We start from the raw sequence: 54,770 nt of genomic DNA, 5'->3' as shown, positions 1-54,770 counted from the left end.
CTTCGACTGTCCGCTGATTGACCGCCTAAACCTCGGCCCCATCTCCACGATGCACACCTCGTGGGATCAGCCTCACGAAGGCAACCTCTTCGAGTTTCTGTATAAGAGGCGGTCGTTGCAGCGGGCGGTTTAAGCCGCCCGAACCCGTATCCCGCCCAAATGCAAAAAACGCCCCCCATCCTGCCGAGGGGGGCGTTGGTGTCGCTGTTAGGCCAGCTCGCCCGCGCGGCTGGTGTCTTCCCAGGGGAAACTCTGGTTGCCGAAGTGACCGTTCTTGGCGGTCGCCTGGTAGATCGGGCGGCGCAGGTTGAGCGTGTCAATAATGCCCTTGGGGGTCAGATCGAACTTGCTCTTGAGGCGTGCGGAGATCTCGGTGTCGGGGAGCTTGCCGGTGCCAAAAGTGTCCACGCGCACGGAGACCGGCTGGGCGACCCCAATAGCGTAAGCGAGCTGAATCTCGCACTTGCTGGCAAGCCCCGCTGCGATCACGAGCTTAGCCAGGTAGCGTGCGACATAGGCTGCCGAGCGGTCCACTTTGGTTGGATCCTTGCCCGAGAACGCGCCGCCACCGTGGCGCGCATAGCCGCCGTAGGTGTCCACGATGATCTTGCGCCCCGTCAGGCCCGAATCGCCATGAGGGCCACCGATCAGGAAGTTCCCGGTCGGGTTGACAAAGCAGCGGATCGCCCCCTCGGCCACGGTGGCATCCAGGTTATCGGGAGTTAAAGCGACCAGCTCACCGGTGATGAGATTGGGACACTCTTTGAGAAGAACAGGGCGGATGAGCTGCTCGATAATCTGCTGACGGGCTTCGTCGGTGAAGTACGGTCTGCCGTGCTTCTCGCCCATGACACTCTCATCGTGCTGAGTGGAGAGCACAATGGCATCAAGGCCGACGGGCTTGCCGCTGGTATCGTACTTCACGGTTACTTGGCTCTTGGCATCGGGGCGCAGCCAAGCCAATCTCTTGGAGTTACGCAGCTCGACATGGGTAGCGACCAGCTGATGCGCCACTTGAATGGGCAGGGGCATGAGCGCCGCGGTATCGTCGCAGGCAAACCCGAACATCAGGCCCTGATCACCTGCACCACCAGAGTCAACACCCATCGCGATATCCGGGGACTGGGCATGGATGAAGTTGAAGACACGCACTTCGTGGGCGGAGAAGAGCATGGCGGGGTCGTTGTAACCGATCTCCGCAATCACATTGCTTGCTATCTCATCTACTTTACGGGCGGTGAGCGCATCTTTTTTAGTGGTGATCTCACCCGCGACAACAACCGTATCGGTCGTCACGAGGGTCTCGCAGGCGACACGGCTGGTGGGCAGCTCGGAAAGGCAGAAGTCAAGGATCGCGTCGCTGATCTGGTCGGCCACTTTATCAGGGTGGCCTACCGAGACAGACTCGGAAGTGAACAGTGAAATGTCAGACATTTAGTTTCTCTCTTTATTTTGTCTTGTCTGCAGACCCAAGGCGAGAGAAGAGTGTCTCTTGTCTTCGCAGGTTGCGCCTGCTCGGAATTCGCACCAGGCTACGCAGATTCGCGCCGGTTGCGGTGGTTTCATAGGGCCGGTCCCTCCGCCACTCTGGACAAGACATTTGTCGAAGTGTACTCTACCATGCTAAAATTTAGCCGTCAATATCCTCAGGGGAACCGCATTTAGATTTACCAGGATAAGCTCTAAGAAAATTCTTACCCTTGGAGCACTCCTTGAACTTTACCGAAGCTTTCCAGGATCTTACCGATCCTCGCCGCAACAATGCACGACACCCCCTCTTTCTTTAGTTTCCGCTAATTGCGGGGGACTTTTCAGCCTTCTTTTGCCGGCTATGGGTTCTGTTGCGTTGCCGGGCAAGTGACTTCTCATCTGAGGCTCCCTGTTGGCCAACAACACGCCCCGATCCATAGCCGGGATGAGTTAGACCAAATCGGGCAGTTGTGCTTTAGCCCTCCTGGTAAATCTAAATGCGGTTCCCCTGCCAGGTAGGTTCACCCTCTGGTAAAATGCTCCCATGCAATCTGCTGCTGAGTGGAGACGACGTGCGGAGTCGCTGGAAAAAGCTGGGAAGTTCGCCGAGGCGGCTGATGCCTACCGCAAAGAGGCCGCGATCTATAAAAAGAACGGCGATACCGAAGGCGCAAAAGTCGAGGAGGCCAAGGCGGCGCGTATCTCCAGCAGTGTCCAGCTCTTTGCGCATCTTCCAGGAGTCGCCCCCAGGATTCCCTCGCCGCTGGCCAAGTGGGAGCCGCCGTATGGGTGCTATCTGGGAGGCTTTATTGATCGTGATGAGCGCCTCAGCTCGACATTTAACGACGAGAACTTCCAGAGCCACGAGGACCCGGCAGCGTTTGGTGAGAAGACCGGCAAGAAGCACGCCAGTGTCTTTTGCTACGTGAGCTACGGGCGGCCTTTCCCTAAAAAATGGGTAGCACGACTGAAAGCCCAAGGGGTCGCACCGCATATTGCCTGGGAGCCCAACGACGGACTACAAGTCGTTCAGCAGAATACCTACCTGCGCCAGTTCGCCCAGGACGCCGCTGAGGCGGACTGCCCGATCTTTCTGCGCTATGCCTCCGAGATGAACGGCGACTGGACCCGCTACGGCGGCGATGCCAATGCGAATGAGTACATTGTTAAGTGGCAGCTCGTGCGGCAGGTCTTTACTCAGCTCGCGCCCAATGTCGCGATGGTCTGGTGTGTGAATGTGATCCCTGAGAAGAACATCCCCAAGTTCTACCCCGGCGACGCCTACGTGGACTGGGTGGGGATTAACTTCTACTCCGTCCCGTTCTACGACAACGACCCCAAGCGCTCCGGCCTCGCCGATAACCCGGCGGACTACTTAAAGTATGTCTACGCCACCTATGCGCCCAAAAAGCCTCTCGCCATCTGTGAGTTTGGCGCGTCGCACCTCTCGAAAGCCGATGGCAAAGACCGAAGTGCCTGGGCCAGCAAGAAGATCAACGAGCTCTATGCGTCGCTGCCACGCCTTTACCCCCGCGTGAAACTCGTAGACATCTTCGACATGGACAACCTCAAGTACGCCACGCCCGGTCGCCAGCTCAACAACTACTCCGTCACCGACTCCGACGAAGTGCTCGCGGGCTACAAGCGCGCCATCGCACCCGACTACTTTCTTTCTCGGATCGGCGCAACGGCAAAAGTAGCCACCACAGTTCCCCTCCCCGCCACCGGCCTGACAGTTCCCTCCGGCGAGCTACGCATCTCGTCCTGGGCACGCTGCTACGCCGACACCTACCGCGTGACCTACAAACTAGACGGCAAAGACGCCGCTTCCGTGATCGAGCCCGGTGGTCGTGAAGCGACGCTCACCCTCTCCCCTGGCCCCCACAAAATTACCGCCATTGTGACGGATGACAAAGGCCGCGTCGCAGCAAAAACTGAGGCGAGTATTACGGCGAAGTAGCCGCCCCATAAAATGGGGCGGCATTACTCTCGATCCGAAGGCATGGCGAAGTCGGAATCGCTTTCAAAATCGAGCTTGAAGGCTTCCAGAGACAGAGAATCATCGCTCTCGATCCCGGCGTAGACGCGCAGACGATGTAGCTGTTCGGTGTCGTAGTCATCGAGCAGTCCGGCGGCCTGGTAGTGGTGCACGGCGTGCTCATCGAGCTTTAAATCGGAGTAGAGATCGGCGAGCAGACAGTGGTACGGAGCGCTTTTTGGGGCAAGACGGATCGCCTGCCGGACAGCGAGGACGGCATCACGGTACATCTTGCGGCGACGGTACAGTGCGCCGAGGCGCACATTGTAGTAGGCATCGTAGGGGGCAAAGAGTGTCGCTTGCTGCAGCTCGCGGATGGCCTCGTCGTAGCGCTCGGCGCGGGCGTAGATATCTCCCAACCAGAAGTGGTAGAAGCTATCCTGTGCTTTAAGCTGCACCGTCTCCTCCAGCTCCACAATTGCCGCCGCCATATCCCCCATCTGAAGTAGCGCCTCACTGAGCCTATAGCGGTACCAGGCGTTGCCCGGCGCGTACTGAAGCGCGGTACGGTACTCGGTGACGGCACTAGGCAGCCGACCGTAGCGGTGGTAGAGCTCGCCCATGGAGAAGTGCGGCTCAGCCTTGCGGGGGGAGAGCTTGATGGCGCGCTTGTACTGGCGGTAGGCATTGAGTCCCTGCCCGGAGTAGGCGTAGGCATCTCCCAGATTGGTTCGGTGATCGCTCTCGTCCTCGCCCGTTGCTTGAGACGCGCGAACGGCCCCCCGGTACTTGTCGAGTGCCTCTCCAATATTGCCCTCATCGAGACGTTTCTCACCCAGCTCCGAGAGCGCCTGAGCACTTTTCGGGACTTCGTCATCTTCCCCAGAGAGCACGGCGTAGGCATCGGTGTGACGCGAGTCTTCCTCGGGCTCCTCATGGCCCGCCTCCCCGGAAGTCGGGGCAGCGTCTTCTTCCGCTAGGGGTGTCAGGTCGTCGTCGCGTTCGTCCATGTTACTTTACGTACTCAGAATGCCTTCCGGCTGTCCAGTAGAATCGTCACTGGGCCGTCGTTGGTCAGTCGCACTTCCATGTGAGTGCGGAACGTGCCCGTCTCCGTGGGGATATTTCGTGCGCGTAGTTTTTCGACAACGCGCTCATAGAGTCGCTTGCCTTCGTCGGGGCGGGCAGCAGCCAGCCAGCTTGGGCGGCGGCCTTTGCGACAGTCGCCCATCAGGGTAAACTGAGAAACCACCAGAGCTTCGCCCCCGATCTCGATAAGCGAGCGCTCCATACCTGTGTCGTCGTTCTCGGGAGGAAAGAGGCGGATATCAGCGATCTTTGTGGCGAGTGTCTCGGCATCTGTATCAGTGTCGCCGTCTGCGACTCCGACCAGAACCAGTAGACCACGCCCAATCTGACCGACGATCTCGCCCTGAACCCTCACGGATGCTTCGGAAACTCTCTGTAGTACGGCTCGCACAGAAAGTAATTTTATCATGGTGCAAAAGTTCATGATGCCCCATAGAACGCCGTGCGGGTGCAGGACAAAAAAGTGGTGAGGTGAGTAGATTCGCCACCGGCCCCTAAAGCTGGCATCATGGGGCGATGACAGAAGAAACCAAACGACGAGTGCTGGAGCGGGTTCAACAGTCCTGATGAAGATGCTTCACCACCGAGCATGAAAATCTCAGAGCGGAAGCCTCAAGAAGGGCTGTCAGACGGCTATTCTCAAACCAGGACTGAACTCTCCCTCTCGTCTCCTTGGCACTTTGGCAGTACGGTGCGCGGCGCACCTAGCGGAGAGTAATAGTTCCGAGGGAGGTGGCTTTCTTGGTCTTGGTGGGCTGCGCCCGCCTCGTCAAGGTGGACTTGCTAGCCTTGTTTGGTGAAAATGTCCGGGTAATTCTGGATTGGTACCATCTCAAAACCCGAGTGTATCAACAGCTTTCGATGGTAGCCCATGGCAAAGTTGAGCGCGAAGGAGGCTTTGGAGTTCCTCGCTAAGTTAAAAGCCCGCAATGCTTCGGCTCTCTGTAATCTGGCAAGCCCATTGGTTCTGGTCGTATGGAAAAGGGAGTAGATCAGGTGATCGGTCGTCGTCAGAAAGGCAAAGGGATGCGTTGGACGAAAGCGGGCAGTCGGGCTTTAGCTCTTCTGACGTGTGCTGAACTGAACGCTCGACCGGCTCCTGCCAAGGTGATGGCTTGATCACGAGATTTGCGACAGGAGGGAAATTATCCGCCGATTTCAATCGGCGGGATATAATGCCCTTCGTGATTGAGCTGAAACTTGTGGGCGTGACCTATCCCACGGGCAATGTGACGGCGCTGACAGATATTTCCCTGCACCTCCCAGCGGGTGAGTTTGCCTTTCTGGTAGGGCCGACCGGCGCGGGCAAGTCCACACTGCTCAAGCTGCTCTACGCCGATGTGCGTGCCACTGAGGGTAGCATCTGCGTGGCGGGACGCGAGATCACACGGATTGCCTCAAAAGAGATTCCCGCACTGCGGCGGCAGATGGGGATTGTTCTTCAGGACTACGGCTTACTGCCACAGCGCACGGTCTGGGAGAACGTGATGTTCGCCTGTGAGGTGCTGGGGATGGTGCGCAAAGAGGCGCGCTTTCGGGTTCGGGATCGGCTTGAGCAAGTCGGGATGCTCGCGCGCTGCGATGCCTTTCCTGCCCAGCTCTCCGGCGGCGAGCAGCAGCGGGTCGCGATTGCGCGGGCACTGGTGGGCAAGCCTGCTCTGCTCATCGCCGATGAGCCGACGGGCAATCTTGACCCGGAGACGAGCGCGGGGATCATGGAGGCACTCCTCTCGATCTGCGCCGAAGGGACGACTGTGCTGGTGGCGACCCACGATAAAAACTCGGTGGATCGCCTGCGCCGCCGGGTGATCGCTATCGAGCGCGGAACCCTCGCCCGTGACGAGGCCGAAGGGGCATACGGGTACGCCGAGTGATGCAGGCATTTCCGTTTTTGTTGCGAGAGGCGCTGATCAACCTGCGGCGCCATGGCCTGATGACAGTCGCGGCGATCACGACTATCGGGGTCGCACTAACTTTGGTCGGGTCGTTCTACCTGACCTTCACGCAGCTCCGCACGATGAGCCGCCGCACCGTGGATGCTTTTGAGATGCGGGTCTTCTGTCGCCCGGGGCTCTCCCCGGAGGCACTGACGGAGACGGAGTCGAAGCTGCGGGCGGTCCCCGGTGTTGCCGATGTGCTCTACCGTTCTCGTGATGATGCCTTTGCCGATGCGGCCAAGAGCCTGCCCATTGACACGGCGGGGCTTCCGAACCTCATGCCGGATACGTTTGTGGTGAAGCTCCGCAGCGCGGAGGAGTCGGTGGGCCTCGCCACGACAATTCGTAGCTGGATGGGCGAGGTGGAAAATGTGGACGTGCCTGAGGAGGAGCTCAAGGTAGTGGTGCGCTTGGCTGACTTTATTCGCAACCTGGGGCTTCTGGGCGGTGCACTGCTGCTCTTTGGTGCACTCGTGGTCGTGGTGAACACTATCAGGCTCTCGGTTTTTTCCCGGCGGCGCGAGATTCAGATCATGAAGATTGTCGGAGCGACACCAGAATTTATCCGCCTGCCGATGCTCATGGAGGGGCTGATCCACGGCGTTGGGGGAGCGCTGATCGCCACCCTCGCGCTCTCAGGGCTGTTGCGTTACACGGACACGCTCACCGCCGCGATTCCGCTCCTGTCGAGCTACCTAGAGCCGGTGAACCTTCCACGGTTGGCAGGTGTGCTGGTGGCGGGCGGCGGCCTACTTGGTGCAGGGGGAGCCTGGCTCAGCCTGCATCGGTATCTGCGCTAGTATCTGTATCTGCGCTAAAGCGCTCCGCCCAGCTGAGCATCTCCCACAGGGTGTGCAGGACGCTCTCTCGGGCGCGGTAGCCGTGGCTCTCATGGGGCAGGAGTGTCAGGCGGGCCGTTGCGCCGTGCGCCTGGAGGGCCTGATAAAACCGCTCAGACTGGAGCGTGTGTGTTCCTGAGTTGTTGTCCGCCTGGCCGTGAATGAGCAGGATTGGATCCTTGATTTTGTCGGCGTAGGTGAAGGGCGAGAGCTTGTGGTAGATCTCCGGCGCCTCCCAGTACGAGCGGCGCTCGCTCTGGAACCCAAAGGGGGTAAGGGTACGATTGTAGGCACCCGAGCGCGCGATCCCCGCACGAAACAGCCCGGGAGCATGGGCGAGCAAGTGCGCGGTCATGAACGCCCCGTAGCTATGGCCGCCCACCATCACCCGACTCGGATCGGCGATTCCACGCCCTACGAGCGTCTCAATACCCGCCTTCGCGGCACCGACAATCTGCTCGGCGAAGGTGTCGTTTGCTGTCTCCGGGTCACCGACAATGGGCATGGACGCGTCCATCAGTACGGCCCAGCCACGGAGTAGAAACCAGAGAGGGCTGGTGCCCATCAGCCGAGTGAAGGTTTTGTCGGAGCCGCGCACCTGGCCCGCCGTTGCCGCATCGCTGTACTCTTCTGGGTAGGCCCAGACGAGCAGGGGTAAATGGGGCCGCGACTCCGGCACGACTCCCGGCGGCAGATAGAGCATCCCCGAGAGCGGGACACCGTCGAGGCGCTCGTAGCGCAGCATTTCTTTGTGGAGCCCGGTGAGCTCAGGGTGCGGATCGGTGTAGTGGGTGATCTGTCTGCCATCCACAAAAAAGTTCGTTGGCGCCGTCCGGCTCTGGCGGCTGGTGAGTAGCTTCTCTCCGACAAAGGCGAGGAAACTCTCGTAACCTTCCGTACCACACTCGAAAAGTCGCTCCTTCTGGCCCGTCGCGAGATCGAAGGCATCGAGAAACGGACGGTCTCCTTGCGGAGTTGCGCCCCGGCCCGCCAGAAAAACGCAGCCGTTTCGGGTATCGAGAACCCGCTCCCCCGTGGGTTTCTGGGTTGTAATAAAGCTTCCTGGATCGCCGTAGGCATCGTTCACCGAGAGATCAAAGAGTGTCTTTCGTGCGTCCCAGTGGTTCCACTGAAAATAATAGGTCGTCCGCCAGCGTCTATCGCGGTCGTACTCTGTCACAATCCCCGCGCCTGAGTCATCGGGCCAGTCCCAGCCCGCAAAGCGATGTGTCAGGCGAAAGCTCTCTCGTGGAGAGTCCCCCCTATGAGCTGAGGCGAGATCTAGCGCCATGACCCTGTCGCGATGCTCCACTTTCGCAAGCGGATCGCCGCCGTCGAGTGCCTCGACCCAGTGGAGCGTTGCGGGTACGTTGGGCTGCCAGGAAATCGCACGCGGGCCCGTCGGGACACCCTGCTGCGGCACCTCATCGCTAATAGGCAGATCGGCGATGGTGCAGAGATGCGCACCACCCGCCATCGCCCAGACCTCGGTACGCCGGGCGAAGAGCTGGTAGGGGACACGGTACGAAAACGGCGGAACAAGGCGCGTGACCAGCAGAAAGTCCCCGCTTGGTGAGGGCCGGGCGCTCGTTGCCAGTACGGGCTTACCTACGAGTATTGTTTCTCCCGTTTCAAGCGAGTACGTTGCGAGCTGAACGGTGGCAAGGTGCGTGAAAAGTGCTTCGTCGTAGGGGCTGGCAAGAAGATCCTGGTAGGTCGCCGCGCGGGTCTGCTTCCCGCTGGCCTCTTGGACAATCGGCCCCTCGGGTGCCTTGGGCGGCTGAGGAGCGTCCCCAAGATCCGCCACCAGTGTTAGCAGGAGCGTCTGGTTATTCACCCACTGTAGAGGCGAGGACAGCATGTCGGTGAGAGCAAGCCCTGGAATGACTTCTGCGCTCGCGGTTGCCACCGTGCCCAGCGCGAGCGCCAGCCCCCCGTCGGGACGCTCTAAGTAGAACGCAAAGCGGCTCCCGTCATCGCTCCACACCGGCCCGCCCGGAACCACCCCCTCTGGAAGTCCGGTAATTTGACGCTGGCTACCCTCTGCGGTACTGAGCAGAGCAAGGCTCGTGTAGCGCGTGTGCCGCTGCGTCCCCGGGCGTGTGCTATCAAAGCGCACCCCCGCCAGTTTCTCATAGGGTCGTGCTAGGTCTGCAATCGGGGGATACGGCTCGTAGCCAATCAGAAGCAAATGCGACCGATCCGGTGAGAGCGAGGAGAGCGGAGTCAGCGGGGCATCGAGAAGAGCAACAAGATCATCGCCCGGAGTTTGGTAGTGCATCTACAAGGGATTGTACCTACCCGTGCAGAATTCAATGGCATGAAACCAAATAAGGCTGATGCGATGGTGGTTCTCCGAGTGGTAGCCGGTGTGTTCGCCTGCGGCATGCTGGGGGTGGGATTATTAAGTGTGATTTTCGCTGGAGCTAATCTACCCTGGCTCGTTGAGGGCTTTCTACTAGCGAACCTCACGGGCTGGTTTGCATTTCGAAACCGAGCGCAGCTTGTGTTTTTAGGGAGCTACTGGGTCACCGTTATCTTAATTCTCCACCTTGCACAGCCATGGCTTCCGCTTGTGCGGGCTGTCGGAAACCTGCCTGGTATGACGCCGCCTGAGGCTAGTAGGCAGCTTCAAACGTGGAGAAAGACGCCTTATGCGCTCGATGAGAAGACGGGGTATATCTTGTTCCCGAAGAAATACGGTTCCGCAAAGGGAATCACTCTGGAGTGGAAACAAGGCAAGGTCGTGTCGGCGTTGGTTCATTGGGACTGAAGTAATCTGCGATAGAATAGGGCGATGGCGGGACAAAAAGATCAGGTTTTCAAGGAACTCCTCCGAGAGTTTTTCCCTGATTTTATTCGTCTGTTCTATCCGCATATCGCGGAGCAGCTCGACTGGAGCACGCTGAGGTTTCTCGATAAAGAGGCTTTCACGGACTTTCCGCGAGGTGAGCAGCACGAAGCCGATATCGTGACTGAGGTGAAGACCCTCGAGGGCAAGCCGGAGCTGATTCTGGTTCACGTGGAGATCGAGAGCCGTCGCCGCCCGGTGAGTTTCCCGGAGCGCATGCTGGACTACTATTTTCTCCTGCGCCGCCGTTATAAGTTGCCCGTGCTGCCCATTGTCCTGTATCTTTCTCCTGGTGCAGGCGGGCTAGTGGTTGAGACGGTTCGTGAGCCGCTCTTTGGGATCGATTTACTGACGTTTCACTATTTGGCGATAGGCTTACCTGACTTGAGCGCCGCCGACTACGAAGCGGTGAACAACCCGCTGGGGGCCACACTCTCGGCATGGATGCGCTCCTCAGAGACAGCTAAAATAGAGCGTTGGTTAGACGTTCTGCGGCGAATTGTGGCGTATCGGCTGAATCCCGCGCAGCAAGTATTGGTAACAAGCGTGGTGGAGCTGGGCCTACCCCTCTCGCAAGGGGAGCAGGTAGAATTGCAACAACGAACGGTAAGAGAACCGGAGGTACTTGAGATGACAACCATTTTTGAACGCTGGGGACTGGAAAAAGGCATGCAGCAGGGCATGCAGCAGGGCATGCAGCAGGGTTTGAAGAGTGCAGTGTTGCGTATGGCAACCCGAAAATTTGGAAGCCTCTCTGAGGGGATTCAGCAGCGCATTGTGGCACTACAGGCTGAAGATGAGCTGAATGCGGTTCTTGATCGTCTACTGACGGCCACGAGTCCAGAAGGATTATTTACGAACTAATGCGCTGGGTTGAGATGGAAATTGCGGCGGTGGGGGATGAGCAGGAGCCCTACGCGGCACTGCTGACGGAAGTTGCGGGTTGTCAGGGCTGGAGTGCCGATGCGAGCGCCGTGCGCGGGTACTTGCCCGTAGATGAGCGCCTGGAAGGCTCTCTGCTAGCATTGCGTCAGGCTGCGGGGCGTGAGGTGACGATTCGCTTTGTTCAGGAAGAAGACTGGGCCAATGCCTGGAAGCAGTACTTCAAGCCCCAACGGATCGGGGAGCGCATCGTTATTAAGCCAAGCTGGGAGGAGTTCACCCCCCAAACGGGTGATCTGGTGGTTGAAATGGACCCAGGGATGGCCTTTGGCACGGGCCTGCATGCCACCACACGGCTTTGCTTGCGAGCGCTGGAGACACACGTCAAGGGGGGCGAGACGCTTACCGATGTGGGAACGGGCTCTGGGATACTGGCAATTGCAGCCGTCTTGCTGGGGGCACACAGCGCGATCTGCACCGACATAGACCCACTGGCCGTGCGCATCGCCCGGGAGAATATCGAGCGCAATGCAATGGTTGGAAAAGTGTCCGCCATAGAAGCGACTCTGCCACCGCCCGGCCAGTTCGATATCGTGGTCGCTAATATTTTGCCGGATGTGATTCTGGGCATGGCCGAAGAGCTTGTCGGCGCGACAAAGCCCGGTGGTCTGCTGATTGTCTCCGGCATCATCGAAGCACGAACAGAAAATGTGAAAGTGGGACTGGTAGAGCGTGGTTTAACGATCCTGGCAGTAGAGACCGAGGGCGAGTGGGTCGCGATCTCAGCCCGACAACGAGAAAGGTAGCTCCGTTGGACAAGACCGTGGTTTTGTGCATGCCTCTGGGAAATGCGCGCGGGGGGGGGGAGCGGATGTTGCTTCACCTGATTCAGCAGGGACGGCATCTGGGAATTCGCTGGCATGTTGTTTTTCTTGAAGCAGGCGAGATGCCCGCTATGGTTCGCGAGCTGGGGGTGGGTGTTGATGTTTTTGAGACGGGTAGGATTCGCGAGGTGCACAATGTTCTGGCAACCGCAAGGAAAATCGCTCACGTCGCACGGCGCGAAAAAGCGTCACTGATTCTAAGCTGGATGGGAGCCGCTCATGTGTACGGCGGAATCGCTGCACGATGGGCGAGTCTGCCAGCAGCTTGGTACCAGCTCGATGTTCCGCGTAGCCCCGATATTATTGACAAAGTGGCTGCCCGGATTCCCGCCCGTTTTGTGCTGACCCTCTGCACGGATGGCTTCCAAGCCCAAAAGAAACTGACTCCCCACACTGAGGTACGTCTTGTCTATCCCGGGGTTGAGCTAGAGCGTTTCGAGCCGACCCTTCTTCCGACGAGAACCGAAGCACGACAGAAACTGAGCCTTCCGTTAGACCGTCCCTTGATTGGGATTGTGGGGCGGCTTCAGCACTGGAAAGGAATGCACACGCTTGTTGCGGCAATGCCGCGTGTGCTTGCAAAGTATCCTGAGGCGCTTGCAGTGATTGTGGGAGGGCAACATGCGTTTGAACCAGAGTACGAGGGCTGGCTTAAAGAGCAGATCCGGGCGGTAAAGCTAGAGGACTCGGTGCAGATGACAGGGTTCCAGAGCGATATACCCCTCTGGATGCAAGCGATGGATGTGATTGTCCACGCGTCGCGCCGGGAGCCCTTTGGCATCGTCGTGATCGAGGCAATGGCACTGGGCAAACCCGTTGTCGCCACTGATGAAGGTGGCCCTACAGAGATTATTACTCCTGACCAGGAGGGGCTACTCACCCCTTTTGAGGATGCCGATGCGCTCGCCGGAGCGCTCCTGCGTTATCTGGATCAACCGGAGTTCGCGGCCCAGTGTGGACGAGCAGCACGGGAGCGTGCTCTGACGTTCTCCACAAAGATCTATGCGGAGAATCTTGTGAAGATAGTACAGGTATTTCTCTAAGATCGGATACGGCTATGGATCGGGACGTGTTGTTGGCCCACAGGGAACCTCAGATGAGAAGTCACTTGCCCGACAACGCGACAGAACCCCTAGCCGTTCAGAACAACTCGGTGGATCACTTTGGCGGTCGTGGGAAGCGACGCTCGATGCGCTCGAAGCCAACCCGCTGACGCTGGCCAATAAGCTGGACTGGGTCGCCAAGCACAAGATGTACACCGAGTTCATGAAGATCGTAGCCAGGGGCTTTTTTATGCCCTGGCCGAACTTCATCGCTTATGCCCTGGAGGACATGCCGTGAAGCACTCCGATCCTAGAAATTTCGCACCTGACTGTCCGACTCGCGAGCGTTACAGACACCTTCTCGACGCATTGCCCTCGTCGCAGTGCGGCGATTCGTTGCTAAAGAGGCTACAATGGCTTCTGTGGAATGGGTAGATTTAGTGGATTTCTCGGTTGATTCCCTTGAGGGAACGGACAAGGTAGCTCGCTGGCTGGCAGAGCGCCTGGAGCTGGGGACGCTGGTCTGCTTGTCGGGCGACCTCGGGGCGGGGAAGACGACATTCACACGGGCGCTGGTGGCGGCACTGGGCTCACCCGCCTTAGTTTCCTCACCGACATTTACCCTGGTGCATGAGTACGACGGTGGACGGGTTCCGATTATTCACATGGATGCCTACCGGCTCGGAAGTGGCGCGGAGTGGGAAGCGGCGGGGCTAGCGGAGTACCTGGCGGGGCGCAGTGTGGTGCTGATTGAGTGGCCCGAGCAGATTGCCGAAGCACTTCCCAAGGAGTGCTGGCGTGTGACGCTTACTGATACGGGGCCAGAATCGCGACAAATCCACATCGCTCCGCCGCCGAGCGGGTGCGGGGGGGGCTTGTGAAGATTCTTGCGCTAGATACCTCAGGGGATACCTGCTCGGTTGCGATTGTCGAGGGCAAGGAGCTGTTGGTAGAGCTCAACTTCGCGCATCACCGACGGCTCACCGAGCGTCTGCCGGGCATCGTGGAGTTTGCACTGCGCGAGGCGGAGCTCACTCTGGAGGAGCTGGATGCGTTTGCGGTGGGCCTTGGGCCGGGGAGCTTCACGGGCGTGCGTGTGGGCGTCACGATGGCCAAGACTTGGGCGGAGGTGCTGGGCAAGCGCGTGATCGGGGTGAGTAGCCTCGATGCGATGGCAAGCGCGGTGTCGGGTGCGGGAGCTTCTGTGGTGGTCGTGGTGCCTTCGCGAAAAGATGAGGTGATCGCGGCGTTCTACAAGGGCGGTCGCTCGAATCCTGTTGTCGAGCCTAAAGTGATTCTGACCAGTGAGGTTTTAGTGCAGGCCACGGAGGTGCTGGGCGAGCCGCGCCTCCTCGTGCTGGGGGAGTGTGTGCACTGGATCGCGCCCAACGCACAGGCAGTGCTTCGCACCGCCTCGCCCCGCGCTTTTCAGATCGCGCGGCTCGGCCAGGCGCGACTGCGTGTCCAAGGCCCAGACGATGTGGCAACGCTAGCGCCGCACTATGTCGCGCCTCCGCCGATTCGCGCTCCAAAGGTAGCATTATGACATTTCGTGACTTACCGTCGGTGGAGAAGCTAAGTGCGCAGCTCAGTGAGCTAACGCATGAGCTGGCCGTTGCGGTGGCGCGGCAGGCGATTGACGAGGCACGGGAGCAACTGCGAGCGGGTGAGCTGGTGGGGGATTTGGCTACCCGCGCCCGTGGGCTTGCAGCGGTAATGGGGCGCAATCAGCTCCGGCGGGCGATCAATGCGACGGGCGTTCTGCTCCACACCAATCTGGGCCGCGCGACACTGGCTCCGAGTGCCGCCGCCGCCGTCGCCGCCGTGGCGAGTGGGCATGCGACCCTGGAAGTAGATGAGGACACGGGGGGACGAGGGAGCCGTCAGACGGTGATTGCCCAGCTTTTTCGTGAACTGACGGGCGCGGAAGATACCGTTGTGGTGAACAACAATGCGGCGGCGACGGTGCTAGCGCTGGCGGCGCTTGCCCGTGGCAAAGACGTGATTCTCTCACGCGGCGAGCTGGTGGAGATTGGGGGGCACTTTCGCCTGCCTGAGGTGATTGCTCAGTCGGGGGCTGCTTTAGTTGAAGTGGGCACGACCAACCGTACTCGCATCGCGGACTATGAGAAGGCAATCACCGAGAACACCGGGATGCTGCTGCGCTGTCACCCGAGCAACTTTCGCATTGTCGGCTTCACGGAGTCGGCATCGCTGGAGGAGCTTGTCGCCCTGGCAAAGCACGCTGCTGTTCCCTTTGGCGATGACATCGGCTCAGGGGCGCTCGTAGATTTCTCCCCGTTTGGTCTCACCGACGAGCCGCAGGTGCAGAAGAGCGTGGCGGCGGGCGCGGATCTGGTCTGGTTCTCGGGCGATAAGCTCCTGGGCGGACCCCAAGCCGGGATTATTATCGGGCGCAAGGATCTGATCGCGACCTGCAAACACCATCCCCTGATGCGCGCACTCCGCCCGGATAAGCTCACGCTCGCGGCGCTGGAAGCGACACTCCGGCTCTACCAGACCGGGTGCGCCTGGGACGAAATCCCGACCCTGCGCCGCATCAAACGGGAGAGTGGGCAGATTGATCGTCGCTGCCGGATTGTCGCCGGAAAGCTACGCAAGCTCGGCTACGATGCCACGGTCGAGGCCACACTCTCCCAAGTGGGCGGCGGCTCGCTCCCCGACAGAATGCTCCCCTCACACGCGGTCGCTATTCGCTCCAGTAACCTCCCCGCGCTGGCACGTGCCCTTCGCCAGGCCGCCACGCCTGTCTATGGCCGCATCGAACGCGATAGGCTCTTACTGGACTTACGAGCCGTGGATCACGATGAAGAAGCTGCGCTTCTCCTTGCCTTTCCCCCGTTGGGCGGGGGCCAGGGGGAAGGCGCGTGACTGTCACCTTCCTGGGAACGGGAACGTCCACGGGTGTCCCGCTGCTGGCCTGCGACTGCCCGGTCTGCCTCTCACTTGACCCTCACGACAAGCGTACTCGCCCGGCGCTTGTCGTGCAAGGCCCGCACGGAACGATCCTGGTGGACGCGGGCCCGGACTTGCGTACACAGTGCCTCACCCACCATGTCCGACGGGTGGACGCCTGTATTCTGACACACACTCACGCGGATCATCTCTTTGGTTTAGACGACCTGCGCCAGTTCAACTTCCAGTACGACATTCGGATTCCGATCTACAGTACCATTGAGAACTTGGAGAAGGTGCGCAGTGTCTATGACTACTGCTTCAAGACCACACAAGAGGGCGGTGGCAAGCCACAGCTCGATTTGGTAGCGTGGGAGCCGTTCGAACCCGTCCAAATCTGCGGCATCGAGGTGCTCCCGCTCTGGCACTGGCACGGGGAGCTGCGCGTGACAAGCCTGCTCTTCAATAACACTTTTGCCTACGTCACCGACGTGTCCGCAATCCCCGAGGAGACGCGGCCCTACCTCCAGAACCGCGACACCTTGGTTCTGGGCACGGTGCGCTACGAGCCGCACCCGACGCACTTTCACTTTGAGCAAGCACTGTCCGAGGCAAAGGCATTAGGGGCGCGGCAGACCTACTTCACCCACCTTTCCCACCACTTCCCGCACACCGAAGTCTCCGTCACGCTGCCCGGGAACATCGCCCTCGCCCACGATGGGCTTTGGTTAGAGTTCCACTCGCCTGCCCCCTAACCCCCGCCCGGCGGGGGAATCCATAAGGAAAATTCCTTACATTCCCCCCGCTGGGCGGGGGTTAGGGGGTAAACTACTCTCTATGAAATGCATCCCGTTCGCCTTAGCGGCGCTGTCGCTCGCCACGTCCAGCTTCGCACAGCCCTCCGTGTCTTTCCCGCGCTATCCGGCGCTCTCGCCCGATGGCAAGACACTGGTGTTTTCCTACCAGGGGGATCTCTGGAGCTCGCCCACGGAGGGCGGCGCACCGGCGCGGCGGCTGACGAGTCATCCGGCCTACGATGGCCGCGCGCAGTTCTCGCCCGATGGCAAAGAGATTGGGTTCCAGTCGCTACGCTACGGACGCAATGAAGTCTTCACGATGCCCGCAAGCGGCGGCGTCGCGCGGCGGCTGACCAACTACGGCGGCGGCAATGGTTTCCAGGGCTGGGCGGACGGCGGCAAGAAAGTGCTCGTTAGCTCGGTGCGGGAGCTGACCCGCCGTGGCCAGACCCTCTACCTGGTCAATAACTCCGATAAGCCCGGACGGCCCAAACCCGTCTTGGGGCTGAGTAATCTGATTGGCGGGCAGCTCTCCCCCGACGGCACCAAGCTTGTCTTTTCGCGGGGAGCCACGGACTGGCCCCGCATTGGCTACCGGGGGAGTGCGAGCGCCGATATCTGGGTCTATGATCTCAACACCAAGGAGTTCAAGCAGCTCACCGACTTTGACGGCCAAGACCTCTGGCCGCTCTGGATGCCCGATAGCAAGACGATCTTGTTCGTCTCCGAGCGCGATGGCACTTACAATCTCTACAAACAGAGCGCCTCGGGCGGCAGAGCGACCCAGCTCACGAAGTTCGTGGGCGACGGCGTGCGCTTTCCCGCCGTCTCCGGCGATGGCACACGTGCCGCTTTTGAAGTGGGGGATCGGATCGAGACGGTCAACCTCAGCGGGGCGATGACAGCTCCCAAACCTGCCACACTGGCCGTCGCCGCCGATGACAAGAGCAACGCGGTCGAGAACCTCACGGTTGCCAATGGTGCTACCGAAGTGGCGCCCAGCAGCGACGGCGAGCAGGTGGGGTTTGTGGTGCGCGGCGATGTCTTTGCCGTACCCGCAACCGGTGGTAAGGCGATTCGCTTGACCGAGGGCGCGGGGCGTGAGGCGGATATCACGTGGTCGCCCGATGGCAAGACGCTGCTCTTCGTCAAAGACAGCGATTTCTATGCGATTACCAGCACCGATTCCGAGGAAACTAAGCTCAGCAAGTCGCTCAAGCGCACGACGGTGCGGCTGACCAGCTCGTCGGTGCCCAAGAGCAGCCCTCACTTCTCGCCCGATGGCAAGAAGCTGGCCTACATCCGTGGCAAGGGTGAGCTTGTGGTTGCGGATGCTGATGGCAAGAACGATAAAATGGTTGCCAAAGCACTGAATGTCCAAGAGCTGAACTGGTCGCCTGACAATAAGTGGCTGACGTACAGTGCCGAGGACGAGGAGTTTAACAACGAGATCTTTGTGATCGCTCTCGAAGGTGGTGGCAAGCCGATCAATGTCAGCCGCCACCCGCGCAACGACTACGCGCCTTCGTTCTCGCCCGACGGCAGCAAGCTTGTCTGGATGAGCGAGCGAGCGGAGCGCCAGTTTGATATCTACTGGGTCTATCTTAAAAAAGAGGACGACGAGCGCAGTAGTGAGGGCTGGCTGCGGCTGAAGGAAAAGAAGAAGCCCACCGTGCCTGGCCCACCCGCACCGGCTGCACCCGTGACGGTAGCCGTGGACGCCGAGGGGATTCATGAGCGTGTCCGTCGCCTGACTGCGACACCTACCAATGAAATGGGGCCCGTCGTGACATCCGGTGGTGATGGTGTCACGCTGGTCGCGTTCTCCGCCGGGGCGGATATTCAGCTCGCAACCCTCACCGATGGAGCGCCTGCACCGCCTCCGCGCCGCTTGGCCGCAGGGGGCAGTGCGCTAAGCTGGGCAAAGGGAACTCTGTTTTACCTGGCGCAAGGTGGCACGCTCGCCGCCGCCTCGCCTGCTGCCCCGGAAGCCCGACCTGTGGCGTTCCGTGCCAAGCTCAGCTACGACAAGCGCGAGCTCCAGAAAGCCGTTTTCGAGGAAGCATGGGAGGTGATGAACCAGACCTTCTACGACCCGAATTTTCACGGCGCGAGCTGGGCAGCGCTACGGGAAAAATATCGCCCGATGGCCGCCGCCGCGTCGGATCCGATGGACTTATACGATGTGATTCGCCTGCTGATGGGGCATTTGAACGCATCGCACATTGGCATCACGCCCGGCATCATCTCCGATGGGGGTGTGACACCGATCCCGACCGGTTTTCTGGGAGTCATCTGGGACGAGAGCTACAGTGGGCCGGGGCTGAAAGTGCTACGAGTTCTCAAGAGCAGCCCGGCGGATCGAGCCGAGTCCAGGCTTGTGCCGGGCGAGATTGTCACCGCCATCGGGGCGACAACTCTCGGAGCTGATAGTAATCCCGATGAGCTACTCGCGGACACGGTTGGCGAGAAGCTCCCGCTGAGTGTGAAGGGCACTGATGCTAAAGAGCGTGAGGTGCTGATTCTTCCCGCGTCCACCACCACACTGGGAAGTATTCTTTATGATGACTGGACCACTAGCCGCCAGGAGCTTACTCACAAGCTCAGTAATGGCAAGCTGGCGTATCTGCACATTCAAGGAATGGATAAGCTCAGCCAGGATCGGTTCGAGGGAGGACTCTATGCCGAGGGCTATGGCCGTGATGCGCTCCTGATTGACGTGCGTGACAACGGCGGCGGCTCGACGGCGGACTATCTGCTGACAATGCTCACGCAGCCGCGCCACGCCTACACGATTGGCCGTGACGGTGCCCCGGGCTACCCGACGGATCGCCTGCCGTACTACCCCTGGCGCAAACCAGCAGGGCTACTCATCAATGAGAACAGCTACTCCAACGCGGAGATCTTCGCCCACGCCTTCAAGCAGCTCGACCGTGGCCCGATTATCGGTAACACGACGTTTGGGGCCGTGGTCTCCACCGGTGCCCAAGCTCTTCTCGATGGCTCACAGATCCGAACGCCAGGTCGTGGCTGGTATCGCGTGAGTGATGGTGTCAACGAGGAGCACACGGGGGCGGAACCCGATGTCCGTGTCATGATCAGCCCCGCTGATGAAATGGCAGGCCGCGATCCGCAGCTCGAAGCTGCTGTCAAAGCCTTAATGGGCAAAGCCAAGCCCGTCAAGCTTCCCGAGGCAAAGCCCGGGCGACTGAGCACTAAAAAATAGCCGCCGGGTGAAACCGGCGGATTTTGGAGTGGGCCTGTAAGCCGGGTTCTGTGTTTGTGTGGTCATCTATCTGGGGCGTTCGTTACCGAACGCCTCCTGCGGTCTACCGGGAGGATCAGCGAGCCGCCTCAACTCCTCCCTCTGACCTTGCTTCGAGTGGGGTTTGCCGGGCCGGTACGTCTCCGCACCGCCGGTGCGCTCTTACCGCACCATTTCACCCTTACCCACCCCCTTGTTCCCCCGTTGGACGGGGGCTAGGGGGTGGGCGGTATCTTTCTGTTGCACTTTCCGTCGGGTCGCCCCGCCAGGCCGTTAGCCTGCACCCTGCCCTGTGAAGCCCGGACTTTCCTCAAGCAGCAATTGCCACCTGCGACCACCCGTCCCACTCCAGCGGCTATTCTATCACTTGCCCCCTAACCCCCGTCCGACGGGGGGAGTGGGAAACTAACCCGCTCGCCCGCGCACAGAACGGTGTAGGGCTGCGAAAGCGTGTCGCATGTTTGGATGAAGAGATCAGGGGGCTCGGTATTGAAAGTGAATAGCTCGTAGTGGCACGGAATCGCACGCTTTGCGCCAATAACCTTCGCAAGCCGCGCCGCCTCGTCGCCCCAGAGATTGCCAGAGACGCGGCGCTCGGGCAGGCGACCATTGATGGGCAAAAACGCAATATCTGGGGCAAAGGGGGCAAGTTTCTCCGGCATGCCGGGATAGAGCAGCGTGTCGCCGCTGTGGTAGAGCGTCCACGAGCCGATCTTGAGAACATAGCCGACATAGCACGGGAGCAGCTCGTCGTGGGCGGCAGGGACGGCGGTTACTTGAACACAGCCAAGCGTCGCGGTTTCACCAATGCCCAGACCAACGAGATTTGTACTGCTTCCCAGGCGCTCGGCGGCGAAGGCGAGGTTCGCCGTAGGGACGACCAACTGCGCCGTTGGGTTGGTGGCTAAGAGCGGCCGGAGTGTCAGGGCATCTAAGTGGTCGGTGTGGTTGTGGCTGCTGGTGATCAGCGAAATGCCTCTCAGGCACTCTGGGGCGACCACGCGCTCCGTCATCCGGGTGTGCGGCTTGTCCGTGGCGGCGTATTTCTCGCTCAGGGAGTTCGAGAGATAGGGATCGAGCAGGAGGCGTGTGCCCTGGTGCGCCACTAAGTACCCGCTCTGGCCGAGCCACCAGACGTGAAGCGCCTCAGGCTGAGTTGCCGTTGCATGATCCACATCGGTGAGAAAGGCATCGTCTTGGAGAACGGGGCGGATCATCGGCGGGCCAGCCACTCACGGACGAGGCGGGAATACTGAGGGAATGCGACCTCGGGATCGGCGATCTCCGGGTGCCAGCGCTTTTCCCACTCCAGCGAGATGGCCCCCGTGTAGCCGCCTGCCAGCGCGAGCTCCAGCATCGGAAACACCGGAACATCACCTTCACCTAGGAGTGTGTAGCCATGATCTACTAGGCCATCTTTAATGTGAATGTGGCGCAGCGTCGGGGCGAGCAGGCGGTGCGTTTCCTCGATCGCCTCCCCCTGGCGGAAGGGATGGTGCAGATCCCAGAGCGAGAAGATGGCAGGGTGCGCCGCCTCCGCGAGCAGTGCCTCAACCGTTGCCCCCGTTGAGAAGTCATCGTGGGTTTCAAGGACAATGGCCACACCTGTGTCGTGGGCGGCATCGCCAAAAGCTCGAAGATTCTCCAGGGCTAACTCTCGGCTCTCGGGCTTGCCCCCGAAAACCCGCACCAGCGGGCTGCCCAAATCGTGCGCCAGTGCACAGTGGCTCTTGACGTGATCCAGATTGCCCTGCGCCACCACCCCCGACGACGAGACGCAACAAACGGCAATGCCTGAGTCGGCGAAGCGTTGCCTGGTTTCGGCACGGTTCTCAGGCAGAAACGGAACTGCAAGAGGAAGATCCATCTCAGTGAGATAGCCACGCAGCTCAACGGCATTATAGCAAAAAGCGACGGCGGAAGAGAGGATGGTGTCAATATTCCAGGTGGGGCATCCCAGTGTGGAGAAGGCAAGCAGGTTGTCCATGGCAATATTGTACGGTGTGAGCGGTATAATAAACCATGCAATCCCCGCTTATTATCGCCTTTGTGACCGTTTTGTCTCTTCTCAACGGCACGCCGCAGGTGCCGCAAGACCCCCCTACAGCGCCTCAAGGGGCACTCCAGGAGTCGGTGCCCGCGACAGGCCGCGACTACTTTCTCTTCACCAAAGCACTCAAATCTCTGCGACAGGGACAGCTCACTTCGCTAGTCACAATGGACATCAAGGGCGAGGGGCTGGCGGTGGTGCTTAAAGGTCAGATCAGCCTGACTCACAAGACTTCGGGAGCCTATATTAGTGAGCTGAGCGTTCTGCCACCCCTGGGAGGAAAGCCCAAGCGCTACAAAGTAACCCACGATGGTAAAACGACCTGGGTGCAAGATATCGGCGCGGGTACCTACGCACTCCAGAAGGTCACGGAAGAAAATGAGTTCCTGGTTCGTGGTTTGCTGACTGGCCTTGCCAAGACCGCTCTGGAAAAGCTAGAGCCTTCGCAGCTTAAGTTCCTCGATGCGCCAGAGCCGGCCCCGGAGCTGGCCGTGGAGCTTGAAAAGGCAGTTAAGCAGGGAGATAGCGATATAAAAGTGCGCGACGAGACTCTTGAGGGGAAAAACTACCGGGTCTATGATCTGAAGCCAGGGAAGGAAAAGGGAGTTATTTCCATCTATGTCACGTCGGGACACCGCCCCGAGCGCCTTAGCATGTTGCTCGATCAAGACAAACTCAAGATCAAGTTCACCGAGGTGGTTTCTAGCCTGATACCGACGATTCCTGAGAAGACGAGCTTCCGCTTTGTTCCCACGCGTTCTCTCAAGAAGGTAAAAAAGATTGATTTAGGGAACTACTAATCACGAAGGAGGAGGTGGAATGCAACAGACAAAAGCGCCGCCCAGTGCGGCACAGGCAGAGCTTGAAAAGCTCCAGACGGAGATGCGCCAGCGCCAGCAGGCACTCTTCAAGGGGCTCGATAAGCTCAAAGAGAGCGATCAGGAAAAAGCCTACGCTAGTATCTCTGCGAAGCTCTTTGGAGAGTTCTGGCCCAAGTACCAAAAGCTCATTAAGACGAGCACGGGGGGAGTCCAAGTACGCGCCCGTATGGCAGCGATGCAAGTGGCACAGATGGGCCCGAAACCCGCTCTGGCAGAGCAGCTCATCGCCGATATTATTCGCGAAAATCGTGATCTCCCGGAAGTGGCACAGCTCGCCATGCAGCTTCGCTACGACAACTTCGATCCGGGAAAGCGGGCGAAGATCAAGGCGCAGCTCACCGCGCTTGGGAAGTCGAAGAACACGACCGTACAGGCTGCCGTGCTCTACGCTCTCGCCGAGGTGACCAAAGACACGGATGCCAAAGCGGCAGTGCCACTCTATAAGCAAGTGATCGCAAAGTACGCGGAAACGAGCTATGCCAAGCAAGCCCAAGGCGCGATCTTTGAGGCCGAGAACCTGCAAGTGGGCATGGTTGCCCCCGAGATCACAGGGCCAGACCACGAGGGCAATACGTTTAAGCTCTCCGAGTACAAGGGCAAAGTTGTTGTCTTGGATTTCTGGGGCTTCTGGTGAGGGCCCTGCGTTGCGATGCTTCCGAAAGAGAAAGAAATGGTAAAGCGGCTTGCCGACAAGCCCTTCGCTCTCATCGGAATCAACAGTGACGGCGACCGGTCGGTCGTCAATAAAATCCTAGAGCGCGAAAAAATTACCTGGCGCAACGTGATTGATGGCAATACACGCGGCCCAATTGCCACAGCCTGGAATATCAGGGGATGGCCCACCATCTATGTTCTCGACAAAGAGGGCAAGATCCGTCACCGCGATCTACGCGATGACGCACTCGAAAAAGCGGTGGTTACGCTTCTGGCTGAGGCTTGAGTTTCCGTCCCAGGGTGAGGCAAACCGCCGCTCCCAGCGCCACTCCGGCGACGATCTGGTAGGCCCAGTGGGCACCTGCTTCGACGCGGGACCAGGCCATGAGCGCTGCCCAGAACCACCAGAGTGGTGCAAGTTTTGGGTAGCGCTCTGTTAGTAAATACGCCAGGCAGACATGCGCCGCTGTATGTCCGCTCGGAAAGCCTCCACTACCACCTGAGGGACGCGCGAGGATATGAAAGCCGTGCCAGGTGAGTGCCTGTATCGCAAAGAAAACCACTGTCTCCACCAGCATCACCGCCGTTACCCAGAGCGCCAGCGCACGGTCTTTGTTGTGCCACGCCAAAAGGAATAGATACCCCAGCGCCAGCACCAGCGCCGCTGTGTTGCCCTCGCGCCCGATAATTTTTGCGAGCGGCTCCAGGCCCAGTGCGTTCTGTTTTTCGAAGAGAAACGAGAGCATTATCGCCAGGGAAAGCCACAAAAACGCCCACTGGTGAGGCGATTTCACTGCTTCTCCGAGGGGCTACGCAGCACGATATCGCCGTAGACTAGCCCGGCGGCAGTGAGAGAGGTGTGCCAGGCGGGGAATCGTCGGCGTGCGGCGGTGATGAGTGCGGTGTCTTCCCGCTCCAGCGCCTTTGCATGCAGCGGCTCGCCCCGCGCATGGCGCTCCTGAATGCGCCGCACGACTTCTTTCTCGTCCCAGTCGTGATACCGACGGATGGTGTCGTAGTCTAGCCCCGCGGCTTCGAGTGCTGCACGCCACGAGCCAAAGTGGTGACGTTTTACCGCTGCCGCAGCAAGTGTGGGATCGAGCTTGGTGGAGACATGGCGCCACGAGAGATCCGCTCCCTGGCTCACAAGCTCCTGGAGCCGATCGGTAATGCGCTCATTTGTCCAGTTACGGTAGCGGCGTAGCTCGTCGTAGTTGAGCCCCGCGGCGGCAATGGCAAGTGGGTAAGAGCCAAAGTGCCGTGCTGCCGCACGGAGTAGGGGCAGGTTCTCGCGGCTCAGTCCTGAGTAAGAGAGATCTTGCTGGATTTCGTAGCGGCGAAGAATCTCACCGAGGATAGTGTCATGGGTCCAACGAGGCACGGGTCTCTTATTCGGCAGAGGCTCCGGGCTTTCCTCCTAAAAGCAACTGGGGCAGCAACAAACGCCACAGCCGAGGTCGCCGCATCCTTGGCTACAAGCGCCACAGGCAAGGTGGCCGCAGATATCGCCGCAGCAGTTGCAGGTGCAGGTATCACAGATATCCCGAAGCGTACACTTTGGGCAGGTGCACGTTTTTCGCTGCGGTGGCTGGTAGCGGGGGCGTGGTTGCTGCTCTTGCGTACTCATCAGCGTATGATTCACGCTGGCCTGGAGCTGGAGGGTAAAGCGCTGGCGATCGCGGAGGGGAAGAGGAAGCGCAGCCAGCGCTACGACAATACATTTCTGCTGCTCGTGGACATAATCAATCGCCTCTCTCACCGTTGTTTTAGTTGCCGTTAGCGAAAATTAGCCGCGTCGCGGTGCCGGTTGGGGTGGCGAGAGATATAAGCGTTGTGGGGAACGCCTCGGCCTGGGCTTGCGCTTGGTGCTGTGCAAAGAGTGTCTCCATCGGAACGCCCGAGGCGCGGAGCCAAACTCGGGCCTTGGAAAACGCGGTCGCCAGACCACGCCGGGCTAATTTCCAGCGCGTGCCCTCGTTGTCGGCGAGCTTATCGGCGACGGCAAACTCGGCTAATACCACGTTGGCGGCGGCGGCATAGGCCAGCGCTTGGGGAATCTCCGAGGCCATCGGCAGAGAGAAGCAGCGCCTTGCCGTAAAGCTATTGGGAAGCCTAGTCTGCTCCAGGGCAAGCAATAAGTCGCCTAGAAAGACGGCATCGTGGTTGAGCGTGAGCCGCGCACATTGCCCAAAGAGCCGCCCGGCCGCCTTGCATGTGCCGCAGTAGTGAAGCTGGTTGCAAGAGCGCATCAGTCCAAACATGGGGGATTGGACGGAGTGTGCCAAGAAAAGTTGCACGCCGCTCTTGTAAAATAGCACGGGCACGGCGATAAGGAAAATTATGAACGAAATCAACAACTGGCTGGTGCAGCTTGACCAGGCTTCTCACGAGTGGCTCTCTGAGCTTGGCGACGATGTCAACGAGGCGGAGCTAATCTGGCAAGCCTTCCCCGACGGCCATAGTATTGGCGCGGTACTCACCCACATTGCTGAGGTTGAGGCGTATTGGCTGCATCATATTGCCTGTGGCGAGCTCTATCAGGACATGGAAGGCGACGTGCTCAACGGAGAGATTGACCAGTACGGTATTAAGTGGCCCCCGCCGCCCCCGCACCCGCTGAGTTTTTACAAAGCACTTCTGGCAACCACACGTGACAAAACTAAGACGCTTATTGGGGCGCTGGAGAATCCCAATCACACCGCACTGCGCGGCGAGCGGGAGTTCACGCTAAGCTGGCTGATGACCCACGTGATTGTTCACGAAGCCTACCACGGCGGCCAGGCAGTGCTGCTCCTGCTTGAGCAGAGGAAACGTACCTGAGGAGACTCGATGCTGACGTCTGAGTTGAAAGCTCGACTAGAGTGTGCACTGGGCCAGCGGATCGTGAATATCACGCGGCGAAGTGGCGGCTACTCGCTGGCCTTGCGTCTGCGGCTGGAACTTGCGGATGGCCGGTTCGTCTTTGCCAAAGTCGCTACTACAGAGCCGACGGCGCGCTGGTTGCGGCGGGAAGTGGTGGTGTATGAGCATCTTGGCTCGCAGAACTTTCTGGCGGAGTTCCTGGGTTGGGACGACCATCCGACCGAGCCGCTTCTCTTGCTTGAAGACCTGAGCGGGGCGCACTGGCCACCGCCGTGGAGCATGGAGCGAATAGACTCCGTGCTGGCGGCGCTGGAGCAAGTGCGGCAGGCTCCGATTCCTCAGGGCACGCCGACTTTGGAGAGCGAGCGGGCGACCCTGAGCCGCTGGGCAGACATCGCCGCTGACCCTGCGCCGTTTCTCTCCGTCGGGCTGTGCAGTGTGGGCTGGTTGGAGAAGGCGCTCCCCGAGTTTCTGGAAGTAGAGAAAGCGCTGGTGCTGGAGGGCGATGACTTTCTGCATCTGGACGTGCGCTCCGATAATCTCTGCTTTGTGGGCAATCGGGCGGTGATCGTGGACTGGAACTGGTCGTGTGTTGGCAATGGAGAGGCGGATATCGCGTGCTGGCTCCCGAGCCTGCACGCCGAAGGCGGCCCGTTGCCCGAGAGTGCTTCATGACCGACACGGAGTTTCTTGCCGCCTTTGAGGACACCAGCCTGCCGCGCTATGAGTGGACGCACACGGCGCATGTCCGCATGGCCTTTCTCTACCTGAGCCGCCTGCCGTACGCCGAGGCTGAGGCAAGTATTGTGGCGGGTATCCGGCGCTTCAACGCCGCCAAAGGCAACGCGACGGGCTACCACCACACGGTCACGGTCGCCTTTGCACGGCTTGTCGCGGCCCGGCTAGATGGCTCCGACTGGCCCGCGTTTCAGGCGGCCAACCCCGACTTATTCTCGATTCAGAAGCACTACAGCCCCGAGGTCATTAAGAGTGACAAAGCGCGGGCGGAGTTCGTCGAGCCAGATTTAGAAACGTTGCCTTAATTGTGGCGTGTGCCGGGTCGTGAACGACCTGTCTGCGGATTACGCCATCCTACGGACGTGGGGGGAATGGGTTTACCAGTTCTGCATCTCTGAGCAAAAGATGTGTCTGAAGCGGGGATGGTTTTTTTGGCGCTTCATCTCCTGCCAGACTGTCGGATGCTGGAGCTTGCGGAAGTTATCCCGCATACGGGCTTCGATTTGCGGATTCTTCGGATCGCGTCGCTTCAGGTACTCCGTTAGCTCGTAGCAGATATTACCAAAGCCAGTGCTTCGTGCTTGGGTTATGGGGCCATCGTTGAGGGCGAGCACTTTGACGGTGTAGGCGGCACGGGTGGCATCTGAGTACGAAAGTCCTTTACGAGGCTTGAGCTTGAAATTGGCAAAGTCCAAGGTGAGGAAGGCGAGAGGGTCCTCGGTACGTGGGTCAATAAAGACATTGGAGCCTGCGAGGGGTAACGTACGGCGGGTTCCTTTGGCACGGTGCGGTGGTGTCACATCATGGAATATGCCTGTGGTGTTATCGAAGATGGCCCACTGGTCAAGCTTGTGGCCGGTGTTACAGCGCCAGCAGATCGGCAGGTAGTTCTCCCAGACAAAGGCTCGCTCAGGGTAGAGAGACTTGGGCCAGATATGCTCAATCGGGCTATGTTCTGGGTCATCGTCGTTGGCCCCGTGTGTGGCAAGCCCTGCGGTGTTGGTCTCACAGTAGCAGCAGTAGAACGTCCCGCTGCGGAGGGTATCGAGGTCAATCTTGATGGCATCGAAGGCCGCTTTACTCTCCTTGCTCCCTCCCTTACCGCTCCAGAGCTGCACGGCTTTATCCACTCGGTCGTGGAAGTCCGTGATAGCGTCTATGTCGGCCTGAACGTTTTGGAGGTAAGCTTGGACAGAGAGCAGACAGTACGTCTTGGGAATACGTAGCATGGCTCAGATGCCTATGGGGGAGTCAATAAAGATAGCCCGAAGCTGCGCCTGCTCCTTCTGCTCCTCTTCTGTAAGCGCACGCTCCCAGGAAAACCGCGTCAGGTCAGCCAGCCGCTCCAGTTTCTTCTTGCCTTCTTCGGAGCGATCTATCTTGCCGAAGGCTTCGCTGGCGTAGGCTTCAAAGATATTGCCGTAACGTAAACGGGAAAGCTCCAGGTCGTCCAAGAACCGCCCCTTTTCCTCGGTGCCAGGAGTTGGCAGCTTGTAAACCGTCGTCGCCGCCTGACAGATAAGCGGGCTGTGCGTCGTGACAATAAACTGCATCTCTGGAAAGCGCTTCGTCAGCCAGAACCCAATGTGCTGTTGCCAGGTGGGATGAAGATGCGCGTCTACTTCATCAATCAGAACCACACCAGGAATAATTATTTCGTTGGGACGTTTGGGATCGGTCAGCGCATCTATTCCGAAGGCAAGGACAAGCTGATGAATAAGTTCAATGGCAATACACAGAGCTGAACGATAACCGTCGCCAAGTTGCTCGATTTCAACAATATTTCCAGCGCCGTCTTTGAAGAGAATCTCATCGTTGTTGACTTCATGAAGGATAGTATTATTTGGGAGAAAAGCATCAGAATTGACTATGCTAGTGACAAGGTCAATGATGAGTTTTCCCTCTTTGCGACTCGGTCGTGCTTGGTCACGTAGCCAAGTCAAAGCACCACCTAACGCTGCATCTTCTCCAAATGCTGAAATATGTGGAGCTGCTTTTGGGTTTTGAAGATAGGCATCAAAATATTTTGGATCACCACCCGTAAAACGGCGGTACGGGCCAAATGAAGCACTAAACCATCCTCTGTTGCTACTCCAAACATGTTGTTCGGGTGGAGCCGAATTTTTAATGTCATCACGGGCATCTTTGGATTTATAGAACATAGCTGATTTATGACGGGCTCTAGGTTTGAAAATATTTCTTTCATCTGATTCTATAACAGAACTAGTAAAGAATTTTGTATATTTAATATTATTTTCTAAGTCATCGTAAGAATCATGTCGTATTAATGATAATACACTTCCTCCAAATTCAGATTCTTTTCTCACCCATGATATCCAATTTTGTTGTAAATATTGCGCATCTGATGGCCCAATCAGTGCTAAGATAATTGACCGTATAACCGAAGATTTTCCTGATCCATTATCACCTAAGAATACATGCCATCCTTTGCTATTATCGTTATTGATATTCCACGCAATTTTTTCTATTGCGCGTATATTGCGTATTACAAGATTGTTAATATGCATATTTTTATAATTTCGGTAGAGTCAGCACTTGCTCGCTGTCTTCGGGGAAGAGGGCGCGGATGGCGGCTCGGTACTCGGTGAGGACTTTGCGGATTTTTTTGATGGCGTCGTCGCGGCGGATATTGAGGGCGGCGAGGGTTTCGTCTAGCTGGCGGAGAGCGTTCTGGGCGGTGGCGTAGGCGGTGATTCGGGCGGTGTAATCTGCAAGAGCGACGCGGGCGGTGAGGTCGTTTTCCTTGACCAGAATAATCAGCGGGGGCGTGACGGAGGGAAATCTATCGCCGGGAAGAGCATTGATGCTCGTCCAGATGCTCTGTAAATCCCGTGCGGCGCGGAGCTGTTTTTCACCAAGGGCGTTGCTGGTGGGGAGTGTGGGAAGCTGCGCGATGAACTCGGTATCGGGGAGCAGGCCACGGACACTGGCGGCGAAGCGGGAGTTGACAGTGCGCACGGCGAGGCGGGTGGTGTCGCGATTTTTAGCGGCGGCTTGCCGTGCATTCTCCGGGGCAACTTGGGATGCGGCGATGGCGGCAACATCAGTGTGCATTTCAGCCAGCTTCACGCGCCCGGTGCCGGACTTCAGGACAATGGCACGGCCAAGAGCAGTCTCGGCAGAGGCCCAGTGGCGCTCGATGGTGGTTAGTAGAGTGATTAATGTGGCAGAACTAATGGTCGGCATAGACTAAACTCCCTCCGGCAGTGCCTGGATAACTTTCGGCAGTGCTCAGATACGTATTGGCAGATTATATCAAACAAAATACAGAGCTTGCAATACCTCACTGTCCCCCCGCTAGGCGGGGGCTAGGGGGTAAGCATCGCCTCCGCTTTTGCTTCGCAGGCATTGAGCACCTCCTCGACCCTCCGGCAGGCGTCTTCGTCGGACTCATCGGGGGGGATAAAGATCGGATCGCCGAAGACCCAGGCGGCGCGGCTGAAGGGGGCGGGGAGGAGGTAGTTGTCCCAGGTGGTGAGCCGCTTGCACGGCGTTGCGGTGGCAATGAGTGGGAGAATCGGCTTGCCCGAGCGGCGGGCGAAGAAGACCACGCCGGGCTGGACTTTTCGGGCAGGGCCGCGTGGGCCGTCGGGGGTGAACGCCAGGACGCCACCTTTTTTGAGCTCACGCAGCATCTGTACGGCGGCACGGTCGCCGCCTCTGCCGGTGGAGCCGCGGACGATCTGAAAGCCGAATCTTGCGAAGTTACGCGCCTGAATGTCGCCGTCTTTGGAGAGCGAGACCAGTGCCCAGTAGCCACGGTTACGATAGCGGTAGAGTGGGATGAGAGTGCGCCCGTGCCACGTCACCAGAATCCCGCCATTATGCTCTTCAATCGCCGCCATCGCCGTCTCTTCCCCGATAATGGTCAGCCGCGCCGTGCCCGCGAGCAGCTTCACCAGCCCGGCGATCATCCCCGAGAGCGCTCGGACTTTCAGCGTTAATGGGCGCGGCTTCTCAGGCATCGAGACCTCGCTGCTGGGCGTTGTAGAGCAGGCTGTAGAGTCCGCCGGTGGCGAGAAGCTTCGTGTGGTTTCCGACTTCGGCGATCTTGCCGTCTTGCAGCACGACGATCTTATCGGCGTTGACTATGGTAGAAAGCCGGTGCGCGATGATAATTGTCGTGCGGCCCTTGAACCAGGTACCCAGCGCCTCTTGCACCACGGACTCGGTCTGGGCATCGAGCGCGCTGGTGGCCTCGTCGAAGATTAAAATATGTGGGTTCGTCAGCAGGGCACGGGCGATAGCGAGGCGCTGCTTCTGGCCTCCCGAGAGGGTTGTGCCACGCTCACCGACCTGGGTTTCGTAGCCCTGCGACTGGGCCTGAATGAACTCGTGGGCATTGGCGGCACGGGCGGCAGCGCGAATCTCGTCATCGGTGGCATCGGGCTTGCCGTAGGCGATATTGTTCTTTATCGTCCCTGAAAATAAGATGCTATCTTGAGGGACAATGCCAATCTGCTGGCGAAGCGAGGCTATGGTGACGGATTTAATATCGTAGCCATCAATCCGTACTTGGCCACTCGTGGGATCGTTGAAGCGGGGGATCAGGTCCGCGAGCGTGGACTTGCCCGCCCCCGTTGGCCCTACAAAGGCGACAATTTCACCGGGCTCGATGGTGAGTGAGATGTTTTGCAGAACGGGCTTATCTTCCTCGTAGCCAAAACTGACCTCCTCGAAGACCACGCGACCTGCAATTTGAGGAAGGGACGGGGCATTTTCCCGGTCGCGGATACTCGGAACCACATCCAGCACTTGGGTGAAGATCCGGTCCGCTGCCCCGAGCAGCTCCTCAAACGTTGCCCGGACATTTCCAAAGCCGCTGATAGAGCTTGCGAGCTGGTTGGCTGCGCCAACAAAGAGAAGAAAACGGCCCATAGGAACCTGGAAGTAGACACCCGCATAGAGCACCAGCCCGAGTGCGACTGCGCCGATCCAGTCCACGGTGGGGGTGAGCAGTGAGGTTCGCCGGACACTGCGCATGGCAGCCTGGAAGGCGCTCTCATTGGCCTGGTTGAAGCGCTCCACTTCTCGCTCCTCTGCGGAGAATGCCTGTACCACCCGTGGGGCCGAGAGTGTCTCACTGAGAATGCTGGTCGCATCGGCCAGGCGGCTCTGTGACTCCGTGCTGAGGGTGCGTAGCGTCCGGGTGATGAGCTGAATCACGCCGACCATGAGTGGAACGGTCACCAGGGTCACGGCAGCCATCTCCAGCGATGCCCAGAGCATGGTTCCTAAGTAGATCAGCCCCTGAATCGGTAGCACCACTCCATCACGTAACAGCATCGCTGAGTTTTGCAGTCTATTGACATCGCTGGTGAGAGTTGCCAGAAGTGCACCGGTGCGCTGGTTGTGAAAAAATGCGAGAGGCATGCGCTGCAAGTGGGCAAAAATCGCACGCCGGATCAGCATGCCAACGCGCTGCGTGACCTCGGAGAGAAATAATCCCTGAAAGAACCGAAAAAAGAGAAGCCCTGTGTAAGCTCCCACAATGGTGAAGCCGACCTGGGTTACCTCGGTCAGTGTCTCGGGCGGGTAGAGTGTTCCTGTTGCACTGTTTTCCTTGACTTGATCTATGAATCCCGTCAGTGCTTTTAAAGCAATCGGGAGTGCGGCTGCGGAAAAGGCGCTACAGAGGAGCCCCCGTGTCAGCGGTTTGCGAAAAGGCGCGATAAAGGAAAGGAGCCGCCGGATCAGAGCTTGTCTATCCGGCGGTGCAGGGGAGTCCATAGATAGAGTTTACGCCACCGGGTTGATCAGCGTTCCAACACCGCCGATGGAGATCGTGACCACGTCCCCGCTCTGGAGTGTGAACGTATCGGGTGGGATCAAGCCGGTGCCTGTCATCAGTAGTGCACCATCCGGGAACGGAAGGGTCTTGAAGAGCCACTCGGCGAGCTCCTGCGGGGAGCGCTTCATTCGCGCCGTGCTCGTTTCTCCCGAAAAGGCGGAGCTGCCAGCACGCGTAATTTCCAGCGTGATGGGGAGGTTTCTGAGATCCATATCCACTTCAGCGACACGAATGGTCGGGCCGACGGCGCAGGCATTGGCATAGCTCTTGGCCTGCGGCAGATAGAGCGGGTTCTCGCCCTCGATGGAGCGCGACGACATATCATTGCCCACGGTCACACCGACAATGCGGCCCGACGAGCAGATTACCAGGGTCAGCTCAGGCTCGGGGACATCCCAGCGGGAGTCGGAGCGAATGGAGACAGGATCTCCCGGAGCGACCACGCGCCAGGGATTGGCTTTGAAAAACAGCTCGGGGCGCGGCGCGGTGTAGACACGGTCGTAGAAATCACCACCACCCTCGGACTCGCTCATACGGGCACGCTTGGAGTCTTCGTAAGTGACACCCGCTGCCCAGACTTCCATGCGGCCATCCACGGGCGGGAGAATCTTCCAGTCGGGGGAGATCTCTGAGTAGCCGCTCACCGCAGACTCCGCCAGCATCGCAATCTCCGCCGGGCGCTCGTGTGCGAGCCACGACGAGATCGAGGCGAAGGTGTCTGGCTCGTGTGCTGTCAGGTCGAAAAAGCCCTCGGAGGTCTCGGCACCGAGGCGGGGGCCGTGCTCAGGGTGCAGGTAACGAAAGATTTCCACGGGGATATTATTCCACAGCCTGGGCACTTCTGCCTAATTTATACCAGCGCGCCGCTCGTTCTGCGGCGTCACTGAGCCAGCTCTCGGTGTTTGCCATAGACTCCGCCAGCGTGCACGGCCCCGGCGCAAGCGGTAGGACGGCACTGATTCCGGCGGCTGTGAGCACCGCGTCCGTGAGATGCTCCTCAACACTGCCGACGATCGCCGCTACCGGGACACCCTTTGCCGCCGCGCGTCGCACCACGCCCAAGACCGCCTTTCCGCCAAGCGTCTGGCTATCGAGGCGTCCCTCGCCAGTGAGCACGAGACTTGCGCCCTTTAAGTGTCTATCGAACTCCACTGCATCCAGCACCAGCTCGATTCCGGGGACAAGCTTTGCGCCCGGAAAGAGCCAGCGCAGCCCGTACGCAGCCCCGCCTGCGGCACCGTCGCCGGGCTGCTCGGGTAGCCCCCGCTCGTCCCGGAACTTGCAGAGCCGCGCATCAAGCACCGCCACATCGTCAGGAGTCGCGCCTTTCTGTGGCCCGAAGATAGCGCTAGCGCCCCGTGGCCCGGTGAGTGGGTTGTCCACATCACAGGCGATCCGAACGTCGTGGTTGAGTTGTTGCTGGTAGCCAAACACCTCCAAAATCCCTGCGCCGCCGTCGTTGGTCGCCGAGCCGCCCAGGGTGATGAGGAGTTTATCTGTCTTATGAATGGCCTGCAAGAGAAGCTCGCCGACGCCACGTGTCGTGGTGGCTTTCGGGTCGCGACGGCTCAGTGGAACCAGACTCAGCCCCGCCGCCTGCGCCAGCTCAACGACTGCGGTATGGTCGGGAAGGAGTCCCCAGGATGCTTCCAAAGGCTCACCAAGTGGCCCGGTAATGTGCGTTGCGATTCGCTTGCCGCCCGTCGCGACCAGAAGCGTTGCCAGCGTTCCTTCGCCGCCATCGGCTACGGGCAAGCAGACACACTCCGCCTCAGGAAAGACGCGCTGCCAGCCTTTTGCCAGCGCCACTGCCGCCTCAGGAGCAGAGAGCGTCCCCTTAAACGAGTCCGGGCAGAGCAGGATTTTCACCCCCCATCCCCCATCCGACGGGGGGGATGGGCGGCCTGCGCGATGGCTTGAAGTGTTTTGAGAAGCGCAGGAAGATCAGCGAGGGGCAGCATGGTAGCGGCATCGGAGAGGGCTTTCGTCGGCTCGGGATGCACCTCCAGAAAGAACGCATCCACCCCGACTGCCGCCGCCGCGCGCGCTAAGTGGGGCACAAACTCGCGTGTTCCGCCGGACGCAGTTCCCAGGCCACCCGGCTGCTGCACGGAGTGCGTGGCATCGAAAACCACGGGGCAGTTTGTCGCCGCTGCCATCTGTGGCAGGCTTCGGAAGTCCACGATCAGGTTGTTGTAGCCAAAGCTCACGCCGCGCTCACACACTAAGATGCGCTGGTTGCCAGTCGCCTCGATCTTCTTGACAGCATTGACAATGTCTAGCGGCGCCATGAACTGGCCCTTCTTCACATTGATCGCCTTGCCTGTCTCCCCGGCGGCGACTAATAAGTCCGTCTGGCGCGAGAGAAATGCGGGAATCTGCAAGATGTCCACGTAGTCTGCCGCGAGCTTGCAGTGCTCGGGTTCGTGAACGTCGGTGAGCACGGGCATTCCGAAGTCCTGGCGAATCCCCGCCAGAATCTCTAGGCCCCGCACCTGTCCCTGACCGCGAAACGCCGCCCCCGACGTCCGATTCGCCTTGTCAAAGCTCGCCTTAAAAACAAAGGCAATTCCTAGTGTCTCACACGTGGCTTTCACGCTCTGGGCAATCTCGCGGCAGAGGCTCTCACTCTCAATCACACACGGCCCCGCGATGAGAGCAAAGGGCAATCCGCCGCCCATAGCGACGGCATCAGAAATGGCAACTTTTCGGGTCATAGCGGTGTCAGTCTACCCGATGCAACAAACACAACAGTCTCCTGAGCAGGTCTACGTGGTGCGCCTGAATCCTCAGCAACGTAAACAAACTCGATTTGCACTCTGGGCAAACTTCTTTGCTCTGCTCCTCAATGCGGCTCTGGCAGTGTTATTTTGGAAGCTGGAGACGGGGAAACCCATTGCCTCTTTGATGAGTGTCTTCAGTAGCTGCCTAGCGATTGTTTGCGTCGGGCTCTACCGAAAAGGCACCCAGTACCTCACCCTCAATGAGCAAGGCTTAACGTACCAAAACTTCCTGGGGACGGGCACTGTCAAGCTCGCCTGGGACGAGATCAAGCGGGTTCGTATTGAGCGTAACTACACCTACACCTGGCTACGGGTGACGCGCAAAAAAGCGTTCCTTCGCCTGACTCTCGTTGTTCCAACTGAACAGGCCGAAGAAATCCTCCAGGAAGTTCAGCGACGCATCGCGTCGCACTAACGAATGGTGGCTATTTTTTGCTTTGGTAGGCCACAAACTCGGCCCAGAGGTCGTCGAGCTTCCTGCCCGTGGACGAGGCCGTGGTTGTATTTGTGGGTGAGGTAGGCGAGAAAATACGCTCAACCAGCCGGGATTCGTGCGGCTGCCGGGATTCGTGCGGCTGCCGGGGTAGGCTTGCACGAGGTGCGTCATCTCGTGGATCAACTCGAAAACAGCGCACGGACACGCTCTAGATCCTCAGGGGTGTCTACGGACTCAGGCACACGGTCGGTGAAGACCATCTTGATGCGGTAGCCGTGCTCTAAAGCGCGGAGCTGCTCCAGCGACTCAATCTGCTCCAGCGGCGTGCGGGGGAGCAGCGGGAATGTCTCCAGAAAGTCCCGGCGGTAAGCATAGAGCCCGATGTGCTGAAGTGGCTGGTAGCCCGGCGCGTCGGTGTTTCTTCGGTAGGGCAGCGGCGAGCGTGAGAAGTAGAGTGCGAAGTTCTCCTGAGTGAGCACGACTTTCACCACGTTGGGGTCGTCCTCGCGGCCCTCGGGAAGCGGGCAGCAGAGGCTCGACATCACCAGAGTGGCGTCGGCTAAAAGCGGCTCGGCGGCGGCGTCTATCGTGGCGGGCTCGATCAGGGGCTCGTCGCCTTGCACATTCACAATCACCGTGACCTCTGGGCTAAGCTGGCGTGCAGCCTCGGCGAGCCGGTCCGTGCCGGTCTGGTGGTCGTGGTGGGTCATCAAGACACTGCCACCAAACGCCCGGACAGCATCGGCGATTGCCTGGTCGGGGGTTGCGATAAAGACTTCGTCAATACGCGCCGCGCTCCGGGCACGCTCCCAGACATGCTGGATCATGGTTTTTCCCGCAATCAGCGCCAGCGGCTTGTCCGGAAGACGGGTCGCCGCCAGACGGGCAGGAATCAGCGCAACAGTTTTCACGGGAGTTAGTCTACCCTATAACAGCTCGCGCAGGGTGAGTTTGACGCGGCGCGTTCGCCCGCTGGGGGCGCGGAGTAGTAGGACGATCAGAGTGCCAGGAGGGCGACGGAGTAGCTCGCTGAGCGTATAGATCGTCAGCTTGTTGGTGGAGCGGCCATCTACCGTGAGTATCTGATCGTCGGCAGTCACGCCCCCCTCGCTCGCAGGCGAGTCGGGCAGAACGGTGAAGACTTTCCAGGTGGACTCTTCATAGATCGGCAGCAGGCCAGAGCGGGTGAAGACAAACGGATCGGTCAGGCGAGAGTTCGGCGTGAGGTAGAGCCGCTTGTGCGTGTAGTCAAACGTGAGCGTGAAACGTGAGAGGATCTCGCCGCCGAGGCGCCCTGCTGTCCGCGCCGACGCATCCGCGCCGCTTTTCTGCTGTGAGAGCTTGATGAGGGGCTTTGCGAGACGATACGGGCCGATCTGCAGTGTCTCCGCCCGCGCCGCCTCGCCGTAGCTGACGCCGCCCACTCCGATTCCCGTGGGCATGGCGATGCGCTTGGAGTAGCGCTCACGTAGCTTATTTGTCTCGACAAACGGCGCATTGAGATCCAGCTCACCACTAGAACCCGTGTCTAGCTCCACCCAGCAGGCTAGCCCGTCTAGCTCGATCTGGGTCTGGGGAATATTCCCATCGAGCTTGAGCGGGAGCGATACCGCACCCGCTGGCGTGGCGAAATTCTCTGGCGCACTAAGAGTGACCGTGCTCCCGGCATAGTCCAGGGTGACAACGAACTGCGCGAAGAGCGGGTAGCCTAGGAGACCATCGCAGCCGAGCGAGGGAGGCAGCGCCAGCGCAACCGCCTCAGTCGTTGCCAGTGCCGTCCCACTCACCGAGAGCCGAGACAGGTGAATCTGCTGCGCTGCGACTGTCGCCGCCGTGCCCGTGACACTGCGCTTCACCGCATCGGGTGGCAGCAGCCCCAGCCGGATCGCCGCTTCCGGCGTGAGGACGTGAATACCAGCTCCCGAGTCGAGACACAGCACGACCCGGCGCTCGCCCACGCGGGCATCGAGAAATAAATAGTTTCCTTGATGGATTGCGGGGATACGAGTGCCTGTCTGCATGATTTACCAGATTCGAGTAACCGAATAGGCATCGAGTGCCGCATCTCCGCTAATAATGGGCATTACTTCGGCAATACTTTGTGCTATCAAAATACGATCGAATGGATCACGATGATGCATGGAAAGCGAAGCAAGAGTGAGTAAGTGGGTGCGTTCTATAGGAAGAGTCAAAAATCCATTTCCATCTATTCGTTTTGCGAGAAAATCTGGTAACGAAAGATTCAGAATTAGCTTTCCTAGACTGTATTTTATAGTGATTTCCCATTGACTCGCAGTGCTGACATAGATTATGTTATGAGGATCTTCAATCGCTTTTCTGGCTATTGCTGTAAGATTTGAATCACCCCAGATATACCAGAGCAAGGCATGTGTGTCTAAAAGTAATCGCATTACATGTACTCAGTGAAATCTTCAAGAGGTGCGTCGAAATCATCGGTGATACTGATGATCTCTTTTTTCCCACTACCAAAAACAGGTCTCTTTAAATAGGAGACGGGTTCAAAACCGTCACCCGTGAAGCGGTGGAGAATCCGTTCTCGTTGCTCGGGGAGGAGCTGCTCCAATACTTTGATAATCTGCTCTTCGGTGATTTCAAGGACTGCCATAAATTTAGTTTAGCACCTTCTCGACACCCTCCGCCATTGCGTCTACGCTGAACTTCTCAAAGACTGCTTTTTGGCCCTGGGCACCGAGTTCAAAGGCGGCTTGTGGGTCGGAGAGGAGCGTTTCGAGGGCATCTGCGAGGGCGGTGGGAGTGAGCGGGTGGTAGAGAACTCCGCCGCCGGTTTGTGCGAGAATCTCGGGGAAGCCGCCGTGGCGCGGCTGAACCACGGGAACCCCTGCGGCAAGCGCCTCGATCACGTAGAGCCCGAACGACTCGCCGTAGGTGGCCGGGACGGAGAGGGCGGTGAGACTCTGAAGAAAGCGGATTTTTTCGTCGCGACTGATATTCGGGTGCCAGCTCACGCGCTGAGCCAGCCCCGCCGCCGTGAGTTTCTGCGTGAGCTGCGCCACATAAGTCGGATCGTAGCCTACCTGTGCTCCCGCGACCGCGAGCTTGAGCTGTGGCAGACGCGGCGCGAGCAAGAGGAACGCCTCGATCAGGGTTCCCAGTCCCTTGGGCTCGTACATCCGGGCTAGGTAGCCCAGGGTAAGGTCTTTTGGAGGACTGGAGCGCACGGTGTAGCCCGCGAGATCAATGCCATTGTAGACTACATGCAGCTTCTCCGCTGGGAGCATGGCACGCTTTTGCATGAGGTCGCTATGGTAGCGGCTCACCGGGATCAGGGCATCGAACTCCGAACCGCGCTCGCCGACAAGCTGCCAGCACTGCTCGCTGTAGGGCTTGCCCAGTGCATGGAGAAACCCGTCCTCACCCTGGAGCGTGCAGGCGATCTTTGCACCGGTTGCCTCCCGAATCCGCCGCCCCATTCCCAACAGTAAGGCATTGGAGAGAATCACCCAGTCCGGTTTCTCGCTTGCTAGCCACTCGACCAAGCGCTCCAGCTCTTTTTTCTGGTTGCCCTCTTCGCCCTTGAGCATCGAGAGGGTCATCGGCCCCAGCTCACTGGCGCGGGTCATTCCCGCGCGTTTGCCCGCGCTAGCGAGCGCCGACGGCGAGTCGAAGAGCTTATCGAGCCAGCGGGGGGTCTTGCGAAAAAGGGGGGATATCTGCTGCAGGTAGGCATTGATACCCCCGTAGAACACAGGCGTCCCCGCTGCCGCCGACTCCTCGTCTAGGGTGAGCGGTAGGTACATCGGCACCAGAAGCGCATCGTGGCCGCGCTTACGGAGTGCCAGCACTAGGGCATTGTCGCGCATGCAGCTCCCACAATAGAAGCTGCCCGTTCCCGTGGTTAGATACACCAGACGCATGGATCTATTTTACCTCGGGCCTCTGTTGCGTGTGGGCTTGCGTTGCGCGTGGGCTTCAGTCCTCGCGGAACCAGGCCTGTGCGTTGGGTGCCAGCGATTTGCGGAAGGCAACACTCTGGGTGCTCATGGCGCGCCACGAGGTTCCAGAACCCTTGAACCACTTGGCATGACCATCGGCCATGACATACACTGAGCCACCACTGTGGCGGTAACGTCCCGCGCAGTAGTTTTCTTTTTGCCCAAGGATCGTCGGTGCTGGGAATGCGGGGTAGCCTGCTTCGACACCCGTACAACCCGCTGTGTCATCGCCCGATGTGTTTCCGATGTAGCCCATTCCTTCACAGGCGAGTACCCGGCTTGCGGGGGCATCCACTGCTGCCATTCCTTGAATCCCTAGAGGGAACCAGCCAAACGTCGGCGCGTTGCGGTGCATTGTCGGCATCAGGGCACTGTTATTGATGTAGCTGCCCGCCTTGGAGTAGAAACTTGTGGTGTACTTGCCCGTGAAGTCAATCGGAGCATCCGCTGCGTTTACGGGAAGGTTCTGAGGGCGTGGGCCGATACTGGGGCAGGTCCAGAAAGTGACTTCCTTACGAACTGCTGGAGCACCTGCGACGATCACTGCCCCCGCACCCACTTTGGCATAGGGTTCTACAAGATCCTGCCATGTGACGGCAGTCACCATTCCGACGAGAACATAGGAGCCCATCGGCCACATTTCATCGTAGTCCTGTGCATACATCATGATCCCTGTACCGATCTGCTTCATGTTGGAGAGGCAGACGGTCTGGCGGGCTTTTTCGCGTGCCTGGGCGAAAACGGGAAAAAGAATGGCGGCGAGAATCGCGATGATCGCGATGACCACTAAAAGCTCGATGAGGGTAAAGGCACGTTTTCGTTTCATGTCGGTATCTCCCAGAGCGCTAGACTGGACGCTCCCTTAACTAAGAGGCGATTGCCTGAGATTGCGGGGCTCGCCCACATGGCAGAATCGGCCACTTCGTACTTGGCCACTTCTTTTAGTGTATCACCCGACTTCTGGTAGACGAACAGCTCGCCGCCCTGTGCCGAGACGAGCAAGAGGGGGCCGATATCGAAGATCGTGACTTGTTCGCCTTTATTGCCAGGACACTCCCAGGTCACTTTTCCCGTGGCGAAGTCCATTACCGCCACCTGCCCGCGCCGCTTCTCATTGACCACATAGACATGCTTGCCGTCGAGAACCGGGCTAGACGAGGACATCGTGACATCGCGCGACTCCCAGACTTTACTCGTGCCCCACTTGCCCGCGCTCTGGGTAAGTTTCAGTGCGAACGTCGCGCGCTGGTTTGCCCCGCAGAGCACGGTGTCGCCAGAGATCACAGGCGTGATGGAGTTGTGGTTGAACATATTCTGCCGGTTCGGCAGGCTCCAGAGCTGCGCTCCGTTCTCCGGGCTGAGCCCAAGCCACAAATTATGCGAGGCGGTGATAATCTGCCGAACCGCGCCGATGGTGGCGAGCTGTGGGGATGTATAGCCTGGCCCCTCGCCTTTCCATGCCCAGAGCTCCTTGCCCGTGTCTTTATCCAGCGCCAGAAACGAGCCCGTGGCCTCGTGGCCGGAGTGGACATAGATCTTCTTGCCATCAATCAGCGGCGAGAGCGATGCGCCACAGACGGGCATGGGAATGGGGTACTGTTTGGAGAAGTCCTTGCGCCAGACAATACTGCCCTTTGCGGCATCAAAGCATGTCATCAGGCCGTTCACGCCAATCGTGTAGAGCTTGTTCTCGTGCCAGAGCGGGGTTGAGCGCGGCGATTTTCCCAGGCGCTGCGCGGGGAAGATCACGCTATCAAACGGAGCGGCGACGATGTCTTTCCAGAGCGCCTTGCCCGTGGTCATGTCTAGGCACAGCGTGTGCTCTTCGTTGCCCTGCCGCACGATCACAAAGGCGCGATTACCCACAATAATCGGTGACGAGTGTCCTTCGCCCACAGGGATCGCCCATTTTTTGCTCAACTGCGTCGGCCACTTGGAGGGAATCTTAAAGCCAGAAACATGGGCATCACGGCGCGGACCGCGCCACTGGGGCCAGTCGAGCGATTGACTCTTTTGCATATTGCGCTTCTCAACGATAAAGAAGAAAATAGGTTCCCATGGCTTTTAAAAGACGAGAACAAAAACGAGTGCATCTGGGGGTGCGCGTGCTGCGTGCGCAAGTGGCGTGGCTGGATGCGCCATATCACTGGGAGGGGGGGCGGCTGACGTGGGGCGGTTCGGTTCCTGATGCCGGGTTGCTCTGGAAGACCCAGAAGCGCCTACACGAGCTGCGCCAGCTTGGGCAGAGCACCGAGGCACTTCAGCACAAGCTGGAGCAAGCAAAGTGGCTGCTGACTCTCACCGAGGCCAGTGGAGTCGTGCTACTGCTGGCCGAAGCGCTCTGCGAAGACGCGCTGCCGTGCTCGCCGAGCCAGCTTGTGGCAAAGCAGGGGCAAGCTGCACTTCCGGAGCTTCAGCGCCTCGCCGCCGATCCCCTCACGCCAGAGGACGCGCAGCCGCTCCTAGGCTTGATGATCACGGTCTGTCAGGGAGCACGAAAGCTTCCGAGTCATCCCGACCTGACGGCGCGTCTTCTTGCACAACAGCCGGGATTTCCGGTTGCGTTTCTGGGTGAGCTGCCGATTCTGATGCTCACCCCTACAAAACTGCGCGCCGAAGTGCGGGGGGGGCTCTCGGCGGACGCGATTGCTTGCCTTCTAGAGCAGGTCAGCGCCCGGAGCTATCTGTTTCGCAGCACTGCTCTATCCACTTGCCTGATGCGTGTGCCGTTTGCAAGTGTCGCGGTGGCGCTGGAGCTGGCGGAGACTCTCCACCAACGGGAAGTGCTTCCCACGGGTGAGGAGGATAGTGGCCCGCTCGTGCGCCGTGCTCCCGGGATGCACGACGCCCTCGCCTTGGTGCTGGAGCGGGACGACTCCGCGGTGTGGCTTGCACTGCTGGTGCGCTGTGCTGCTCTACTCTGGCCTCACCCAGAGCTGACAGTGAAGAACCGTCTGTGGGGAAAGAATCGTGAGGACGCAATCCAGCGCAAGGCGCAGCTCTGGCGGCAGGAGCGTCATGTGGCTGTCGAGAGCCTCTATCAGATTTTTTCGTACTGCCAGGATGCGGAGCTCGCTGAGAAAGCGCTCCGTGCGGACAAGCTCTGGCGGCTGCGCTTCGTGGCAGCGGAGCCTGAGCTCTACCGACTGGCCTGGGCACTCTACGAGGAGTTTCCGGGGCTGGACAGTGATCTCTCGGACGTGCTTCAAAAGTACCGCAGTGTTGCGGAGTTCCGTGCCGATTTTGGCGAGGCGCTCCGTGTCATTCGCGCCCAGAGTGCGCCTGTCGGAGGGCTTTTGCTGGCGGCGATCCTCTGGAACTGCCAGAGCGAGACACGGGAAGTACGTCGGCAATTGCCCCAGCTCGCGCCGCGCCTGACACTACTCTTGCCACTGATCGAGCTTCCTGGCACGCAGCTCTGGCATGTTCGGGAGTTTATGGGCACCCTGGGGTACTTGCCTGATTCCTGGCTCCTGCTGGCGATTGAGCTGTACAAGAAAGTCGAGTGCTGTGATGCCGAAAAAGTGCAGCTCGCCTTCCGGCTGGCAGAGGGCGATGAGAGCCGCTTTGTGCATCTTCTGGAGAAGCTCCTGGTGATAGGTTTTGACTGGGTACCTCTCCAGGCTGCCTATCGGTTTGGGGCACAGCTGCCCCGCTTCCCCGCGCTGGCTCCTCTCTTTTGCGAGCTTATGGAGCAGCAGCCACGCCGTGCCGTGGAGCGTATGGCCCAGCTAGGGGAAGCACTTCGACTGGGGCTGGAGGCGCTGGAGCCACTACAGAAGCTCGCCCCGAGTGTGGAGAGCTTGCCTGAGGAGTGGGAGTCTATTGCGCGTCTTCTACCCGATGTTCCCGATGTTCCCGGTCTTCCCGATCTTGCGTGGGCGGCAACCGAACCCCTTCCTCCAGGAATCGCAAAGCTCCTCGCGCTGCCCGAGCGTCTGCGACGGGAGGCGGAGTATCTTTCAGCGCGTCCGGAGCTCGCGGTTCGCCACAGCGCCGTTCTCGCCCGCCTCGCTGACGAAGCCGCGCTCCTTCGCACGATTATCGAGGAGGTGAAGGAAGCCGTGACACAGCGTGCGCGACTCTTGCGTGGGGCCGCTCTGACATCTGCCGTCGAGGAGGTCTATCGAAACCGGCTGCGCGGTATTCTAGGCAGCCGGGCGCTCTTGGTGCGGATGACGCCCAATGTGATGAACGCCGCGCTCCTGACACTGGACATTACGGAGAACCGGCGACTATTGATCCGCCTGCTCCGTGCCTACTTCGATGGCGATCGAGATTGGGCGCTGCGGCAAAGGCCCAATCTCATCTTTTTAGAAGCACTCACCGCACGTGGTGTAGACGCGCTGGCGTGGCGCGCGCCGCACGGGGAGAGCGTGAGCGGGCTGCACTTGCACCTCGAAACCGATCCGCTGCATGTTCTTCAGATGGGCAACTACTTCGACACCTGCCTGAGTTTTGGAGGGATCAATGCCTTCTCTACAGTCGCCAATGCCTGCGATGCCAACAAACGCGTTCTCTATGTTCGGGACACGAAAGGCCGCATTGTGGCGCGGCAGCTTCTGGCACTGAATTCGGAAGATCAGCTGGTGGGATTTAATCTCTACAGCACACTTTCTGCAGAGGAGCGCCCCAAACTTACACGTGCTGTGGTGGACTATATACAGCGTTTCGCCACACGCTGTGGCCTGGAGCTAGGGAGCGAGGGCACGGTGCCCCCGCTCCTCGCTACCGACTGGTACGACGATGGCATTACGGCGTGGGACGATCTTCGCGTATCGCCTGTACAAACGTCAGCGCCGCGAGTGCCTTGAGCTTGCTCTCATCAATGCTGCCATGAAGCTCCAGACCGCTCATAAGCTCCGGGCCTGGGACAAAACCCAGTGCTTTGAGCCGGGCAAGCACGTCGGCGGGGGGCTGAACGAGCTTGATGACAATCTTCACGGGGAAGGAGCTTGGTGCCTTGGCCTTCGCCCGAAGCACTGCCGTGAGCTTGCTCAAGGTGTCTTTCGGCTTAGCGGCTTCGGAGAGGGGCGCAGCCAGCTTGGCACGCCCGGTATCGCTCATGCCACCGCCGAAACTGCCAGAACCTAGGTAGCGTGTCTGGAACTGCACGCCCCTCCCGAACGCGGGAGCCGCTGAGGACGCTCCGGTGGCACCGCCATTGTACTGGTAGTTCGAGCGCGATCGTTTCCTAGACTCAGACTCCATCGAAACGCCCTCTGGCAGCTCGGTGGGCACGACCACACTCTTGTGCTCACCACTCAGATTGCGAATACGCTCGTCCACGGCCACAAACGACGTGTACTCGGTCATGAGCTTGTGGGTCAGTGCGAGCTGGGTCACTTGCTCCACAGGGGTCTCTTGAAGGTCGCCCGCCCAGACATCGCCCATGAGCGAGGCGATCTTCTCACGCGCCCAGAGGGTGGGAATAGCCTCGCCCACGCCGGGTTCGGTGCTACTCGGAAGGCTCACCCGGATTTTTCGCTCCCAGGGCTTGCCGCGCAGCCTCCCACGCACCGTGATCGTCCCGGTTCCGGCTTTGGTGTAGCGTCCCTTAAGCACAATCGGTGCAGCGGAGAACACATCGGGGATCTGCTTGGGATAGACCTCGCCCGTCTCCACACCCAGCTCGCCCCAGTCCACCGAGATCTCCGTGAGAAGCGGATCGGCGATGCGCTGGTAGAACTTCTGCGCCGTGTTCTTGCCCGGCTGCCGCAGGTCCACAATATCGGCGACCCCTTTGCCCTCGCGTGCCATTCCCTCGATCAGAAACCGATTCACGGAGTTACCAATACCAAAAGGGAACATTCGGGCACTGCCCCGGTGGTTGCGAATAAAGCCTATAATGTTTCGGTCATTGTTGACAAAACCATCGGTCATGTAGCAGATAATACGCAGCCGATCCGGGTCATCCGGCTGGCGCAGAGCAAAGTCCGCCGCTTTGAGAATATCGGTGCCGCCGCTACCCTGGAGCGGGTTGAGATACGCAAGTGCCGTCCGAAGGTTTTGTGGGGTTGCCGCCACAGGCTTCGGGAAGCACGGATAGACTTCTGTGTTGAAGCCCAGGAGCTGGAACGTATCGCCGGGGTTGAGGTTCTGAAGGCAGTAGCGCATCGTCTCTTTTGCCTTCTCAATGGGAGCACCCGCCTGCGAGCCGGTCTGGTCAATCACAAAAACCAATTCCTTGGGGGTCACCTCGGCGCGGCGTGGCGTGGCGGGGGGCTGCAAGACCAGCAGGAAGTGGCCGCCGCCCTTGCCATCTGACTTTGCCAGCAGACCCTCTTGAACCTCGCTCCCGGCTGCGGTGTAGCGCAGGATAAAGTCTTTGTTGGGGATGGAATCCGCAGGACTGAGGGTGATCTGTGCGCGGCTCTCGCCCAGGCGCTGGATCTTTACGGCATGGAGCTGCGCCGCCAGCTCTCCCAGGGCAAGGCCAGCATCTAAGTTCACGCTCACCGAGACATCGTGGCCCGAGCGCACACCGAGCGGCTGGTTCGTCGTCGCGGCACCGTAGCGCGGCCCCACTACCAGCGGATGCACGAACTCGTAGTGACCATCTTCGTACTTGAGGGGCATCACATAAGAGATCTGCACCGCCACTTGCTCGCCGGGCAGCAAGTTCGCAATTGACTGCGTAAAGATATTATCGCGCTCTTGATCCAAAAGCGCCGCCGTCTGACCCGCCGCTCGGGCGGCATCGTAGATCTGGCGTGCCTCATCGCGTCGCTTGATCGTCCCTTTTATCACGCCCTCTTTGCCGATCTTGATGGTCATATCGTCCACGGCGGCGTTCTCAGGCAGGGGGAACGTGTAGATCGCCTCGACAGGCCTGCCGTCGCGCGGCCCCTCAAAGAGCTGGGTCACGGTGACCCGCGCCACCATCCCCGAAATGTTTGCCTTGACAGCGGTGTGTCGCAGCGGGCAGAGTGCTTTTGTGTCCTCGATGCGCAGGCAACCCGGTGTCTCTTGAGGAATTGCGGGTGCCGCACGCATCGTGGAGATTGGGCCTAGCTCTGGGAACAAGGCAGGGGTGCTCGGACGATGTGCGGGCAGGGTGAGGTTCTGTGCGCGGCTCCGCAAGAGGGTAGCGCCACCAGCGGCGACGCTGATACCCAGTAGGGCAGCAATGGAAGTGGTTGTTTTCATCGTGAATTTTTACTCCTGCGCCTTTGGTTCCCAACGAGCGCCAAAGGGTTCACGGTGAATAGCCGGGGCGATCTAAGGTAAAATACCAGCCATGGAGAGGTACAACCTACTCAATAGAATCTACATTGCCTTGCTGACAGCCAGTCTCGCGCTGGAGATGGTGGCACGAGTGGTGTTTCTGGGAGCTGCGTTGCTCACCGCGACTCTCTCGCTCCTGCTGGTGGCGGGGACGGCACTTGGGTGTCTGTGGTTTGCGAACCTGCCCCGGATGACCCTACTGACGAGGATGGCGCTCCTGTGCCGCGTGGTGGTGACAACACAAGTGGTGCTCTCTGCCAAAGAGCTGCTGAGCACCGAGGCGCTCCCACTCCTCTTTCGTCTGGGCTACACGATTGCCTGTCTTGCTCTCTCGGTGGTGACCGCATTCACGCTGGAGCGCGACCTGCGGCTGATTCTCTGGCAGCACCGCGAAAAGTGAAGGGGTTCGTCGCGGAGCTAGTGGCTCCACAAGCCGCTCAACTGGACCACGATCCTGAGGCGCTGCGTACTGTCTGGGAGGAGTTTGTACGCCGGGGGCTCCATCTTCAGCTCGACTTTTTCACGACCCTTCCTTTCCTTGCGGAGCACTCCGGTGCCTTTGCCTTTCTCGCACTCCAGCAGCGTGTCGCGGGTTGCCCGGATCCTCCTGCGGGGGTGGCGTTTGGGCACTTGCGCAATCCCCATGGCCCCGCCCCTCTCTGGCGCGAGGGGCGAGTCTCGGGCACGGTTCCCTGGCTGACCGGCGCAGATCTCTTTGCAAAGGTTCTGCTTGGCTTTCGCCTGCCCGACGGTTCCGAAGTGCGTGCTTGGGTACCAGCACACGACCGCTCGGAGTTTCGGCACAGCGCACCACTGCCCCTGTTGGCAATTCGCGGCGCGAACACCGTGGCAGTCACTCTGCGCGAGGTGGCCGTGGAGGAGAGCCTGTTTGTCTCGGTGCTGCCACGGGGAACTCAAGCGCAAAACGATGCCCGTGGCGTGCTCTACCAGACTCCTCTGATGCTGGGGAACCTGCGCGCGTCGCTACGGCTGATGGAGCAATCACAGCGGGGGGATTTGGCGAAGGCTCAAGAGCTTGTTGCGCAGCTCACCGCTGCGCTTCAGGCCGAAAACGCACAGGAACATGGCCCCGTACTTCGTGCCCGCGCAGGAGATCTCTCGGTGCGGCTTGCGCGGCTTGCCTGCATGGCCTGTGGCGGCGGCTCGCTGCTCACCGGCCACCCTGCGGAGCGGCTCTACCGGGAGGCACTGGTCTTTAGCCTCATGGCCCAGACCGATGCCATTGTTGACAACGCATTTGAGGACCTTTCATGAAAACACTCCAGGCAAGTCCTGAACACTTTACCGTCGCCGTTGACCAGGCACAAGCTCTTGGGTGCACGGCAATCGCCTGGGACCTGCGCCTCCCGTGCGCTGTCGCCGTGGCCACCGCGACCCAAGCGGGATTGGCCTCGCTTGGCTGGCTGCAAGCGGCCCGCGACCCCGACGCGGCAGCGGCGCACCCCGAGTGGCTCCATGCGCCGCAACACTGGGAGTGGGTAGGTCAGGGGCTTCCTCATCCTATGCTTGTGGGCGGCTGGATTGGGCTGAACACGAAGGCGGCGTTTGCACACGCGCTGGCGACCGTGACCCAGAGAGTTCTCGCCAATCCGTGGTGCCGCACGCTCTATCTCTCCGAGATCCAGGGGCCGCCGATGGGCTGTGGCTGTGGGAACCTGTGCTGCCGAAGCTGGGACAATGCCCCGGGCGAGAAGATCGCGGCCACGGCCTACCAGAAGCCGGAGATTCTCTTCCCGCTGGCGTTTTTCCAGGCGGTGCGCGCCGCTGTCCCAAGCCTCGAAATTATTCCGATCCTCTGCCCGGAGTGTGAGCGAGGGATCATGGTGGATGGCGTGGACGATCCCGATGGCCCGGCGGGCACAAATCTGTGCCAGGGAATTCCGTGTGTTCGCCCCTGCGCTCTGGACTATTGGCCGCGCCTGCTCGCCACCTTTCGCGCCGAAGTTCCGACGGTCGGGCTGCTCGCGCTCACGCAGGCGCTCCAGAAAAACCATTCGGTCTATGGCGAGCCGGGCTGGGCACTGCGCGCGCACCGGCACTACGGTACGGACTTACTCCCCTGTGTCGAGCCAGGCGATGCCCACAAGTTCACGCACTGCCTGATCGCTACCTCTGCGCCCCAGAACTGCTGGCCCGTCGTTCCGCCCGAGGGCTACGTCGCCGCCATCCCACCGATTATGTGTGGCTACTGCCCGCCTGAGCCGTAGTTTCTTGCCGTGTCTTCCACCGAAGATCTGTCCCAGTGGAGGACATGCTCGATAATCTTGCGTAGGGTCGTGATGCCGGGCTCGCTCTCTTTATCCAACGCATCGTCAGGAAGATCCAGCAGCAGCGCGATGAGCGCGGCACGCTCGCGATACCACTCCGCCAGATAGCGCTCGCGTGGGGATTTTTGGATGAGGCCAAGGGCGTAGCGCCGGTCAGAGATCTGCCCATAGTGCATCTTTTCATGCTCGGCATTGTGGGCCAGTAAGTCGTTGAGGTTCCCGCGCATTGCGCAAGGGTGGGCACTGGGCTCGTCGCCTGCCACCTCTGTGAAAACATCTACCGCACGGTTCATCTGCTGTTGGAGGCGCTCAATAAGCACCGACACTTCGGGATTGCGTCTGTCCATGAGATTAACTATACCCGCGAAAGGTATACTACACCTGCTATGGCCGATCTCTTTATCCTGAAAACATCGCTTCTTGAGGCGCTGAAACCCAAACGGCTCCTCACGGCGCTGCTCCTGCTGATCCTTCCCGCGCTGGCGGCGATTATCTGGCGCGCGATCGTGCCCGGAGATCGGTTCGATCCGGCGGAGGCCTACAACACCCTCGCGGCCTACTTTGTCTTTGGCTTCACGCTCACCATTCTCTCTGTGATCTATGGAACGGGGGCGCTCTCTGCCGAGATCGAAGGACGGACTATTGTCTACTTGCTCACCCGGCCCGTTCCCCGCTGGCGTCTGCTCCTGATGAAGCTGATTGGGGCCTGGGTGGGGATCACGGTAACAGTCGCGCTCTCTGTCTTGCTACTTGGCTTTGCAGTCTATGGCCTGAAGCCCGAGTGGGCACGGATTGTCTCCGACATGCGCATCATCCCGGTGGGAGCGCTTGCCTACTCCTCGCTCTTTCTGTTTTTTGCCACCCTCATGCCCAAGCCGCTGATCTGGGCGCTGCTCTATGGGTTTGGCTGGGAGAACATTGCCGCGCTCTTTCCCAGCGGCTTTGCACGGCTCTCGATTCTCTCGTACCTGCGGACACTGGCGCCGCACTTAAAAGAGGTGCTGGGAGCGCAAGGAGGAACCGAGGATGTCTCCAATATTCTCCTGCGCGGCAACCCGCTTGCGATCACGCAGCCGATCGCTTGGCTCACTGTGAGCATTATCACGGTTCTGTCTCTGGCACTCTCTCTGTTTTTCTTCAGCACACGGGAGTACGTCCCTAGAGAAGAAGGCGGCTAGCCAGTGCTCCGTAAAGGCTATATTCAACAGCAGATCGAGGGTTTGGCGACGGCGCTCGGGACGATTTTTGGCATTGAGCTTGATAAAGCCGATGTTCTCAAGCGGCTCGGGAGCTCCTGCCGGAATCTGACGGGGCTTGATTTAGACACGCTGCTGCGGCTGGACGATGCGACGCTTCTTGGAATGTTCGCGGGTGGTGATCGCACGCGGACGGCAGGGAATGCCTTTGTCGCGGCGCAGTTCTTGCTCCAGCGTGCCAAGGCCGATCCCCTTCAGGGGCGTGTCGCGCGCCGCAAGGCACTGCTGCTCTATGCCGAAGCTCTCGCGCTGGAGTCGTCGCTGCGCTCCAAAGACTACCTGAGTGAGTTTGAGAGCTTGCTGGCGGAAGTGGAGGCCACGGACTCAACGGCACCTATCCTCCGGCAAGCCGCCCGCGCGATGGAAGCGCTGACATTCTACGCCCGCGCGGAAAACTACCACTTCCATCTGCGAGACAGCCACGCGGACAACGCCGAGGACGCCGCACGGGAGTTCTATCTGCGCCTCCTGGAGTTCCCTGACCCTGAGCTTATCGCAGGGAATCTGCCCCGTGAAGAAATACAAAACGCCCTCACCGAGCTGGGATAAGTGTTGCCTTGCTTGCAAGGGCAAGATGTCCTATAATGTACACCGTCCGATGGTGCAAAACCACTCGGATAGTATGCTCTTTGAGGAGACGAAATTTATGAAGCGACGTTCTGCTTTTACTTTGATTGAACTCTTAGTTGTGATCGCCATTATCGCGATTCTTGCTGCCATTCTCTTTCCCGTTTTTGCGCAAGCCCGTGAGAAAGCCCGTGCTATTTCTTGCATGTCCAATGTCAAGCAAATTGGCGTCGCCATGATGATGTATGCCCAGGACTACGATGAGACCATGTCCATGGGGTTTACGAACCCTGGCATTTCCCGCGACTGGACGGTTGACTTAATCCCCTACATCAAGACCGGCGATACCAATCTAGCCACCCAGATCAATGCCGCGCTGGCGTCTACGCGCCCCGATCTGTTCTGTGCGAAGCTGCCGTTCTACCAGTGCCCCAGTAAAGCCCCTTCTCGTGATGCGCGTGGCTTCCGCCGAGGCTTTGGCTTTAACTGGTGGCTGGCCACAGGTACGGGGGTTCCACTTGCCTCTGTCGCCAAGCCCTCTGACTGTCTGGCATTTGGTGAGGTCTTTGGGGAAGTGGATCGCCTGATTCCGTTCAAGTCACCATCCAATATAGATCAGCGTTTTGTTCCCGAAGCACGGCATAATTTGGGAATGAATATCGCTTTCTGTGATGGGCATGCGAAGTGGTTCGTCGGCACTAACACCCGAGTTGTTTGGCCGACGGGACTTGTTTGGCCGCAAGCCGATGGACCGATTTCTACCTTCTTCAATGTGCTAACAGGGCCGTAAGTTTTTAGTGATGGCAAGACTAACCGAGGCGCAGATTGCGCAGTTTAAAACCGACGGTGTTTTAGTGGCCGAGGGGGTACTCGACGACTCCGATCTCGCTCCAGTGATCGAGGGCTACACGCGCTGGATCGAGGCGAAGGCGCAGGAGCTAGCAATCCCAGACCAAGCAAGCAACGAGCCGTTCGAGCGCCGGTTTGCCCGCTTCCACACCCAAAATAAGAATATCGAGCGTGGTATGGACGTGATGAACGCGCGCCTGCCGGAGTTTTTCGCGTTTCTGCGCTGCCAGAATCTACTAGACGCGGTGCAGCAGCTTCTTGGGACGCCCGAGCTGATTGCAAGCCCCATCCAGCACCTGCGTGGGAAAGTGGCCGACACGAGTGCGGGAAGCTACTTCAATGTGCCGTGGCACCAGGATGCTGCCGTGACATGGGAAGAGGCGGATCACAGCGAGATCATCACCTGCTGGCTGCCGCTGGTGGACGCGACGGTGGAGAACGGTTGTATGGAGATCCTGCCTGGTGTCTGGAAACAGGGCGTGCTCCCCCACATCGGTGGTGCGGGCGGCGCGACCATCCGCCCCGATGCTCTGCCCGAAGTTGCGCCACTGATCGCTGCGGTCAAGAAAGGCGGCGTGGTCTTCATGCACCGCTGCACGCCGCATCACTCGACCCCCAACCTCACGGACACCGTCCGCTGGAGCCTGGATCTGCGCTACCAGCCCACGGGAACGCCCACAGGCCGCCCGTGGCAGCCGTCGTTTGTGGTACGTAGCGAGGCCGACCCGAGCACGGTCGAGACAGACTACGCCACCTGGGACGCCGCCTGGGCCGAGGCGCTGGCCAAGCCCGCCCCAACCAAGTCGGCACACCGTACAATGTAGGGTATGCACACGTTTACGTTTATTACACCCGGAAAAGTACTCTGCGCGTCGGGCGCGGCTACCGACGGGCGGCTGGCGAGCGAGGCGGCGCTGCTGGGCATGAAGCCGCTGCTGGTCTGTGGCAAGAGTCTGGAAGCGTCGGGGATGCTGGCGAAGATTCTCGCGACGCTTCCCAATGCCAAAGTTCATCTTGGTGTGCCACCCGAGCCAAGCCTTGCCGACTGCGCCGCCGCGCAAGCTGCCGCCCACGGCTGCGACTCGGTGATTGCGATAGGGGGCGGGAGCGTGCTGGATGTCGCCAAGGCCGCCGCACTTCCGAGCACAATCTACGACTACTTCGACGGTAAACTCGCCGTGCCGGAGCAGACTTCGGGGGCGCTCCCGATCCTTGCAATGCCCACGACAGCGGGCACGGGCTCCGAGGCCACTTGGGTGGGCGTCTATACCGACAAGCGGGGCGCGACTCCCAAGAAAGCGAGCATCCGGGGCGGGGCGATGCTCCCACGCACCGTGATCCTCGATGCCACACTCAGTGTTTCCTGCCCGCCCTATGTCACGGCGTACTCGGGCATGGATGCGTTTGTACAGGCTGTCGAAGCGTATGTCAGCCGGGGAGCCAACCCGCTCACCGATCCGCTGGCGCTGCAAGCCGCGTTTGACATCGCCGAGTGGCTGCCCGCCGCCTTCCGCGACGGCGAGAGCCTCGAAGCCCGCGAGCGCATGCTGATTGCGAGCTATTGCGCTGGGATGGCGCTCAATACTGCGCGTCTCGGGCTGGTACACGGCATCGCGCACCCGGTCGGCGCTCGCACCGGAGCCGCGCATGGTCTGCTCTGTGCACTCCTCCTCCCGCCGGTGATTCGCTTCAATCTCGGAGCCGACTTGGATCGCTACAGTGACCTCGCCATCGGACTGGGAGCGCCCCGCGAAGACCTCGCCGCCTTCGCCGAACAGTGGCTCGACGACTTCTCCATCCCACGCCACCTCTCCGATCTTGGCCTGCAACGCTCCGACTTCGATGCCATCATCGCCGAGACCATGGTCAGCGGCTCCACCAAAGCCAACCCTCGCACCGTCACCGAGAGCGATGTCCGCGAAGTCCTGGAAGCCTGCTGGTAGCACGATAAAATAGATTGGAGGTAGAGAATGCCCCTTCTTGAAGTCTTACCCACATTAAAACAACTGACGCGCAAAGAAAAGTTTGAAGTTGTCCAGTTTCTTGTTGCCGATCTGGAAAGTTATGACAAGCCAGCAGCGGTTTCTCTCTCAGAGGTTTCGGGAGTCTATGAAGTTTGGTCACCAATAGACGGTAGCGAGGCGGTGGCTCTTGCCATGGAAGAGCTACTTGAGGAGCATCGTACGAATGCCTGAACTTAGCCGGGAGCGTTTTTCGTATTCTCTCGTTGGCCCTGAAGATGCTCCTCGGCGGCCTCGTCCCATTCTATCGTTAACACTCATTGTTTCTGAGAGAAGGATCTCATTTCCTGCCTTAGTGGACAGGGCCAGCGCATCTATAATTGTGAATAGCGTACGGGTACATTCCCCGGAGCTTGCTCCGTGACCGCATGGAACGTGTGGGCATCTCTCAGGATGCCCACTTCTTCTAGGGTTTCGGCTC

At 59.6% G+C, this 54,770-nt stretch carries 56 protein-coding genes, 1 other RNA gene, 1 pseudogene and 1 riboswitch (1 of these 59 running past the window's edge); of the genes and pseudogenes, 31 read left to right on the top strand and 27 right to left on the bottom strand.

The genetic code is table 11. From position 1 onward, the window contains the following. Nucleotides 1-133, top strand: the end of a protein-coding gene (locus tag ACH2ED_RS21670; protein ID WP_395094814.1) for an aldehyde dehydrogenase family protein. 1,292 nt of this gene lie to the left of the window's left edge; 133 of the gene's 1,425 nt are visible here — the last part of the coding sequence; its start codon lies off the left edge, out of view; it ends in the stop codon at nucleotides 131-133. A 74-nt stretch (nucleotides 134-207) separates the two neighbouring features. Here ACH2ED_RS21670 and metK read toward each other — a convergent pair whose 3' ends face one another. Further along, complete coding sequence (gene metK / locus ACH2ED_RS21665; RefSeq protein ID WP_395094813.1) at nucleotides 208-1,434, bottom strand: methionine adenosyltransferase; 1,227 nt, start codon at nucleotides 1,432-1,434, stop codon at nucleotides 208-210. Nucleotides 1,435-1,489: 55 nt separating this feature from the next. After that, a riboswitch (SAM riboswitch) is annotated at nucleotides 1,490-1,598 on the bottom strand. Between the two features lie 416 nt (nucleotides 1,599-2,014). Here metK and ACH2ED_RS21660 point away from each other — a divergent pair. Next, nucleotides 2,015-3,430 carry a glycoside hydrolase family 26 protein gene (locus ACH2ED_RS21660; protein WP_395094812.1) on the top strand — a complete coding sequence of 472 codons (1,416 nt, stop codon included), beginning with the start codon at nucleotides 2,015-2,017 and terminating at the stop codon, nucleotides 3,428-3,430. 23 nt (nucleotides 3,431-3,453) lie between these two features. On the opposite strand, the gene ACH2ED_RS21655 is transcribed toward ACH2ED_RS21660, so the two are convergent. Together ACH2ED_RS21655 and dtd are read right to left on the bottom strand one after the other, a co-directional pair. After that, a complete protein-coding gene (locus ACH2ED_RS21655) occupies nucleotides 3,454-4,458 on the bottom strand; it encodes a tetratricopeptide repeat protein (protein WP_395094811.1) in 1,005 nt (334 codons plus the stop codon). Nucleotides 4,459-4,472: 14 nt separating this feature from the next. Then, the gene (gene dtd, locus ACH2ED_RS21650; RefSeq protein ID WP_395094810.1) at nucleotides 4,473-4,928 is read right to left on the bottom strand and encodes a D-aminoacyl-tRNA deacylase; all 456 of its coding nucleotides are present in this window, start codon (nucleotides 4,926-4,928) and stop codon (nucleotides 4,473-4,475) included. A gap of 784 nt (nucleotides 4,929-5,712) precedes the next feature. Between dtd and ACH2ED_RS21645 the strand changes: the two genes are divergently transcribed. Both ACH2ED_RS21645 and ACH2ED_RS21640 read left to right on the top strand, forming a co-directional pair. Next, the gene (locus tag ACH2ED_RS21645) at nucleotides 5,713-6,411 is read left to right on the top strand and encodes a cell division ATP-binding protein FtsE (RefSeq protein ID WP_395094809.1); all 699 of its coding nucleotides are present in this window, start codon (nucleotides 5,713-5,715) and stop codon (nucleotides 6,409-6,411) included. Next, nucleotides 6,411-7,274, top strand: coding sequence for a cell division protein FtsX (locus ACH2ED_RS21640; protein ID WP_395094857.1), 864 nt, complete (start codon nucleotides 6,411-6,413; stop codon nucleotides 7,272-7,274). The genes ACH2ED_RS21645 and ACH2ED_RS21640 overlap by 1 nt, the downstream gene beginning before the upstream one ends. Here ACH2ED_RS21640 and ACH2ED_RS21635 read toward each other — a convergent pair. Beyond that, nucleotides 7,249-9,594 carry an alpha/beta hydrolase family protein gene (locus ACH2ED_RS21635; protein WP_395094808.1) on the bottom strand — a complete coding sequence of 782 codons (2,346 nt, stop codon included), beginning with the start codon at nucleotides 9,592-9,594 and terminating at the stop codon, nucleotides 7,249-7,251. The two genes, ACH2ED_RS21640 and ACH2ED_RS21635, sit on opposite strands and share 26 nt — an antisense overlap. A 39-nt stretch (nucleotides 9,595-9,633) precedes the next feature. On the opposite strand from ACH2ED_RS21635, the gene ACH2ED_RS21630 reads away from it, so the two are divergent. The 9 genes from ACH2ED_RS21630 to ACH2ED_RS21590 all read left to right on the top strand — a co-directional run bounded on the left by ACH2ED_RS21630 (nucleotide 9,634) and on the right by ACH2ED_RS21590 (nucleotide 19,912). Beyond that, nucleotides 9,634-10,086, top strand: a complete 453-nt coding sequence (locus ACH2ED_RS21630) for a hypothetical protein (RefSeq protein WP_395094807.1) — start codon at nucleotides 9,634-9,636, stop codon at nucleotides 10,084-10,086. 24 nt (nucleotides 10,087-10,110) lie between these two features. Next, nucleotides 10,111-11,028: an Rpn family recombination-promoting nuclease/putative transposase gene (locus ACH2ED_RS21625; protein WP_395094806.1), complete on the top strand. Its 918-nt coding sequence runs from the start codon at nucleotides 10,111-10,113 to the stop codon at nucleotides 11,026-11,028. Then, on the top strand, nucleotides 11,028-11,852 hold the full coding sequence (prmA, locus tag ACH2ED_RS21620) for a 50S ribosomal protein L11 methyltransferase (protein WP_395094805.1): 825 nt from the start codon (nucleotides 11,028-11,030) through the stop codon (nucleotides 11,850-11,852). The genes ACH2ED_RS21625 and prmA overlap by 1 nt, the downstream gene beginning before the upstream one ends. A 65-nt stretch (nucleotides 11,853-11,917) precedes the next feature. After that, nucleotides 11,918-12,973, top strand: a complete 1,056-nt coding sequence (locus tag ACH2ED_RS21615; RefSeq protein WP_395094804.1) for a glycosyltransferase family 4 protein — start codon at nucleotides 11,918-11,920, stop codon at nucleotides 12,971-12,973. A 422-nt stretch (nucleotides 12,974-13,395) separates the two neighbouring features. Next, on the top strand, nucleotides 13,396-13,854 hold the full coding sequence (gene tsaE / locus ACH2ED_RS21610) for a tRNA (adenosine(37)-N6)-threonylcarbamoyltransferase complex ATPase subunit type 1 TsaE (RefSeq protein WP_395094803.1): 459 nt from the start codon (nucleotides 13,396-13,398) through the stop codon (nucleotides 13,852-13,854). Further along, nucleotides 13,851-14,519, top strand: a complete 669-nt coding sequence (tsaB, locus tag ACH2ED_RS21605; RefSeq protein ID WP_395094802.1) for a tRNA (adenosine(37)-N6)-threonylcarbamoyltransferase complex dimerization subunit type 1 TsaB — start codon at nucleotides 13,851-13,853, stop codon at nucleotides 14,517-14,519. Before tsaE ends, tsaB begins: the two co-directional genes overlap by 4 nt. Continuing rightward, nucleotides 14,516-15,865, top strand: coding sequence for an L-seryl-tRNA(Sec) selenium transferase (gene selA / locus ACH2ED_RS21600; protein ID WP_395094801.1), 1,350 nt, complete (start codon nucleotides 14,516-14,518; stop codon nucleotides 15,863-15,865). Before tsaB ends, selA begins: the two co-directional genes overlap by 4 nt. Further along, complete coding sequence (locus tag ACH2ED_RS21595) at nucleotides 15,862-16,644, top strand: MBL fold metallo-hydrolase (RefSeq protein ID WP_395094800.1); 783 nt, start codon at nucleotides 15,862-15,864, stop codon at nucleotides 16,642-16,644. Before selA ends, ACH2ED_RS21595 begins: the two co-directional genes overlap by 4 nt. An 82-nt stretch (nucleotides 16,645-16,726) precedes the next feature. Then, nucleotides 16,727-19,912: a S41 family peptidase gene (locus ACH2ED_RS21590; RefSeq protein WP_395094799.1), complete on the top strand. Its 3,186-nt coding sequence runs from the start codon at nucleotides 16,727-16,729 to the stop codon at nucleotides 19,910-19,912. Between the two features lie 21 nt (nucleotides 19,913-19,933). On the opposite strand, the gene rnpB is transcribed toward ACH2ED_RS21590, so the two are convergent. The 3 genes from rnpB to ACH2ED_RS21575 form a co-directional block, all read right to left on the bottom strand. Next, nucleotides 19,934-20,301: RNase P RNA component class A (gene rnpB, locus ACH2ED_RS21585), an RNA gene on the bottom strand. Nucleotides 20,302-20,325: 24 nt separating this feature from the next. After that, nucleotides 20,326-21,168 (bottom strand): MBL fold metallo-hydrolase, encoded by an 843-nt coding sequence (locus ACH2ED_RS21580; protein ID WP_395094798.1) that lies wholly within the window; start codon nucleotides 21,166-21,168, stop codon nucleotides 20,326-20,328. Then, nucleotides 21,165-21,938 carry a sugar phosphate isomerase/epimerase family protein gene (locus ACH2ED_RS21575; RefSeq protein WP_395094797.1) on the bottom strand — a complete coding sequence of 258 codons (774 nt, stop codon included), beginning with the start codon at nucleotides 21,936-21,938 and terminating at the stop codon, nucleotides 21,165-21,167. The genes ACH2ED_RS21580 and ACH2ED_RS21575 overlap by 4 nt, the downstream gene beginning before the upstream one ends. A gap of 35 nt (nucleotides 21,939-21,973) precedes the next feature. Here ACH2ED_RS21575 and ACH2ED_RS21570 point away from each other — a divergent pair, with 35 nt between their 5' ends. From ACH2ED_RS21570 to ACH2ED_RS21560, 3 genes and pseudogenes are all read left to right on the top strand, one after another. Next, complete coding sequence (locus ACH2ED_RS21570) at nucleotides 21,974-22,801, top strand: hypothetical protein (protein WP_395094796.1); 828 nt, start codon at nucleotides 21,974-21,976, stop codon at nucleotides 22,799-22,801. Nucleotides 22,802-22,820: 19 nt separating this feature from the next. Beyond that, entirely contained in the window at nucleotides 22,821-23,516 is a 696-nt protein-coding gene (locus ACH2ED_RS21565) for a peroxiredoxin family protein (protein WP_395094795.1), read from the top strand. A gap of 12 nt (nucleotides 23,517-23,528) precedes the next feature. Beyond that, nucleotides 23,529-23,822: pseudogene (locus ACH2ED_RS21560) on the top strand (TlpA family protein disulfide reductase); the annotation flags it as partial. Here ACH2ED_RS21560 and ACH2ED_RS21555 read toward each other — a convergent pair. Then, a complete protein-coding gene (locus ACH2ED_RS21555) occupies nucleotides 23,800-24,330 on the bottom strand; it encodes a phosphatase PAP2 family protein (RefSeq protein ID WP_395094794.1) in 531 nt (176 codons plus the stop codon). The pseudogene ACH2ED_RS21560 and the gene ACH2ED_RS21555 sit on opposite strands and share 23 nt — an antisense overlap. Next, on the bottom strand, nucleotides 24,327-24,917 hold the full coding sequence (locus ACH2ED_RS21550) for a hypothetical protein (RefSeq protein ID WP_395094793.1): 591 nt from the start codon (nucleotides 24,915-24,917) through the stop codon (nucleotides 24,327-24,329). The genes ACH2ED_RS21555 and ACH2ED_RS21550 overlap by 4 nt, the downstream gene beginning before the upstream one ends. Nucleotides 24,918-25,169: 252 nt before the next feature. On the opposite strand from ACH2ED_RS21550, the gene ACH2ED_RS21545 reads away from it, so the two are divergent. Beyond that, nucleotides 25,170-25,316, top strand: coding sequence for a hypothetical protein (locus ACH2ED_RS21545; protein ID WP_395094792.1), 147 nt, complete (start codon nucleotides 25,170-25,172; stop codon nucleotides 25,314-25,316). On the opposite strand, the gene ACH2ED_RS21540 is transcribed toward ACH2ED_RS21545, so the two are convergent. After that, entirely contained in the window at nucleotides 25,303-25,797 is a 495-nt protein-coding gene (locus ACH2ED_RS21540; protein WP_395094791.1) for a DUF5685 family protein, read from the bottom strand. The two genes, ACH2ED_RS21545 and ACH2ED_RS21540, sit on opposite strands and share 14 nt — an antisense overlap. A gap of 79 nt (nucleotides 25,798-25,876) precedes the next feature. On the opposite strand from ACH2ED_RS21540, the gene ACH2ED_RS21535 reads away from it, so the two are divergent. From ACH2ED_RS21535 to ACH2ED_RS21525, 3 genes are read left to right on the top strand one after another with little or no spacing between them, the layout of a single operon-like run. After that, the gene (locus ACH2ED_RS21535) at nucleotides 25,877-26,356 is read left to right on the top strand and encodes a DinB family protein (protein WP_395094790.1); all 480 of its coding nucleotides are present in this window, start codon (nucleotides 25,877-25,879) and stop codon (nucleotides 26,354-26,356) included. A 9-nt stretch (nucleotides 26,357-26,365) separates the two neighbouring features. Further along, complete coding sequence (locus ACH2ED_RS21530) at nucleotides 26,366-27,073, top strand: aminoglycoside phosphotransferase family protein (protein ID WP_395094789.1); 708 nt, start codon at nucleotides 26,366-26,368, stop codon at nucleotides 27,071-27,073. Further along, nucleotides 27,070-27,441: a hypothetical protein gene (locus ACH2ED_RS21525; protein ID WP_395094788.1), complete on the top strand. Its 372-nt coding sequence runs from the start codon at nucleotides 27,070-27,072 to the stop codon at nucleotides 27,439-27,441. Before ACH2ED_RS21530 ends, ACH2ED_RS21525 begins: the two co-directional genes overlap by 4 nt. A 72-nt stretch (nucleotides 27,442-27,513) precedes the next feature. On the opposite strand, the gene ACH2ED_RS21520 is transcribed toward ACH2ED_RS21525, so the two are convergent. The 8 genes from ACH2ED_RS21520 to kdsA all read right to left on the bottom strand — a co-directional run bounded on the left by ACH2ED_RS21520 (nucleotide 27,514) and on the right by kdsA (nucleotide 35,665). Continuing rightward, nucleotides 27,514-28,365: a hypothetical protein gene (locus ACH2ED_RS21520; protein WP_395094787.1), complete on the bottom strand. Its 852-nt coding sequence runs from the start codon at nucleotides 28,363-28,365 to the stop codon at nucleotides 27,514-27,516. 3 nt (nucleotides 28,366-28,368) lie between these two features. Then, on the bottom strand, nucleotides 28,369-29,664 hold the full coding sequence (locus tag ACH2ED_RS21515; protein ID WP_395094786.1) for an AAA family ATPase: 1,296 nt from the start codon (nucleotides 29,662-29,664) through the stop codon (nucleotides 28,369-28,371). A gap of 4 nt (nucleotides 29,665-29,668) precedes the next feature. Then, nucleotides 29,669-30,343: a hypothetical protein gene (locus ACH2ED_RS21510; protein WP_395094785.1), complete on the bottom strand. Its 675-nt coding sequence runs from the start codon at nucleotides 30,341-30,343 to the stop codon at nucleotides 29,669-29,671. A gap of 122 nt (nucleotides 30,344-30,465) precedes the next feature. Beyond that, nucleotides 30,466-31,122, bottom strand: a complete 657-nt coding sequence (locus tag ACH2ED_RS21505; RefSeq protein WP_395094784.1) for a lysophospholipid acyltransferase family protein — start codon at nucleotides 31,120-31,122, stop codon at nucleotides 30,466-30,468. Then, nucleotides 31,115-32,887, bottom strand: a complete 1,773-nt coding sequence (locus ACH2ED_RS21500) for an ABC transporter ATP-binding protein (protein ID WP_395094783.1) — start codon at nucleotides 32,885-32,887, stop codon at nucleotides 31,115-31,117. The genes ACH2ED_RS21505 and ACH2ED_RS21500 overlap by 8 nt, the downstream gene beginning before the upstream one ends. A gap of 9 nt (nucleotides 32,888-32,896) precedes the next feature. Then, nucleotides 32,897-33,760, bottom strand: coding sequence for a fumarylacetoacetate hydrolase family protein (locus ACH2ED_RS21495; RefSeq protein WP_395094782.1), 864 nt, complete (start codon nucleotides 33,758-33,760; stop codon nucleotides 32,897-32,899). Between the two features lie 7 nt (nucleotides 33,761-33,767). Further along, entirely contained in the window at nucleotides 33,768-34,817 is a 1,050-nt protein-coding gene (locus tag ACH2ED_RS21490) for a glycerate kinase (protein ID WP_395094781.1), read from the bottom strand. Further along, entirely contained in the window at nucleotides 34,814-35,665 is an 852-nt protein-coding gene (gene kdsA / locus ACH2ED_RS21485) for a 3-deoxy-8-phosphooctulonate synthase (protein ID WP_395094780.1), read from the bottom strand. The genes ACH2ED_RS21490 and kdsA overlap by 4 nt, the downstream gene beginning before the upstream one ends. Before the next feature lie 19 nt (nucleotides 35,666-35,684). Here kdsA and ACH2ED_RS21480 point away from each other — a divergent pair, with 19 nt between their 5' ends. Then, entirely contained in the window at nucleotides 35,685-36,146 is a 462-nt protein-coding gene (locus tag ACH2ED_RS21480; RefSeq protein WP_395094779.1) for a PH domain-containing protein, read from the top strand. Between the two features lie 200 nt (nucleotides 36,147-36,346). On the opposite strand, the gene kdsB is transcribed toward ACH2ED_RS21480, so the two are convergent. Genes kdsB through ACH2ED_RS21445 form a run of 7 tightly spaced genes read right to left on the bottom strand, consistent with a single transcriptional unit; the run spans nucleotide 36,347 to nucleotide 42,160 of the window. Beyond that, on the bottom strand, nucleotides 36,347-37,078 hold the full coding sequence (gene kdsB / locus ACH2ED_RS21475; protein WP_395094778.1) for a 3-deoxy-manno-octulosonate cytidylyltransferase: 732 nt from the start codon (nucleotides 37,076-37,078) through the stop codon (nucleotides 36,347-36,349). Nucleotides 37,079-37,093: 15 nt separating this feature from the next. Beyond that, the gene (locus tag ACH2ED_RS21470; RefSeq protein WP_395094777.1) at nucleotides 37,094-38,188 is read right to left on the bottom strand and encodes an aspartyl protease family protein; all 1,095 of its coding nucleotides are present in this window, start codon (nucleotides 38,186-38,188) and stop codon (nucleotides 37,094-37,096) included. A 3-nt stretch (nucleotides 38,189-38,191) separates the two neighbouring features. Then, nucleotides 38,192-38,578: a type II toxin-antitoxin system VapC family toxin gene (locus tag ACH2ED_RS21465; RefSeq protein ID WP_395094776.1), complete on the bottom strand. Its 387-nt coding sequence runs from the start codon at nucleotides 38,576-38,578 to the stop codon at nucleotides 38,192-38,194. Next, on the bottom strand, nucleotides 38,578-38,793 hold the full coding sequence (locus tag ACH2ED_RS21460) for a prevent-host-death protein (protein ID WP_395094775.1): 216 nt from the start codon (nucleotides 38,791-38,793) through the stop codon (nucleotides 38,578-38,580). Before ACH2ED_RS21460 ends, ACH2ED_RS21465 begins: the two co-directional genes overlap by 1 nt. 4 nt (nucleotides 38,794-38,797) lie before the next feature. Then, nucleotides 38,798-40,063 (bottom strand): glycosyltransferase family 4 protein, encoded by a 1,266-nt coding sequence (locus ACH2ED_RS21455; RefSeq protein WP_395094774.1) that lies wholly within the window; start codon nucleotides 40,061-40,063, stop codon nucleotides 38,798-38,800. 55 nt (nucleotides 40,064-40,118) lie between these two features. Then, nucleotides 40,119-40,967 (bottom strand): prepilin-type N-terminal cleavage/methylation domain-containing protein, encoded by an 849-nt coding sequence (locus ACH2ED_RS21450; protein WP_395094773.1) that lies wholly within the window; start codon nucleotides 40,965-40,967, stop codon nucleotides 40,119-40,121. Beyond that, nucleotides 40,964-42,160 (bottom strand): PQQ-binding-like beta-propeller repeat protein, encoded by a 1,197-nt coding sequence (locus ACH2ED_RS21445; protein ID WP_395094772.1) that lies wholly within the window; start codon nucleotides 42,158-42,160, stop codon nucleotides 40,964-40,966. Before ACH2ED_RS21445 ends, ACH2ED_RS21450 begins: the two co-directional genes overlap by 4 nt. Nucleotides 42,161-42,198: 38 nt before the next feature. Here ACH2ED_RS21445 and ACH2ED_RS21440 point away from each other — a divergent pair, with 38 nt between their 5' ends. After that, nucleotides 42,199-44,955, top strand: a complete 2,757-nt coding sequence (locus tag ACH2ED_RS21440) for a hypothetical protein (protein WP_395094771.1) — start codon at nucleotides 42,199-42,201, stop codon at nucleotides 44,953-44,955. Here the strand turns inward: ACH2ED_RS21440 and ACH2ED_RS21435 are convergent. After that, complete coding sequence (locus ACH2ED_RS21435; protein ID WP_395094770.1) at nucleotides 44,894-47,290, bottom strand: VIT and VWA domain-containing protein; 2,397 nt, start codon at nucleotides 47,288-47,290, stop codon at nucleotides 44,894-44,896. The two genes, ACH2ED_RS21440 and ACH2ED_RS21435, sit on opposite strands and share 62 nt — an antisense overlap. 91 nt (nucleotides 47,291-47,381) lie before the next feature. On the opposite strand from ACH2ED_RS21435, the gene ACH2ED_RS21430 reads away from it, so the two are divergent. Genes ACH2ED_RS21430 through ACH2ED_RS21420 form a run of 3 tightly spaced genes read left to right on the top strand, consistent with a single transcriptional unit; the run spans nucleotide 47,382 to nucleotide 49,596 of the window. Further along, nucleotides 47,382-47,768 carry a hypothetical protein gene (locus ACH2ED_RS21430; protein WP_395094769.1) on the top strand — a complete coding sequence of 129 codons (387 nt, stop codon included), beginning with the start codon at nucleotides 47,382-47,384 and terminating at the stop codon, nucleotides 47,766-47,768. Then, entirely contained in the window at nucleotides 47,765-48,643 is an 879-nt protein-coding gene (locus ACH2ED_RS21425; protein WP_395094768.1) for an acyl-CoA dehydrogenase family protein, read from the top strand. The genes ACH2ED_RS21430 and ACH2ED_RS21425 overlap by 4 nt, the downstream gene beginning before the upstream one ends. Continuing rightward, complete coding sequence (locus ACH2ED_RS21420) at nucleotides 48,640-49,596, top strand: hypothetical protein (RefSeq protein WP_395094767.1); 957 nt, start codon at nucleotides 48,640-48,642, stop codon at nucleotides 49,594-49,596. Before ACH2ED_RS21425 ends, ACH2ED_RS21420 begins: the two co-directional genes overlap by 4 nt. Here the strand turns inward: ACH2ED_RS21420 and ACH2ED_RS21415 are convergent. After that, entirely contained in the window at nucleotides 49,575-50,003 is a 429-nt protein-coding gene (locus ACH2ED_RS21415) for a hypothetical protein (protein WP_395094766.1), read from the bottom strand. The genes ACH2ED_RS21420 and ACH2ED_RS21415 overlap by 22 nt on opposite strands. 39 nt (nucleotides 50,004-50,042) lie before the next feature. On the opposite strand from ACH2ED_RS21415, the gene ACH2ED_RS21410 reads away from it, so the two are divergent. The 6 genes from ACH2ED_RS21410 to ACH2ED_RS21385 all read left to right on the top strand — a co-directional run bounded on the left by ACH2ED_RS21410 (nucleotide 50,043) and on the right by ACH2ED_RS21385 (nucleotide 54,523). Then, nucleotides 50,043-50,834, top strand: a complete 792-nt coding sequence (locus ACH2ED_RS21410; RefSeq protein ID WP_395094765.1) for an ABC transporter permease — start codon at nucleotides 50,043-50,045, stop codon at nucleotides 50,832-50,834. Nucleotides 50,835-50,837: 3 nt separating this feature from the next. Beyond that, the gene (locus ACH2ED_RS21405) at nucleotides 50,838-51,461 is read left to right on the top strand and encodes a DUF6483 family protein (protein ID WP_395094764.1); all 624 of its coding nucleotides are present in this window, start codon (nucleotides 50,838-50,840) and stop codon (nucleotides 51,459-51,461) included. A gap of 97 nt (nucleotides 51,462-51,558) precedes the next feature. Next, nucleotides 51,559-52,269 carry a DUF1559 domain-containing protein gene (locus ACH2ED_RS21400; RefSeq protein WP_395094763.1) on the top strand — a complete coding sequence of 237 codons (711 nt, stop codon included), beginning with the start codon at nucleotides 51,559-51,561 and terminating at the stop codon, nucleotides 52,267-52,269. 10 nt (nucleotides 52,270-52,279) lie between these two features. After that, on the top strand, nucleotides 52,280-53,152 hold the full coding sequence (locus ACH2ED_RS21395; RefSeq protein ID WP_395094762.1) for a phytanoyl-CoA dioxygenase family protein: 873 nt from the start codon (nucleotides 52,280-52,282) through the stop codon (nucleotides 53,150-53,152). 3 nt (nucleotides 53,153-53,155) lie between these two features. Beyond that, a complete protein-coding gene (locus ACH2ED_RS21390; protein ID WP_395094761.1) occupies nucleotides 53,156-54,271 on the top strand; it encodes an iron-containing alcohol dehydrogenase family protein in 1,116 nt (371 codons plus the stop codon). Nucleotides 54,272-54,298: 27 nt separating this feature from the next. After that, nucleotides 54,299-54,523: a hypothetical protein gene (locus tag ACH2ED_RS21385; protein WP_395094760.1), complete on the top strand. Its 225-nt coding sequence runs from the start codon at nucleotides 54,299-54,301 to the stop codon at nucleotides 54,521-54,523. The last annotated feature ends 247 nt before the right edge of the window (nucleotides 54,524-54,770 follow it).

It is taken from the genome of Armatimonas sp., from assembly GCF_043757465.1.
Lineage (GTDB): Bacteria > Armatimonadota > Armatimonadia > Armatimonadales > Armatimonadaceae > Armatimonas.
Note: the sequence above shows the minus strand (reverse complement) of the source record. Positions and strands in the feature narration are given on the sequence as shown.

Coding starts and splice junctions, on each gene's coding strand:
- ACH2ED_RS21545 (WP_395094792.1), top strand. CDS start 25,170: ATGATTCACGCTGGCCTGGAGCTGGAGGGTAAAGCGCTGGCGATCGCG.
- ACH2ED_RS21630 (WP_395094807.1), top strand. CDS start 9,634: ATGAAACCAAATAAGGCTGATGCGATGGTGGTTCTCCGAGTGGTAGCC.
- kdsA (WP_395094780.1), bottom strand. CDS start 35,665: ATGACCCGAAAAGTTGCCATTTCTGATGCCGTCGCTATGGGCGGCGGA.
- ACH2ED_RS21570 (WP_395094796.1), top strand. CDS start 21,974: ATGCAATCCCCGCTTATTATCGCCTTTGTGACCGTTTTGTCTCTTCTC.
- ACH2ED_RS21445 (WP_395094772.1), bottom strand. CDS start 42,160: ATGCAAAAGAGTCAATCGCTCGACTGGCCCCAGTGGCGCGGTCCGCGC.
- ACH2ED_RS21575 (WP_395094797.1), bottom strand. CDS start 21,938: ATGGACAACCTGCTTGCCTTCTCCACACTGGGATGCCCCACCTGGAAT.
- ACH2ED_RS21640 (WP_395094857.1), top strand. CDS start 6,411: ATGCAGGCATTTCCGTTTTTGTTGCGAGAGGCGCTGATCAACCTGCGG.
- ACH2ED_RS21520 (WP_395094787.1), bottom strand. CDS start 28,365: ATGCTACGTATTCCCAAGACGTACTGTCTGCTCTCTGTCCAAGCTTAC.
- ACH2ED_RS21440 (WP_395094771.1), top strand. CDS start 42,199: ATGGCTTTTAAAAGACGAGAACAAAAACGAGTGCATCTGGGGGTGCGC.
- ACH2ED_RS21535 (WP_395094790.1), top strand. CDS start 25,877: ATGAACGAAATCAACAACTGGCTGGTGCAGCTTGACCAGGCTTCTCAC.
- ACH2ED_RS21465 (WP_395094776.1), bottom strand. CDS start 38,578: ATGCGATTACTTTTAGACACACATGCCTTGCTCTGGTATATCTGGGGT.
- ACH2ED_RS21590 (WP_395094799.1), top strand. CDS start 16,727: ATGAAATGCATCCCGTTCGCCTTAGCGGCGCTGTCGCTCGCCACGTCC.
- ACH2ED_RS21565 (WP_395094795.1), top strand. CDS start 22,821: ATGCAACAGACAAAAGCGCCGCCCAGTGCGGCACAGGCAGAGCTTGAA.
- ACH2ED_RS21635 (WP_395094808.1), bottom strand. CDS start 9,594: ATGCACTACCAAACTCCGGGCGATGATCTTGTTGCTCTTCTCGATGCC.
- ACH2ED_RS21410 (WP_395094765.1), top strand. CDS start 50,043: ATGGCCGATCTCTTTATCCTGAAAACATCGCTTCTTGAGGCGCTGAAA.
- ACH2ED_RS21420 (WP_395094767.1), top strand. CDS start 48,640: ATGAAAACACTCCAGGCAAGTCCTGAACACTTTACCGTCGCCGTTGAC.
- ACH2ED_RS21400 (WP_395094763.1), top strand. CDS start 51,559: ATGAAGCGACGTTCTGCTTTTACTTTGATTGAACTCTTAGTTGTGATC.
- ACH2ED_RS21500 (WP_395094783.1), bottom strand. CDS start 32,887: ATGGACTCCCCTGCACCGCCGGATAGACAAGCTCTGATCCGGCGGCTC.
- prmA (WP_395094805.1), top strand. CDS start 11,028: ATGCGCTGGGTTGAGATGGAAATTGCGGCGGTGGGGGATGAGCAGGAG.
- ACH2ED_RS21530 (WP_395094789.1), top strand. CDS start 26,366: ATGCTGACGTCTGAGTTGAAAGCTCGACTAGAGTGTGCACTGGGCCAG.
- ACH2ED_RS21510 (WP_395094785.1), bottom strand. CDS start 30,343: ATGCCGACCATTAGTTCTGCCACATTAATCACTCTACTAACCACCATC.
- ACH2ED_RS21450 (WP_395094773.1), bottom strand. CDS start 40,967: ATGAAACGAAAACGTGCCTTTACCCTCATCGAGCTTTTAGTGGTCATC.
- ACH2ED_RS21460 (WP_395094775.1), bottom strand. CDS start 38,793: ATGGCAGTCCTTGAAATCACCGAAGAGCAGATTATCAAAGTATTGGAG.
- ACH2ED_RS21645 (WP_395094809.1), top strand. CDS start 5,713: ATGCCCTTCGTGATTGAGCTGAAACTTGTGGGCGTGACCTATCCCACG.
- ACH2ED_RS21415 (WP_395094766.1), bottom strand. CDS start 50,003: ATGGACAGACGCAATCCCGAAGTGTCGGTGCTTATTGAGCGCCTCCAA.
- ACH2ED_RS21660 (WP_395094812.1), top strand. CDS start 2,015: ATGCAATCTGCTGCTGAGTGGAGACGACGTGCGGAGTCGCTGGAAAAA.
- ACH2ED_RS21525 (WP_395094788.1), top strand. CDS start 27,070: ATGACCGACACGGAGTTTCTTGCCGCCTTTGAGGACACCAGCCTGCCG.
- ACH2ED_RS21515 (WP_395094786.1), bottom strand. CDS start 29,664: ATGCATATTAACAATCTTGTAATACGCAATATACGCGCAATAGAAAAA.
- ACH2ED_RS21470 (WP_395094777.1), bottom strand. CDS start 38,188: ATGCAGACAGGCACTCGTATCCCCGCAATCCATCAAGGAAACTATTTA.
- ACH2ED_RS21385 (WP_395094760.1), top strand. CDS start 54,299: ATGCCCCTTCTTGAAGTCTTACCCACATTAAAACAACTGACGCGCAAA.
- metK (WP_395094813.1), bottom strand. CDS start 1,434: ATGTCTGACATTTCACTGTTCACTTCCGAGTCTGTCTCGGTAGGCCAC.
- ACH2ED_RS21625 (WP_395094806.1), top strand. CDS start 10,111: ATGGCGGGACAAAAAGATCAGGTTTTCAAGGAACTCCTCCGAGAGTTT.
- ACH2ED_RS21480 (WP_395094779.1), top strand. CDS start 35,685: ATGCAACAAACACAACAGTCTCCTGAGCAGGTCTACGTGGTGCGCCTG.
- ACH2ED_RS21615 (WP_395094804.1), top strand. CDS start 11,918: ATGTTGCTTCACCTGATTCAGCAGGGACGGCATCTGGGAATTCGCTGG.
- ACH2ED_RS21395 (WP_395094762.1), top strand. CDS start 52,280: ATGGCAAGACTAACCGAGGCGCAGATTGCGCAGTTTAAAACCGACGGT.
- ACH2ED_RS21455 (WP_395094774.1), bottom strand. CDS start 40,063: ATGCGTCTGGTGTATCTAACCACGGGAACGGGCAGCTTCTATTGTGGG.
- ACH2ED_RS21390 (WP_395094761.1), top strand. CDS start 53,156: ATGCACACGTTTACGTTTATTACACCCGGAAAAGTACTCTGCGCGTCG.
- ACH2ED_RS21505 (WP_395094784.1), bottom strand. CDS start 31,122: ATGCCTGAGAAGCCGCGCCCATTAACGCTGAAAGTCCGAGCGCTCTCG.
- ACH2ED_RS21540 (WP_395094791.1), bottom strand. CDS start 25,797: ATGTTTGGACTGATGCGCTCTTGCAACCAGCTTCACTACTGCGGCACA.
- ACH2ED_RS21430 (WP_395094769.1), top strand. CDS start 47,382: ATGGAGAGGTACAACCTACTCAATAGAATCTACATTGCCTTGCTGACA.
- selA (WP_395094801.1), top strand. CDS start 14,516: ATGACATTTCGTGACTTACCGTCGGTGGAGAAGCTAAGTGCGCAGCTC.
- ACH2ED_RS21655 (WP_395094811.1), bottom strand. CDS start 4,458: ATGGACGAACGCGACGACGACCTGACACCCCTAGCGGAAGAAGACGCT.
- ACH2ED_RS21435 (WP_395094770.1), bottom strand. CDS start 47,290: ATGAAAACAACCACTTCCATTGCTGCCCTACTGGGTATCAGCGTCGCC.
- ACH2ED_RS21580 (WP_395094798.1), bottom strand. CDS start 21,168: ATGATCCGCCCCGTTCTCCAAGACGATGCCTTTCTCACCGATGTGGAT.